56 protein-coding genes and 1 pseudogene (2 of these 57 running past the window's edge) are annotated in these 55,926 nt (G+C 66.1%); 31 read left to right on the top strand and 26 right to left on the bottom strand.

Going from position 1 to position 55,926, the window contains the following annotated elements; genetic code table 11:
- Positions 1-145 carry the 5' portion of a hypothetical protein gene (locus AUC47_RS16840; protein WP_218838205.1) on the bottom strand. Its footprint begins 59 nt before the window's first position, so 145 of the gene's 204 nt are visible here — the first part of the coding sequence; the start codon lies at positions 143-145; its stop codon lies beyond the left edge, outside the window.
- A 39-nt stretch (positions 146-184) separates the two neighbouring features.
- Between AUC47_RS16840 and AUC47_RS03780 the strand changes: the two genes are divergently transcribed.
- From AUC47_RS03780 to AUC47_RS16515, 12 genes are all read left to right on the top strand, one after another.
- Positions 185-2,113 (top strand): heavy metal translocating P-type ATPase, encoded by a 1,929-nt coding sequence (locus AUC47_RS03780; protein WP_067121013.1) that lies wholly within the window; start codon positions 185-187, stop codon positions 2,111-2,113.
- A gap of 54 nt (positions 2,114-2,167) precedes the next feature.
- Complete coding sequence (locus tag AUC47_RS03785; protein ID WP_067121011.1) at positions 2,168-2,602, top strand: DUF6153 family protein; 435 nt, start codon at positions 2,168-2,170, stop codon at positions 2,600-2,602.
- Positions 2,603-2,687: 85 nt separating this feature from the next.
- Complete coding sequence (locus tag AUC47_RS03790) at positions 2,688-3,284, top strand: DUF305 domain-containing protein (RefSeq protein WP_067120987.1); 597 nt, start codon at positions 2,688-2,690, stop codon at positions 3,282-3,284.
- A gap of 143 nt (positions 3,285-3,427) precedes the next feature.
- Positions 3,428-4,273 (top strand): F510_1955 family glycosylhydrolase, encoded by an 846-nt coding sequence (locus AUC47_RS03795; protein WP_067120985.1) that lies wholly within the window; start codon positions 3,428-3,430, stop codon positions 4,271-4,273.
- 420 nt (positions 4,274-4,693) lie between these two features.
- A complete protein-coding gene (locus AUC47_RS03800; RefSeq protein ID WP_081859903.1) occupies positions 4,694-4,948 on the top strand; it encodes a hypothetical protein in 255 nt (84 codons plus the stop codon).
- Between the two features lie 324 nt (positions 4,949-5,272).
- Positions 5,273-5,599, top strand: a complete 327-nt coding sequence (locus tag AUC47_RS16885; protein WP_256999433.1) for a hypothetical protein — start codon at positions 5,273-5,275, stop codon at positions 5,597-5,599.
- Positions 5,596-6,081, top strand: coding sequence for an RNA polymerase sigma factor (locus AUC47_RS16890; protein ID WP_256999434.1), 486 nt, complete (start codon positions 5,596-5,598; stop codon positions 6,079-6,081). Before AUC47_RS16885 ends, AUC47_RS16890 begins: the two co-directional genes overlap by 4 nt.
- A gap of 350 nt (positions 6,082-6,431) precedes the next feature.
- The gene (locus AUC47_RS03810) at positions 6,432-6,638 is read left to right on the top strand and encodes a hypothetical protein (RefSeq protein WP_017201940.1); all 207 of its coding nucleotides are present in this window, start codon (positions 6,432-6,434) and stop codon (positions 6,636-6,638) included.
- 575 nt (positions 6,639-7,213) lie between these two features.
- Entirely contained in the window at positions 7,214-8,038 is an 825-nt protein-coding gene (locus AUC47_RS03815; protein WP_061016260.1) for a TnsA-like heteromeric transposase endonuclease subunit, read from the top strand.
- On the top strand, positions 8,031-10,067 hold the full coding sequence (locus tag AUC47_RS03820; RefSeq protein WP_096713911.1) for a Mu transposase C-terminal domain-containing protein: 2,037 nt from the start codon (positions 8,031-8,033) through the stop codon (positions 10,065-10,067). The genes AUC47_RS03815 and AUC47_RS03820 overlap by 8 nt, the downstream gene beginning before the upstream one ends.
- Entirely contained in the window at positions 10,064-11,107 is a 1,044-nt protein-coding gene (locus AUC47_RS03825; protein ID WP_067121516.1) for a TniB family NTP-binding protein, read from the top strand. The genes AUC47_RS03820 and AUC47_RS03825 overlap by 4 nt, the downstream gene beginning before the upstream one ends.
- Positions 11,104-13,431 carry a zinc-ribbon domain-containing protein gene (locus AUC47_RS16515; RefSeq protein ID WP_179297502.1) on the top strand — a complete coding sequence of 776 codons (2,328 nt, stop codon included), beginning with the start codon at positions 11,104-11,106 and terminating at the stop codon, positions 13,429-13,431. The genes AUC47_RS03825 and AUC47_RS16515 overlap by 4 nt, the downstream gene beginning before the upstream one ends.
- A 192-nt stretch (positions 13,432-13,623) precedes the next feature.
- On the opposite strand, the gene AUC47_RS03850 is transcribed toward AUC47_RS16515, so the two are convergent.
- Genes AUC47_RS03850 through trxB form a run of 5 tightly spaced genes read right to left on the bottom strand, consistent with a single transcriptional unit; the run spans position 13,624 to position 17,443 of the window.
- On the bottom strand, positions 13,624-14,031 hold the full coding sequence (locus AUC47_RS03850) for an arsenate reductase ArsC (RefSeq protein ID WP_017201945.1): 408 nt from the start codon (positions 14,029-14,031) through the stop codon (positions 13,624-13,626).
- Between the two features lie 28 nt (positions 14,032-14,059).
- The gene (locus AUC47_RS03855) at positions 14,060-15,055 is read right to left on the bottom strand and encodes a metalloregulator ArsR/SmtB family transcription factor (protein ID WP_067122911.1); all 996 of its coding nucleotides are present in this window, start codon (positions 15,053-15,055) and stop codon (positions 14,060-14,062) included.
- 2 nt (positions 15,056-15,057) lie between these two features.
- The gene (arsB, locus tag AUC47_RS03860) at positions 15,058-16,149 is read right to left on the bottom strand and encodes an ACR3 family arsenite efflux transporter (protein WP_067122908.1); all 1,092 of its coding nucleotides are present in this window, start codon (positions 16,147-16,149) and stop codon (positions 15,058-15,060) included.
- Positions 16,146-16,472 carry a thioredoxin gene (trxA, locus tag AUC47_RS03865; RefSeq protein WP_067122905.1) on the bottom strand — a complete coding sequence of 109 codons (327 nt, stop codon included), beginning with the start codon at positions 16,470-16,472 and terminating at the stop codon, positions 16,146-16,148. Before trxA ends, arsB begins: the two co-directional genes overlap by 4 nt.
- The gene (gene trxB / locus AUC47_RS03870) at positions 16,469-17,443 is read right to left on the bottom strand and encodes a thioredoxin-disulfide reductase (RefSeq protein WP_067122903.1); all 975 of its coding nucleotides are present in this window, start codon (positions 17,441-17,443) and stop codon (positions 16,469-16,471) included. The genes trxA and trxB overlap by 4 nt, the downstream gene beginning before the upstream one ends.
- 95 nt (positions 17,444-17,538) lie before the next feature.
- On the opposite strand from trxB, the gene AUC47_RS03875 reads away from it, so the two are divergent.
- Complete coding sequence (locus AUC47_RS03875; RefSeq protein WP_067122899.1) at positions 17,539-17,946, top strand: arsenate-mycothiol transferase ArsC; 408 nt, start codon at positions 17,539-17,541, stop codon at positions 17,944-17,946.
- 93 nt (positions 17,947-18,039) lie between these two features.
- Here the strand turns inward: AUC47_RS03875 and AUC47_RS16635 are convergent, their stop codons facing one another.
- A complete protein-coding gene (locus AUC47_RS16635; RefSeq protein WP_179297503.1) occupies positions 18,040-18,198 on the bottom strand; it encodes a hypothetical protein in 159 nt (52 codons plus the stop codon).
- 61 nt (positions 18,199-18,259) lie between these two features.
- On the bottom strand, positions 18,260-19,558 hold the full coding sequence (locus AUC47_RS03880; RefSeq protein ID WP_096713912.1) for an FAD-dependent oxidoreductase: 1,299 nt from the start codon (positions 19,556-19,558) through the stop codon (positions 18,260-18,262).
- An 83-nt stretch (positions 19,559-19,641) separates the two neighbouring features.
- Between AUC47_RS03880 and AUC47_RS03885 the strand changes: the two genes are divergently transcribed.
- Both AUC47_RS03885 and AUC47_RS16895 read left to right on the top strand, forming a co-directional pair.
- Positions 19,642-19,986, top strand: a complete 345-nt coding sequence (locus AUC47_RS03885) for an ArsR/SmtB family transcription factor (protein WP_017201964.1) — start codon at positions 19,642-19,644, stop codon at positions 19,984-19,986.
- A pseudogene (locus AUC47_RS16895) lies at positions 19,983-20,954 on the top strand (MFS transporter); the annotation flags it as partial. The gene AUC47_RS03885 and the pseudogene AUC47_RS16895, both read left to right, overlap by 4 nt.
- A gap of 35 nt (positions 20,955-20,989) precedes the next feature.
- On the opposite strand, the gene AUC47_RS03895 reads toward AUC47_RS16895, so the two are convergent.
- Entirely contained in the window at positions 20,990-22,681 is a 1,692-nt protein-coding gene (locus tag AUC47_RS03895; RefSeq protein ID WP_441338618.1) for an FAD-dependent oxidoreductase, read from the bottom strand.
- 166 nt (positions 22,682-22,847) lie between these two features.
- On the opposite strand from AUC47_RS03895, the gene AUC47_RS03900 reads away from it, so the two are divergent.
- The 5 genes from AUC47_RS03900 (at position 22,848) to AUC47_RS03920 (ending at position 27,250) form a co-directional block, all read left to right on the top strand.
- Complete coding sequence (locus AUC47_RS03900) at positions 22,848-23,813, top strand: PstS family phosphate ABC transporter substrate-binding protein (protein ID WP_231728788.1); 966 nt, start codon at positions 22,848-22,850, stop codon at positions 23,811-23,813.
- Between the two features lie 14 nt (positions 23,814-23,827).
- Positions 23,828-24,784: a phosphate ABC transporter permease subunit PstC gene (gene pstC, locus AUC47_RS03905; protein WP_017201968.1), complete on the top strand. Its 957-nt coding sequence runs from the start codon at positions 23,828-23,830 to the stop codon at positions 24,782-24,784.
- A complete protein-coding gene (gene pstA, locus AUC47_RS03910; protein ID WP_061016800.1) occupies positions 24,784-25,698 on the top strand; it encodes a phosphate ABC transporter permease PstA in 915 nt (304 codons plus the stop codon). The genes pstC and pstA overlap by 1 nt, the downstream gene beginning before the upstream one ends.
- Before the next feature lie 92 nt (positions 25,699-25,790).
- Positions 25,791-26,564: a phosphate ABC transporter ATP-binding protein PstB gene (gene pstB / locus AUC47_RS03915; protein ID WP_082738487.1), complete on the top strand. Its 774-nt coding sequence runs from the start codon at positions 25,791-25,793 to the stop codon at positions 26,562-26,564.
- Positions 26,561-27,250: a winged helix-turn-helix domain-containing protein gene (locus AUC47_RS03920; protein WP_061016798.1), complete on the top strand. Its 690-nt coding sequence runs from the start codon at positions 26,561-26,563 to the stop codon at positions 27,248-27,250. The genes pstB and AUC47_RS03920 overlap by 4 nt, the downstream gene beginning before the upstream one ends.
- On the opposite strand, the gene AUC47_RS03925 is transcribed toward AUC47_RS03920, so the two are convergent.
- From AUC47_RS03925 to AUC47_RS03935, 3 genes are all read right to left on the bottom strand, one after another.
- Positions 27,232-28,191: an arsenate reductase/protein-tyrosine-phosphatase family protein gene (locus AUC47_RS03925; RefSeq protein ID WP_231728787.1), complete on the bottom strand. Its 960-nt coding sequence runs from the start codon at positions 28,189-28,191 to the stop codon at positions 27,232-27,234. The two genes, AUC47_RS03920 and AUC47_RS03925, sit on opposite strands and share 19 nt — an antisense overlap.
- Positions 28,188-28,505 (bottom strand): ArsR/SmtB family transcription factor, encoded by a 318-nt coding sequence (locus AUC47_RS03930; protein ID WP_061016796.1) that lies wholly within the window; start codon positions 28,503-28,505, stop codon positions 28,188-28,190. The genes AUC47_RS03925 and AUC47_RS03930 overlap by 4 nt, the downstream gene beginning before the upstream one ends.
- Before the next feature lie 76 nt (positions 28,506-28,581).
- Entirely contained in the window at positions 28,582-31,332 is a 2,751-nt protein-coding gene (locus AUC47_RS03935; protein WP_143740693.1) for an NACHT domain-containing protein, read from the bottom strand.
- Positions 31,333-31,596: 264 nt separating this feature from the next.
- Here AUC47_RS03935 and AUC47_RS03940 point away from each other — a divergent pair, with 264 nt between their 5' ends.
- The gene (locus AUC47_RS03940; protein WP_061016790.1) at positions 31,597-32,247 is read left to right on the top strand and encodes a hypothetical protein; all 651 of its coding nucleotides are present in this window, start codon (positions 31,597-31,599) and stop codon (positions 32,245-32,247) included.
- A 153-nt stretch (positions 32,248-32,400) separates the two neighbouring features.
- Here AUC47_RS03940 and AUC47_RS03945 read toward each other — a convergent pair whose 3' ends face one another.
- Positions 32,401-35,994 carry a hypothetical protein gene (locus AUC47_RS03945; RefSeq protein ID WP_096713915.1) on the bottom strand — a complete coding sequence of 1,198 codons (3,594 nt, stop codon included), beginning with the start codon at positions 35,992-35,994 and terminating at the stop codon, positions 32,401-32,403.
- Between the two features lie 312 nt (positions 35,995-36,306).
- Between AUC47_RS03945 and AUC47_RS03950 the strand changes: the two genes are divergently transcribed.
- The 3 genes from AUC47_RS03950 to AUC47_RS03960 all read left to right on the top strand — a co-directional run bounded on the left by AUC47_RS03950 (position 36,307) and on the right by AUC47_RS03960 (position 38,591).
- Positions 36,307-37,080, top strand: coding sequence for a hypothetical protein (locus AUC47_RS03950; protein ID WP_061016786.1), 774 nt, complete (start codon positions 36,307-36,309; stop codon positions 37,078-37,080).
- Positions 36,996-37,715, top strand: coding sequence for an RES domain-containing protein (locus AUC47_RS03955; RefSeq protein WP_079112065.1), 720 nt, complete (start codon positions 36,996-36,998; stop codon positions 37,713-37,715). Before AUC47_RS03950 ends, AUC47_RS03955 begins: the two co-directional genes overlap by 85 nt.
- Before the next feature lie 72 nt (positions 37,716-37,787).
- A complete protein-coding gene (locus AUC47_RS03960; RefSeq protein WP_061016784.1) occupies positions 37,788-38,591 on the top strand; it encodes a hypothetical protein in 804 nt (267 codons plus the stop codon).
- Between the two features lie 227 nt (positions 38,592-38,818).
- Here AUC47_RS03960 and AUC47_RS03965 read toward each other — a convergent pair whose 3' ends face one another.
- From AUC47_RS03965 to AUC47_RS03990, 6 genes are all read right to left on the bottom strand, one after another.
- Positions 38,819-39,670 carry an ADP-dependent NAD(P)H-hydrate dehydratase gene (locus AUC47_RS03965; RefSeq protein ID WP_096713916.1) on the bottom strand — a complete coding sequence of 284 codons (852 nt, stop codon included), beginning with the start codon at positions 39,668-39,670 and terminating at the stop codon, positions 38,819-38,821.
- Positions 39,654-40,382, bottom strand: a complete 729-nt coding sequence (locus AUC47_RS03970; RefSeq protein WP_096713917.1) for a histidine phosphatase family protein — start codon at positions 40,380-40,382, stop codon at positions 39,654-39,656. The genes AUC47_RS03965 and AUC47_RS03970 overlap by 17 nt, the downstream gene beginning before the upstream one ends.
- Before the next feature lie 238 nt (positions 40,383-40,620).
- Complete coding sequence (locus AUC47_RS03975; RefSeq protein WP_096713918.1) at positions 40,621-41,844, bottom strand: MFS transporter; 1,224 nt, start codon at positions 41,842-41,844, stop codon at positions 40,621-40,623.
- Between the two features lie 53 nt (positions 41,845-41,897).
- Positions 41,898-42,176 (bottom strand): hypothetical protein, encoded by a 279-nt coding sequence (locus AUC47_RS03980; protein WP_096713919.1) that lies wholly within the window; start codon positions 42,174-42,176, stop codon positions 41,898-41,900.
- 2 nt (positions 42,177-42,178) lie between these two features.
- Positions 42,179-42,514 carry a DUF7882 family protein gene (locus tag AUC47_RS03985; RefSeq protein WP_256999435.1) on the bottom strand — a complete coding sequence of 112 codons (336 nt, stop codon included), beginning with the start codon at positions 42,512-42,514 and terminating at the stop codon, positions 42,179-42,181.
- Positions 42,515-42,581: 67 nt separating this feature from the next.
- Positions 42,582-43,034 carry a MarR family winged helix-turn-helix transcriptional regulator gene (locus tag AUC47_RS03990; protein ID WP_096713920.1) on the bottom strand — a complete coding sequence of 151 codons (453 nt, stop codon included), beginning with the start codon at positions 43,032-43,034 and terminating at the stop codon, positions 42,582-42,584.
- A 121-nt stretch (positions 43,035-43,155) separates the two neighbouring features.
- Between AUC47_RS03990 and AUC47_RS03995 the strand changes: the two genes are divergently transcribed.
- Both AUC47_RS03995 and AUC47_RS04000 read left to right on the top strand, forming a co-directional pair.
- Complete coding sequence (locus AUC47_RS03995) at positions 43,156-43,395, top strand: hypothetical protein (protein WP_096713921.1); 240 nt, start codon at positions 43,156-43,158, stop codon at positions 43,393-43,395.
- Positions 43,395-43,955, top strand: coding sequence for a MarR family winged helix-turn-helix transcriptional regulator (locus tag AUC47_RS04000; protein ID WP_096713922.1), 561 nt, complete (start codon positions 43,395-43,397; stop codon positions 43,953-43,955). Before AUC47_RS03995 ends, AUC47_RS04000 begins: the two co-directional genes overlap by 1 nt.
- 72 nt (positions 43,956-44,027) lie before the next feature.
- Here the strand turns inward: AUC47_RS04000 and AUC47_RS04005 are convergent, their stop codons facing one another.
- Both AUC47_RS04005 and AUC47_RS04010 read right to left on the bottom strand, forming a co-directional pair.
- Entirely contained in the window at positions 44,028-44,201 is a 174-nt protein-coding gene (locus tag AUC47_RS04005; protein WP_096713923.1) for a CsbD family protein, read from the bottom strand.
- A 45-nt stretch (positions 44,202-44,246) separates the two neighbouring features.
- Positions 44,247-44,504 carry a hypothetical protein gene (locus AUC47_RS04010; protein WP_143740694.1) on the bottom strand — a complete coding sequence of 86 codons (258 nt, stop codon included), beginning with the start codon at positions 44,502-44,504 and terminating at the stop codon, positions 44,247-44,249.
- 93 nt (positions 44,505-44,597) lie between these two features.
- Between AUC47_RS04010 and AUC47_RS04015 the strand changes: the two genes are divergently transcribed.
- Positions 44,598-46,190 (top strand): SDR family oxidoreductase, encoded by a 1,593-nt coding sequence (locus AUC47_RS04015; protein ID WP_096713925.1) that lies wholly within the window; start codon positions 44,598-44,600, stop codon positions 46,188-46,190.
- Positions 46,191-46,291: 101 nt separating this feature from the next.
- Here the strand turns inward: AUC47_RS04015 and AUC47_RS04020 are convergent, their stop codons facing one another.
- The 3 genes from AUC47_RS04020 to AUC47_RS04030 all read right to left on the bottom strand — a co-directional run bounded on the left by AUC47_RS04020 (position 46,292) and on the right by AUC47_RS04030 (position 50,763).
- The gene (locus AUC47_RS04020; protein ID WP_256999436.1) at positions 46,292-48,292 is read right to left on the bottom strand and encodes a BCCT family transporter; all 2,001 of its coding nucleotides are present in this window, start codon (positions 48,290-48,292) and stop codon (positions 46,292-46,294) included.
- Between the two features lie 135 nt (positions 48,293-48,427).
- Positions 48,428-50,116 (bottom strand): ABC1 kinase family protein, encoded by a 1,689-nt coding sequence (locus AUC47_RS04025; protein WP_096713926.1) that lies wholly within the window; start codon positions 50,114-50,116, stop codon positions 48,428-48,430.
- 23 nt (positions 50,117-50,139) lie between these two features.
- Complete coding sequence (locus AUC47_RS04030) at positions 50,140-50,763, bottom strand: PadR family transcriptional regulator (protein ID WP_096714185.1); 624 nt, start codon at positions 50,761-50,763, stop codon at positions 50,140-50,142.
- 282 nt (positions 50,764-51,045) lie between these two features.
- Between AUC47_RS04030 and AUC47_RS04035 the strand changes: the two genes are divergently transcribed.
- The gene (locus tag AUC47_RS04035; RefSeq protein WP_179297504.1) at positions 51,046-52,608 is read left to right on the top strand and encodes a glycosyltransferase family 2 protein; all 1,563 of its coding nucleotides are present in this window, start codon (positions 51,046-51,048) and stop codon (positions 52,606-52,608) included.
- A 157-nt stretch (positions 52,609-52,765) separates the two neighbouring features.
- Here AUC47_RS04035 and map read toward each other — a convergent pair whose 3' ends face one another.
- A complete protein-coding gene (gene map, locus AUC47_RS04040; protein ID WP_096713928.1) occupies positions 52,766-53,536 on the bottom strand; it encodes a type I methionyl aminopeptidase in 771 nt (256 codons plus the stop codon).
- Positions 53,537-53,618: 82 nt separating this feature from the next.
- Between map and AUC47_RS04045 the strand changes: the two genes are divergently transcribed.
- Together AUC47_RS04045 and AUC47_RS04050 are read left to right on the top strand one after the other, a co-directional pair.
- Complete coding sequence (locus tag AUC47_RS04045; RefSeq protein ID WP_096714186.1) at positions 53,619-53,891, top strand: helix-turn-helix domain-containing protein; 273 nt, start codon at positions 53,619-53,621, stop codon at positions 53,889-53,891.
- A gap of 1 nt (position 53,892) precedes the next feature.
- Positions 53,893-54,651, top strand: coding sequence for an SDR family NAD(P)-dependent oxidoreductase (locus AUC47_RS04050; protein ID WP_096713929.1), 759 nt, complete (start codon positions 53,893-53,895; stop codon positions 54,649-54,651).
- Positions 54,652-54,849: 198 nt separating this feature from the next.
- On the opposite strand, the gene AUC47_RS04055 is transcribed toward AUC47_RS04050, so the two are convergent.
- Positions 54,850-55,155 (bottom strand): ArsR/SmtB family transcription factor, encoded by a 306-nt coding sequence (locus tag AUC47_RS04055; protein WP_096713930.1) that lies wholly within the window; start codon positions 55,153-55,155, stop codon positions 54,850-54,852.
- A gap of 82 nt (positions 55,156-55,237) precedes the next feature.
- On the opposite strand from AUC47_RS04055, the gene AUC47_RS04060 reads away from it, so the two are divergent.
- A protein-coding gene (locus AUC47_RS04060) for an MFS transporter (protein WP_096713931.1) crosses the window boundary here: on the top strand, positions 55,238-55,926 show its 5' portion. 538 nt of this gene lie beyond the right edge of the window; only the first 689 of its 1,227 coding nucleotides appear in the window; it begins with the start codon at positions 55,238-55,240; its stop codon lies beyond the right edge, outside the window.

Raw genomic sequence — 55,926 nt, forward strand, 5'->3', positions numbered from 1 at the left:
TCACACCGCGCACCGCAACCACACGGCGGCGGTAACGACGGAGCACGACCATGGGGCGATGAGCCACGATCACGCTGCACCGCACGAAGACACCGGGCACGGCGGCCACGAAGATCACGCCGGTCACGGCGGGCATGGCGGCCACGGGGATCATGTGGGGCAGTTCCGGCGCCTGTTCTGGATCATGCTGCTCCTCGCCGTGCCGGTGGTCGGATTCTCGACGATGTTCTCGATGATCCTGGGGTACCCGCTGCCGGACGCGGCGTGGGTCGCGTGGGTGTCACCGGCTCTCGGAACGGTGATGTACGTGTGGGGCGGTGCCCCGTTCCTGACCGGTGCGGTCGGTGAACTTCGTGCCCGCAAACCGGGGATGATGCTGCTGATCGCCCTCGCGATCACCGTGGCGTTCCTCGCCTCCTGGGGGGCGAGCATCGGGCTGCTGCACCACGAGCTGGATTTCTGGTGGGAGCTGGCGCTGCTGATCGTGATCATGCTGCTCGGCCACTGGATCGAGATGCGTTCCCTCGCCCAGACGACGTCGGCGTTGGATTCCCTCGCCGCATTGCTGCCCGACGAGGCGGAGAAGGTCGACGGAGACACCACTGTCACCGTCGCACCGGCTGATCTGCAGGTCGGAGACGTGGTGGTGGTGCGTCCGGGCGGGCGGGTCCCCGCGGATGGGCGGATCGTGCAGGGTTCGGCCAGCATGGACGAGTCGATGATCACCGGAGAGTCTCGGCCGGTGCGCCGCAGCGATGGTGACCCGGTAATCGCTGGAACCGTAGCCACCGATTCCGGGGTGCGGGTAGAGATCACCGCCATTGGTGAAGACACCGCACTCGCGGGCATCCAGAAACTGGTCACGGAGGCGCAGAGTTCATCGTCGCGGGCGCAACGACTCGCGGATAAGGCAGCGGGGTGGCTGTTCTGGTTCGCGCTCGGCGCTGCCGCGATCACCGCGATTGTGTGGACTCTCGTCGGCCAGCCCGAGGCAGCCGTGATCCGCACCATCACCGTGCTGGTCATCGCCTGCCCGCACGCGCTGGGTCTCGCGATCCCACTGGTCGTGTCGATAGCGACCGAACGCGCCGCCCGTGGAGGTGTGCTGATCAAGGATCGTCTCGCCCTGGAGAGCATGCGCACCGTCGACACGATCCTGTTCGACAAGACCGGCACGCTCACCAAGGGCACCCCCGCCGTGACCGCGATCGATCCCGTCACAGGGGCCGACGCCGATCAGCTGCTCGCGTGGGCGGCGGCCGCGGAAGCGGACTCCGAGCACCCCCTCGCCCGTGCGATCGTCAACGCAGCGAAAGAGAAGAACCTCACCGTTCCGCGATCGACCGATTTTGAATCCTCCCCCGCCGTGGGGGTGCGTGCCCGTGTCGACGGACACGTCGTGCAGGTCGGCGGCCCGTACATGCTCGAGCAAGAACACGCCGTTGAGCTGCCGGTTGCCGACGAGTGGCGCGGTGAGGGTGCGATCATCCTCCACGTGCTCGTTGACGGTCAGGTGACGGGCGCGCTGCGCCTGGCGGATGAGATCCGGTCCGAGTCGCGTCACGCGGTCGATGCGCTCCACGAACGGGGCGTGCAGGTGGTGATGATCACCGGTGACGCCGATGCGGTCGCCGCGTCCGTCGCCGGCGAGCTGGGTATCGACCGGTACTTCGCCGGGGTCCGGCCGGAGGACAAGGCCTCCAAGGTGAAAGAACTGCAACACGAAGGCCGCAAGGTCGCGATGGTCGGTGACGGCGTGAACGACGCCCCCGCCCTCGCCCAGGCGGACGTGGGGATTGCGATCGGTGCCGGAACGGACGTCGCGATTGCCTCAGCGGGTGTCATCCTCGCCAGCGACGACCCTCGATCGGTGATCTCCGTGATTGAGCTGTCGCGGGCGAGTTACCGGAAGATGAAACAGAACCTCTGGTGGGCCGCCGGGTACAACCTGCTCTCCGTCCCCCTCGCGGCCGGTGTGCTCGCCCCCGTCGGATTCGTGTTGCCGATGTCCGTCGGTGCGGTGCTGATGTCACTGTCCACGATCGTTGTCGCGCTGAATGCGCAGTTGCTGCGACGGCTGAACCTCAGCCCGGACGCCGTCGTCGACAAGTAGGCGTCAGGGGCGGCGGCGACGTACCCTGGAAGAAAGGGAGGTGGGACAGTGTTGATGACGATCGCACGGCGCGTGCAAGACCAGCGCACCCTCACCCGCACCCTCCTGACCGTCGTCGCCGTCGCCTTTTCCGTGATCTTCGGGCTTCTGGCGATGCACTCGATGAACACGCACACCATGCCCTCCGGGCACAGTGAGACCATCGCCGTCGCACCCGCGCATGCCGACGCTCACCCCGCGCACGCCTCAGGCGACGCCGCAGCGGTGGTCGAGGCGGGGTGCGCCACGTGTTCTGACGATCACGGCATGGCGTGGATGGCCTGCGTTCTCGCGCTCCTCATTGTCGTCGTGCTGCTCGCCCGGCCGTCCGCCTGGTGGCGAGCCGTCGCGCACTCCCTGGGAACGCCCGTGTCCCGCCTACACCTCCGGGATGCGCTGCATCCGCTGCGGCCTCCGTCTCTCACCGTTCTCTGCATCAGTCGCACGTGATGGCAGGCGCGCCCGCCTTCTGCGGGTAACGCCCTTGCCCAGCCTCTCTCGCTGGGCACCCTCATCGACTTTTGGAGAACCCATCATGAAGACCCGTTTTGCGGCGACCGCCGCACTCACCCTCGCCGCAGTGCTTGGACTCGCCGGCTGCGCCGGTAACACCTCGGGCGGCGGCGACATGCCCGGTATGAACCACGAAAGCAGCAGCTCCGCCCCGGCCTCCGCGGACGCCAATGACGCCGACATCATGTTCGCCAGCATGATGAAGGAGCACCACGCCCAGGCCATCGACATGTCCGACATGCTTCTCAGCAAGGAGGGCGTCGACGAACGTGTCGTCGCCCTTGCGGAAGAGATCAAGGCCGCGCAGGAGCCCGAAATCCAGAAGATGGACCAGTGGCTCGAAGAGTGGGGCGCTGACACTTCCGACATGGAGGGAATGGATCACGGCGGCGGCATGATGTCCGAAGAGGACATGCAGGCTCTCGAGGACGCCACCGGTGCGGACGCCAGCCGCCTGTTCCTCGAGCAGATGATTCAGCACCACGAGGGTGCCGTCGAGATGGCCCAAGAAGAGGTCGACAACGGCCAGAACAGCGACGCGATCGCTCTGGCCGAGACGATCATCGAGGCGCAGACCACGGAGATCGCCACGATGAAAGACCTCCTCGACACACTCTGATCTACCTTCGGGGGTGCGGCGCTCGCCCGCACCCCCGAACTGGCCTTCTCGCAGTAACCCACGCCACCGCGCTGGTGCCATGTCGCGACTCTCATTCGCGTACCGCTCGCGCACCTGCATGCATTTCTTCACGTCGGAGTCTCATGAACCGCCACTCGCCCCTACCCGCTTTCGCGATCGCTCTCGCAGCCGTCGCCCTCACCGGCTGCGCCGTGCCGCAGGCCTCCGGCACCAACGCGGTCCCCCCCGTTATCCAACACATTCACGGTGTTGCCGCTGACCCCCGCGGTGAGGACCTCTTCATAGCCACCCACGGAGGACTCTTCACCCTCACGCCCGAGGGTGCGATCACCGGCCCCATCGGAGGCCACGACTTCGACGCGATGGGCTTCACCGTCCTCGACGACGCCCTCTTCGCATCCGGTCACCCGGGCACACAGACACCCGCAGAGCTCGGCTCCCCGAACCTAGGTGTCATTCGTAGTGACGACTTCGGCGAATCGTGGTCACCGATCGCCCTCACTGGCAGTACGGACTTCCATGTCCTCACCGCCGGACCAGACGGCACTCTCTACGGGATCGCCTCCGATGGCGTCGATCTGCTCATCAGCACTGACGACGGTCTCGAATGGACCCGCGGCGCAACACTTGCCGCGGCAGACCTCGCCGCCACCGGCGACGGTCTCTACGCCGCCGCGGAAGAAGGACTGCTCCTCAGCACCGACAACGGCGCCACCTTCACCCCCGTCGCCGACGCCCCGCTGCTCTACACACTCGACGCCAAACCCAATGGCTCGCTCGCAGGAGTCGGAACCGATGGCGCCCTCTGGTCACAGAACACCGAAGGAACATGGCAACGCCTCGACGCGCTTCAAGGGGCCGCTCAGGCCTTCACCGCGATCGATGACGAACGCTTCATCGTTGTCGACGACCGCGGCATCGTCCAGATCACAGCCGACGACACAACCATCCTCGCCCCCGCCCGGTAGAGAACGCCACCACCAGAACGGCCACCCATGGTCCCCCGCCGCAATCCCTTCCGACGCATATCCGCCTTCATCGCGTGCGCCACAGTCCTCGCCCTGCTTCTCGCCCTTGCGAGCTTCTACCTCATCGGAGCCATATTCAGATGACCCGCCACCTGCACCCAGCTCGGCACCGTCCACGAGCACACGTTCCCACGCGCACCAGCCACATGTCCCCACAGCGGCGTCACGATCGCCTCGTACGTATCGGGGCCTTCCTTCTCCTGGCCGCCGTCGCACTGATCGCAACTCATCTCCTCATCGACACAACCGTTCCAGACCAACGGTCACTCTGGGCATACACGCTCGGAAGCTACGAAACAGCGTTCATCCTCGCGATCGTCGGACTGGCGCTCGTGCTGCGTGAACCCCCGGGAGGCGCGGATGAATCTCAATGACTACTGGACCAACGCCTTTTGGTCCGTCATCCCCACGATCGCCGTCGTCGCAGCATTCTGGTTCGTCCTGCGGTCCATCATCAGAGCCGACCGCAACGAACGAAAAGCACACGCCAAGATCGAGCAGCAACTCCGCGCGGAACGAAACCATCCTCGCCAACTCGCATCGGCGGACGACGAGCGAGACCCGCTACCTGAACGCCGGAAACGTCTGCCGAAAGCAGATACCGGCGAACGTTAACGGCGGGCGCACGATGACGGGCGACGCGAACTCGCCGGAAACGATCGTTTTCGGCGGGTCGTCTGCTGCACGCTCCCTCCTGCTGTGCTCACTCGCGTCTTCAGCGGGAGATTTTGGAAAGCGGAGATGGGTCCGAGGCCTCGCTTGCGGCACCACCAGTAGAACCGAATGCGAAACCACGCCGCAAACGATCGTGTACGGCGGGCGGCACCGAACCGTGAGGTTGCTCAACATTTTCTTGCGAGAGGCGAGGGGAAGTCTGCAATGTCGGACATATGAGGGATCGTGGTGACTATGAGCTGACCAGGATCGTGAGGGAACGCTATGACCGGTAACGACGAGCCCGAAGGGCATTCGTCCCCCGATCGCGTTCCTACTCTCATCGCGTGGGCAACGGATCAGGCCTGGCTGGCCGAGGCAGACCGCGATCGCGCCGAGGAACGTTTCGACCGGCTCGCTGGAGACCGCGAACTCGCGACCGCACTCCAGGCCAGCGGATACCGTGGCCGGAACTACGATCTGTTCGCGAATGAGATCGCGAAGTACGGGTGGGCTGTCATCCGCGGGTGGATCTACAAAGGGCAGATTCGTGGCGAGGTGAAGCGAAAAGGCTTCGGCGCACTGGAGCCTGAGCCCGCCCGGGCTCGATGATCGAAGAGGCCGAGAGCCTGGCGGATGAGACGATCGTGCTCGCCCTCACCGCGTTCCGAGACAAGGTGCTCGTCCCGGGCAAGTGGGACCCCGCCAAGGGAGCTTCCCTGCGCACGTTCTTCGTGGGCCAGTGCCTTCTGCAGTTCAGCAACGTCTACAAGCGTTGGCGTCGAGAAGAGCTGCGTTCATATGCGGAGCCGCAGGCTCCGCCGCCCGCAGCGGCCTGGGCCGACGACTTCGAGGAGGGTCCGTCGACGTCGGCTGCTCCCGACGCGAGCGAGGCGGCGCACATCAAGGACGAGCTGCGTCGTGCATTCGGGAGCATCAAGGACGAGCGTGTCCGCTCAGCCTTTTATCTGAACGTGACGCATGGCTTCACGCACGCGGAGATCGGCGAGAAGCTTGGCATGACCGCGAAAGCGGTGGAGTCGGCGATCGCGCGCGCACGTCAGCAAGTACGACAGAACCGGGAGTCCGCATGAGCAGTGAATTTCGAGGCAAGATCGAGCGCTCGTCCTTCGGGACCCAGAACGCGAAGGCGGCACGCCGAACCGTTTCCGCCAACAAAGCGCAGTCGCTCGTCTCGCGATCGATGACGGGCAAGACTCAATCGAAGCAGTTGAGAGGCCGCGAGGGGAAGTGACCAGCGGCGGACATATACCGAGATGTCGGGATCACAACGGAAAAGAGCCGCCCCGCGGTAACGGGACGGCTCACAAGCCCTGAGAAGGTCAGGTCTCATCCAGAGCACTGACTGTACCGGAGTTGGCAGCCGCAGACTAGCGGCGCTCCATCTCATGGCACCCCGGCACCAATCAGTGAAGGAGTTCCCATGGGAACCGTTCGTCGCTCTGCATCCACCGGTCGTTTCGTCTCCAAGGCCGCTGCGGCCCGCTGGCCCGGAAAGACCACCACCGAACGTGTCGGTTCCGGCACGAGCAACTCGACCACGGTGCACCGCTCCGCGTCGTCGGGCCGGTTCGTCACCGAATCGACCGCCAACCGCAACCCGGGCGGCACGATCAGCCAGCGCGTCTAATCGAACCTGAGGGCCTGCACGTGCACACGTGCAGGCCCTCGTTGTGTAAGTCGAGGGCCTCCAGAACCCCGTCGGTGGCGGTCAGTAGTTCACCTTGTCGATGACGAGGTTCCCGTCGAGCATCTCGTGCGGGACGGGTCCTGCACTGGGGGAGCGGGATGGTCAGTCTCACGAGGTCGGGGTCCGCAACGGTCTCCGCGGACGCCAAGGCGTGAGCGCCCGGGACGGCAACGCCGACCGGCATCTCAATGTCTGCCGCAGCGCCGGAGCCGGCAATGTTCACCGGAAGCCGGCGGCGAGTACTGTTCACCCGAAGGCTAGTGGGGGAGCTTTCCCCTCGTTCGTTCAAGTCTGGCCTTGCGTTGCCTAGACCTTGCGACGGAAGCCGGTGGAGTCCCGAGTGACATCGGGCGACCAACGATGCGGTTCTCGCTTCACGTCGGGCCACTCGAGATCAGATCGAACGATATCCGGTCCGCGCCGGTGTGTCGGAAGCCCGTCGAAGCCGACCGGGCTGATCCTGGGCGCAGGCGACGAAGATGTGCCTACCGGCAATCCGCCTCCCTCCGGGAGTGATGATGAAGCCAGCTGAGATCGCACGGATGATCGCTCGTCGACGGTTCTCGAAAGAGTCGGAGCTGCACTGGGTGCCGCGTGATCATCGTTCGGAGACTGGCTATGCGAACAACACCTCGTTCGCACCGGTCGACCGAAGTCTCGGCCGTTTGGATTGGTCTGTCATCGACCCCATGAAGGTTCGAGTATCGAAGGGCGCCAGCCACTTCTTCACAGGATCTGAGTACTTCTGGAGTCGCACCCGCAGCCACGTGTGGTGTGAGTCTCAGTTCGAGCGCGACGAGTTGATGTGGCTCGATTATGGCGGACAGGCCGAAAGGGTGTGGTCGCAGCCGTTTGGCGTGGTGTTCGGCGTCCGCTCGCCGATGGCCGGTCATTGGCATGTGCCGGATTTCCTGTTGCAGATGTCGGACGGCTCTTATGCCGTTCGGGACGTGAGGCCAGAGGAACTCATCGACGAGTATGCGCAACTGCAGTTCGATGAGACGGCGCGAGTGTCGGCAACGCTCGGCTGGCAATATCAGGTGCTTTCCGGCCACAGCCTTCATGCGACCCGCGTGGTCGAATGGTTGTCGGCGTCGCGTCATGACCGCTGCAGGCCGCCTGCTGCCGTCAAGGACCGGATCCTCGAGGCGGCAACTCTCGGCAAGACTCGCCGGGAGTTATGCGAGCTGGCATCACCAGATTGCCCACCTCTTGCTTGCGCTTGGATTGACAACCTCGCCTGGCGCAGGCTGCTCGAGCTCGATCTGTCGGCGGTCTTCAACAGCAACACGCTACTGACTACCGCCCATCGGGAGAGAACGGACGCGATCGGTGTCTGACGAGAAGAAGCTGAAGCTCGGAGACACTTTCGACATTGACGGCGAGAGCTGGGTCTGGGTCCACATCATCCCTGGCCTAGAGGTGAAGCTCCGATCTGAGAGCGCACCCGATCGACACCTGATCATGTCCGTAGACGAGTTCCTGCTCCAGGCCGGAACAGCCCAACGGGATCGCATCGTATCTCTTCGGCCGGACGGGGATGCATGGCCGACCGACGTATGCGATATGGAAGCCCATCTCCTTGAGGCGTTCACTGGCAAGCCGATGGATCCGTTGGCCTCCGCTCCTCGGGCACAATATGACCCTGCACTGACAACTCAGAACGCACGTGTTGACGCGAAGCTGCTCGAGCTAAAAGGCACTTCACTTGGGCGAGCGCGCAGCACCTTTCACCTCCTGTGGAAGACGTACCAGCAAGGCGGTGCAGCCGGACTGAATGCCCGCATGCATCGCAAGGGCGAGCAGCGACTCGCCATCAGCCGGGCAGATCCACGGCTGGTGACGATCATCGATCGATTCCTCGATCGTCAGACGGACAAGTCGACGAGCAGCAAACGCCGGTGCGCTGTCTTGGTGAGGCGAGCGCTCGAGACCACCTACCCCGGCGATCCTTTATGTGAGATCAAGGCTCGCACCCTCCAGGGCTACATCAACGAGCGGGCTGCCGGCCGTTACAGCTTCGACAAAGCGACCACCCGGCGAAACACCGACAACAGCCCCAAGCGTCAGTACTACTCCGGGGCTGCCTATCAACTTGGGGAGCGATGCGAGATCGATTCAACGAAACTCGACGTTCTCGTCTGGGATGAGAACAGCGAGTTCCGGCCGACACTCACCGTGCTTCTCGATGTCGCAAGCCGGGTACCGCTCGCTTGGGCGATTCACGCGGACAGCCCCGGCGGATTCGACCATGCGCTCCTGCTCGCCCGGGCTGTCATCGGTCGCAAAGCCGTACCTGGTTCAGGAGCAGCCACCCTCGCAGGGTCAGCCACGTTGCCGTCCGACCTGATGAAGCAGGTGAACCCCTTCCTCACCGACGATTCTCTGGCCGTCCCATGGATCTTCCCGCGATCGATCACTATCGATGGTGGAGCAGATTTTCGGTCCCGCACGTTCAGAGATGCCTGCAGTGCGTACGGAATCCACAGGGAACTTGCCCCCTCCAGAACGCCGACGGTAAAACCACACGTTGAACGCAACTTCGGCACCCTCTCGACAGACTTCGCCGCATGGCTGGCCGGTTTCGTGGGGAACTCCGTCGCCCATCGGGCCGCCAAAGACGACCCCACCCTCACCCTGGATTCGCTTCGCCTCATCCTCGACAGCTGGATAACGAACATCTACCTGAACAGGCCCCACCGTGGCTTGAAGTCGACGAGCTCCCCGGGGCGCATCTTCACCCCGAATCAGATGTACACCGAACTGTTCGCTGTAGGACCCGGCGTCCCCGTGCCCTTCGGAGTTGAGGAGTACCTCGCGCTCTTGCCCACGGAACGGCGCATGATCGGTCGCGCAGGGATCGAACTCCACAATCGCCGCTATGACTCACCCCACCTGGAAGATCTCCGCAATCGCTCCCTCACGGGCGCTGAACCGGGATCAGCGAAAGCCAGGAAATTCCCAGTGAGCTTCGACCCTTACAACGCCAATGCCGTCTGGGTGCGTCACCCAGAAACCGGTGTGTGGATCGAGTGCTGGGACATCGCTCTACGGGAGAAGACAGCACCGATGGTCGCCGAGATCGACATGAAACTCCTTGCGCGATACCCCGACGCCGCAGTCGACGATCCAGACCGCCGCCGCGAGTGGATCGACCGCGTCGAAAGTCGCGAACGAGGAGACAAACGGAAACGCACCCAGCACAAGCGAGAGCAACAGCGCCTCAAGGTCGAAGCGCAACGTGAACCAGGCCCCGCGACAACGACACCGATCCCACTACGGCAATGGGCCAAACCCATCGACATCAGCACCATCGATTGGACATCCCCCGACATACATCTCGCCCAAGCAGAGGAGCTTGATTCATGAAGATCACCCCACTCGTCCTCCACCATGACCGCAAGACCAGCCTTGCAGGGCTTCGAGAAGCATTCGACGCCGAGCCCGCATCCCCGCCGAAGATCACCTTCCGTCAGTACACAGATCTGGACAGTGAAGCACGAGAGCTATACGACCAAGCTCGCGAAGACTTTCTCCGACTGACGCTGAGGGTGAAGACACGCGAGCAAACGGTCTGCGCTCGCATTCTGGAGGACCTCATCCGGATCAACCCTCGGCTGAAGAACTCGCGGCGCGGGCTGATGATATCCGCGCCGATGTTCTCCGGCAAGACAGAGCTCGCTCTCCTGTTGGCTCGATCCGTAGAACGAAGACACGCAGCCCAACACCCCGACTACCTCAGAGACGGAGACGCACCGGTCGTCTGGGTGGAGATGACCGAACACTCGACCGGGAAAGCTCTCCTTGCCCAGATCGTGGAGTTTCTCGCCCCCACCATCGTTCTCCCCAAACAGATCGCCACCGACAGGCTGCGGAAGCTTGCCGTCGAAGCCCTCCACCGTCACGGCACGAAGCTGCTCGTGATCGACGAAGCGCACAAGCTCGGCGGGACTGAACCCTCCAGTGTCATTAAAGCCCTCCAGAACGAGTCCTGTGCGACCGTCGTCCTGGTTGGAATCAATCTCGACCAAGCATTCAAGACGGGCGACGGCCTGCAAGTCAGCGCACGCTGCGACTTCGTCACACTCGACAAGATCGACCCCGCCGTCCAAGAGGACTTCGAACAATGGATCAAATGGGTCGCCACCTTCGACAGCTTCCTACCGCTATGCGGGCACGCCCACGGCCTTCTCACCCGCAACGCCGGCACGCTAGTCCACGCCGCCGACGGGAAACTCGCCGTTCTCGCGATGATCGTGGACCGCCTCGTCGCGTCCATCTTGCGCGACGAATCGCGCACCTCGGAGACCGTAACCCGCGAGCGACTCTTCGGGGTTCTCGATACTCTCCGGCGCACCACGCTCAACACACACAACGTCACCCTGGACGACCTGGTGGACGCCGCATGATCAGCACGCAGGCGTGGGCGAAACGACCCAAGTGGCATCATCTTGAGACGCCACGCTCCTACGCGCAGCGGCAATGCCGCGCCGCAGGAGTACCGTTCGACTTCGCCGAAAGGGCACTGACCAGCCGAGCGCAACCGAACATCCACCGCGTCTGGATTGACGACGAAGCGGCCGCTCGGACGGTCGAGGCGACGGCGGGGCGCCCAGCCGGTCATTACCTCCGCATGAAAGGTCTAGCGCAACCGGACTCCACACGGGCCTACCCGCAGCGCTTCCTGTGCCGCCTATGCAGTGCCGGGGAGACGGTCGAGCAGATTCCCCACGATCGGGAGAACTTCTGTCTCCGACACCCGGGGCAGATGGTGTGGGTCGGTCCCGGAACCGAACCCGATACCCAGGTGATCGTTCCCTTCGATCCCACGCTTCGGAACGCGGAACTCTCTTTCCGTCTACTCGTCGCCACTGGTCGGGTCACCACGCAACTGCACGGTCAAGTGTGGGCCATGGTGCGCGACAACGACACGCTCTCCGCCCAGAACGCAGAGACCGGGCAGAATCCGTCCTTGATGAGCGCGGTACGCGAGATCGATCGCCGCGCACATCTGTACCGCGCGACGGTGCGCGTCCTGCAGATCCTGTCCAATCGTGCACACTCCGCACGATGGCGCACTCAGTCGGCGGCAGATCTACGACTCGACATCACCGCAACGTTGGGCCTCACCAACAGCGACATCCTCGTCGAACGCGTGATTCTCTGGCTCCGCCCCCTCCGCCGCCACACCATCCCCACGAAATTCCGCCCCCTGGAAGCCGCCCTCGACACCGTCGACGTCCCCCGCATCCTCGACACCACCGCCAACTACCCGCTGTGGATCCTCCGCCACCCGAAAGCCATCTCCGAATGGGACTGGGATCGCAACCCGCCCACCCGCGACCCCTGGTCCGGAGTCGACGTCTCCCACAAAGCCTGGTGGTTGTGCGAGGAGGGGCACTCCTGGGAAGCAAGCCCCCACGTGCGAGGCTCTGCCGAGACCAACTGCGAATATTGCATCGGCATGGACTTCTGGCCGGGACACACCGACCTCGGCACCCTGCGGCCAGACATCGCCGCGGAATGGGACACCACCCCAGGAGCCAACCGTGGGGACCCCCATCACGTGAGCGCCACCTCCGCCCGGAAAATCAACTGGAGGTGTACTGCTCACGAGCACACCTGGCCCGCCCAGGTGCGCTCCCGCACCACGCAAGAAAGCAGATGCCCCTATTGCAGCGGTAGCCGGGCGATACCGGGTGAAACAGATTTAGCCACCCTTCACCCCGGCCTCGCAGCAGAGTGGGATCACGAACTCAACGACAGCTCCATCACCCCGGAGACAGTCACCCCCGGATCCGACCGCGTCGTCTGGTGGCACGGCCCCTGCGACCACAGCTGGGACGCGGCTGTCGGCGACCGTTGCTCAGGACACGGGTGCCCGTACTGCTCCAATCAACGCACCCTCGCCGGTTTCAACGACCTCGCCACCACCCACCCTCAACTCGCCGAACAATGGGACCGCGCGAACTCCAAGACTCCGAGCGAGGTCACCGCGGGTTCGGATTACCCCGCAGTATGGCGTTGCGCGCTGAGTCACACGTGGGAGCTTCCCGTCTGGGGTCGCACGAAGGACAAGACGGGATGCCCCGTCTGCGCGAATCGCGTCGTCCTCGCGGGATTCAACGACTTAGGAACTCTCGACCCTCATCTGGCTTCGGAATGGGACCACAAAGCGGGGGCGAACGACCGAACACCCTCCGAAGTGACCGTCAGTAGCTCCTATGAAGCCCAGTGGCGCTGCGCTGAGAATCACACGTGGCCAGCGACCGTCGCCAACCGACACGCGGGCTCGGGGTGCCCCTCATGCTCCGGCCGGGTCGCTATCCCGGGAGCCACTGACCTCGCGACACTGCGGCCCGACATCGCCGCACAGTGGGATCCCAGCAACGACTGCTCCCCAAATCAGGTCACGGTCTCCTCCCACGTGAAAGTGTCGTGGATCTGCCACCGCAATCACTCGTGGCCCGCGACAGTCAAAAACCGGACGTCCGGCTGCGGCTGCCCGTACTGCGCAGGAAAGCTACCCATCCCAGGGGAGACTGACCTTGCAACCCTGCGACCCGATCTCGCAGCGCAGTGGGATGCCTCTAACGCCCTCTCACCCACCGAGGTCACTGTCGGATCGGGGAGAAAAGTCACCTGGCACTGTGCCTGCGGGTATACGTGGCCATCGAGAGTTCAGACCAGAACCCGCAGGCCTCACGCCCGCTGCCCCGACTGCCGGAAATAGCGACTCTAGGTGCCAACGCCATCGAGCTTGCGGTTGGCGACCCTGAACCCTTCGAGCACGAAGGTCAGAGGCTCACGTGTTCGCTGCTCGCCCAAACGCGAGCGAGTCGAGAAGCGATGAAGGCCTGACCAAGATCGCACTGCCGACTCGCCACTCACGTCAGCGTCGCGGATTGTCGAGCCCGTGGACTTCTCAGAGGAGCTCGCTCACCAGCTGTTCGATGCGGCCACGGATATCGTCGCGGATGGGCCGCACGGCGTCGATGCCCTGACCAGCGGGGTCGTCGAGCTTCCAGTCTTCGTAGCGCTTTCCGGGGAAGAACGGGCACGCGTCGCCACACCCCATGGTGATCACGACGTCAGAGGCCTGCACCGCCTCGGTGGTGAGGACCTTGGGCTGCTCGGCGGTGATGTCGATACCAAGTTCCTGCATCGCGTCGACGGCGGTGGGGTTGATCTGATCCGCAGGCATGGACCCGGCCGAGCGAACTTCGATACGGTCGCCAGCGATCTCGCGAAGGAACCCGGCCGCCATCTGCGACCGTCCGGCGTTGTGAACGCAGACGAAGAGGACGGAAGGCTTAACGGTGGTGTCAGTCATGTTTGCTCCTGAATGGGCGGTAGAGGGGTTAGAGGAGAAGGTCGTCCACGAGAACATGGACGCGTGCGGCGATATCGTCACGGATCGCTTCGACGCCTTCGCGAGACGCGAGAGCGGGGTCACCCACCGCCCAGTCGTCGTACCGAACGCCGGGGATGATCGGGCAGACGTCCCCGCAGCCCATCGTGACAACCACATCTGCCGCACGCACCGCGTCGTCGGTGAGCGGCTTGGGATACCGGTCAGCGGCAATGTCACCTTCGATGTCCGTGAGCAGCGATCGGACGTGGGGGTGGATGACGTCCGCGGGATTCGACCCTGCGGAACGTGCAACGACCTTACCGCCGCTGATCTGATTCACGAGTGCTGCGGCGAGCTGGGAGCGTCCGGCGTTCGCAACGCACACGAACAGCACCTGCGGGACGGAGGCGTCGCGGTCCCTGGTGAGGTCAGCGAGGCGCTGCCGGGCGAACCTCTCGGTCAAGGGGATCAATGCAGAGGTGACGCGAGCAGTGCGGGCAAGGGACGTGTACGACTCGCGGACGATGGTGAGCACCACGTCGGCGTCGATCTCCGGGATCTCGTCGGCGAGCTCGTCAGCAAGATGAGTCACGCGCGCGTCGAAGTCGGGTCGTGTGTTTGCGTCCGTGCGCTCAACGCTCCACGGCTCACTCACGGTCGCGGGCGCGAACGAGTCCAGGAGTGCGGTGACCGCGCCGCGGCGGTTCGGGTTGATGCGGTACCAGACCCAGGTGCCGCGCCGCTCGGAGACGAGGACATCCACGTCTTTGAGGACTTTCAGATGGTGCGAGACGGTGGGCTGGGAGACGTCGGCGAGTTCGGCCAGGTCGCACACACACGACTCTCCGCGGGGGTCGGAGGCGATGGCGGACAGCATGCGCAGTCTGAGCGGGTCGGACAGCGCTTTCAGCGTCGCCGCAACCGAAGTGGCGGCGTCGACGCCGATCGCGTGGGTGGCGACGGGACTGCAGGTGTCGCCGGTGGTCGTCAGCGTGACGTTCATGGCTACATCCTTTCAGCGGTGTACGGGTTGGTGTGGAACCAGCGCCGGGCCGCCCACAGGGAGACGTAGACGAGTCCGACGAGCACGGGGACCTCGATCAGTGGGCCGACGACGCCGGCGAGGGCCTGACCGGAGGCGGCCCCGAAGGTGCCGATGGCGACGGCGATGGCGAGTTCAAAGTTGTTGCCCGCGGCCGTGAACGCCAGAGTGGAGGATCGGGCGTATCCGAGCCCGAGCGCCTTCCCGGTGAACAGTCCGATGAACCACATCACGGCGAAGTACGCCAACAGCGGCAGGGCGATGCGGGCCACATCCCACGGCCGGTTGGTGACCTGCTCACCCTGCAGGGCGAACAGCAGCACGATCGTGAACAGCAGGCCGTACAGCGCCCACGGTCCGATCTTCGGAAGGAACGTGTCCTCGTACCAGTCGCGGCCCTTCGCACGCTCCCCGATCAGGCGGGACGCGAAACCGGCGATCAGGGGGATTCCGAGGAAGACGAGCACGTTGAGTGCGATCTGCCAGATCGAGATCTCCAGTCCCTGCGAGTCCAGTCCAAGCCATCCGGGGAGCACAGTGAGGTAGAACCACCCGAGGAGGGAGAAGGCGATGACCTGGAACACGGAGTTGATGGCGACGAGGACGGCGGCGGCTTCTCGGTCACCGCAGGCGAGATCGTTCCAGATGACGACCATCGCGATGCACCGGGCCAGGCCCACGATGATGAGGCCGGTGCGGTACTCGGGGAGATCGGGAAGGAACGCCCAGGCGAGGGCGAACATCAGTGCCGGTCCGACGACCCAGTTCAGTGCGAGCGAGGAGATGAGGAGCTTCTTGTCGCCGGTGACGGCGGCGACTTTGTCGTAGCGGACCTTCGCGAGGACGGGGTACATCATCACCAGCAGGCCGAGCGCGATCGGCACGGAGATGCCGCCGACTTCGATGTGGGCGAGGAGCTCGGAGACGCCAGGGATGAAGCGGCCGACGAGGATTCCGGCGACCATGGCCAGTCCGATCCACAGCGGCAACCAGCGGTCGAGGGTCGACAGGCGGCGGGTGGTCGTTGTGGGGGTGGGTGCGGTTGCGGAGCTCATGCGAGGAGCGCCTCCATCTTCTCTGCGATTGCGGGCTTGGCGTGGGCGCCGATGAGCATGTCAACGCGCGCACCCTGGTTGTAGAAGACCAGCGTGGGGATCGAGGTGACGCCGATGGCGGTCACCGTGGCCGGGTTCTGGTCGGCGTCGAGCTTGACGATCTTGACCCGGCCGTCGTACTCGACGGCGAGCTGGTCCAGAAGTGGGGCGATCTGCTTGCACGGACCGCACCAGGTGGCCCAGATGTCCACCACGACGGGGATCTCGGAGTCGGTGACGTCGTTCTGGAATGTGGCGTCGGTGACCACGATCGGGACACTCATGCGAGGACCTCCTGGGCGTCGAATGCGGGCGCGGTGTCCGTGAGGGCCGCGAGGTAGTGCTGGGCGTCCTGGGCGGCCGCGCAACCCGTGCCGGCTGCGGTGATGGCCTGCCGGTAGGTGTGGTCGACCAGGTCGCCGGCGGCGAAGACGCCGTCGAGGGTGGTGCGGGTGGACGGGTGGGCGACCCGCACATACCCGTCAGCGTCCGTGTCGACGGAGCCTGCGACGAGCTCGGAGCGCGGGTCGTGCCCGATGGCGACGAAGACCCCTGTCACGGAGAGTTCGCGTTCCACTCCGGAGACCGTGTCGCGCAGCGTGACCGCCTCGACCTTGTCCGTCCCGAGGATGCCGGCTACTTCGCTGTTCCAGGCGACGTCGATCTTCGGGTGCTCGAGCACCCGCTGCGCCATGATCTGTGAGGCGCGGAACGTGTCGCGACGGTGCACCACGGTGACCTTCGACGCGAACCGGGTGAGGAACAGCGCTTCCTCCATCGCCGAATCGCCACCGCCGACCACGACGATCTCCTGGTCGCGGAAGAAGAAGCCGTCGCAGGTCGCACACCAGGAGACCCCGTGACCGGTGAGACGCTCTTCATCGGCCAGTCCGATCTTGCGGTAGGCCGACCCCATGGTGAGGATCACCGCACGCGCCAGGTAGGTGTCGCCCGATCCGGTGCGCACCGTCTTCACCGGCCCTGCCAGGTCGACCGAGACAGCGTCGTCGAGAAGGATGCGGGCGCCGAAGCGCTCGGCCTGCGCGCGCATCGACTCCATCAACTCCGGACCCTGGACACCATCGACGAAACCGGGGAAGTTCTCCACCTCGGTGGTCGTCATGAGCGCACCGCCCGCGGTGACGGAACCGGCCAGCACGACCGGGGCAAGGCCCGCCCGCGCCGCATACACCGCAGCCGTATAGCCGGCGGGCCCGGATCCAATGATGATCAGCTCAACCTCTTGAATCGACATGTGTCTATATTGACACTTATCGATACAACGTGCAAGCCTGGTGTCACGCCAACGGTCCGGCGGGCGAGCGGCCCGCCGGAGGAGAGAAGGATGACGTGACAGACCCTCAGACCGTGCTGTTCATCTGCACACACAACGCCGGACGCTCACAGCTGGGCGCGCACCTGCTGGCCCGGCATGCTGGCGATCGACTGATCGCAGACAGCGCCGGCGTTCACCCCGCTGCCGCGATCAACCCCGCGGTCGCCGCGTCTCTCGACGAGCTCGGCATCGACACCTCAGCGGCAGTGCCGCGCGCCGTCACCCCGGACGACCTCGCGAGCGCCGATGTGGTGGTACTGATGAAGCCGGGCTTGGAACTACCCGGGCCAGTCTCCGGTGAGGTCGTGCAGTGGGAGTTCCCTGATCCTGCGGACTGGTCCGTGGACAGCGACGCCGTGCGAGAACTCCGTGACGCTGTCGACCAGAACGTGCACGCCTTGGCAGCCCGACTGCTGGAATGACCGCCGGCGGGGTCAGCACCCCGTCTTGTAACGAGTATGCACGTAGGGAGCCCGTCCATCACGGACGGGCTCCCTCTTCCGGTGTTGGGTCGACTACTTGGAGCCGTATCCGACCGGGTTGCCCAGCGACGGCGTGCGGGCTGCGCAGGCGCAGTCGGACAGGTCGAGCTCGAGTTGGATGGTGACGGCGAGCGGGGTGCCGTCGCGGGGGTCTTCGATCGTGACGTTCTTCTCGATCAGCTGGTTGGCCATGTGAGTACTCCTTGGGTTGATTGCGCCCCGCGGGGCGCTGGGTGGTGGCTCGAGCTGCCGGTCAGCCGACGGCGACGCGGGTGGGCTCGAGCTGGATGACCGGCGCCGCGCAGCAACTGCTTCCGGCCCCGTCGAAGTCTCCGGATCCGCCGCAGACGCCGGTGTCGGGAAGGATGAGCTCGTTGCGCTCGGCTCCTGCATGATCGCCCGCGAGGTGCGCGGCGACGCTGCGGACTTGCTCGAACCCGGTGAGAGCGAGGAAGGTAGGGGCGCGGCCGTAGCTTTTTGCGCCGACGATGAAGAAGTCTGGCTCCGGCTGGGTGAGGTCGCGGGCCCCGGTGGCGCCGATCGATCCGCAGGAGTGGACGTTCGGGTTGATCTCCTCCGCGATCCCGGCGACCGCCTCCAGCGACGCATCCAGATCGATGCGCATCTCCGACAGGATGCTCACATCGGGACGGAACCCGGTCAGCGCGAACACCCGGGACACCCCGTCGACCTCCTTGCCGTTCTCCGCGACGATGCGCAGCCCCGCCGCCTCGTCGTGGAACTCGGCGACGCGGAAGCCCGTCACCACGTCGACAACACCGGCTTCGATCACCTTGCGCGCTCGAGTGCCCAGAGCTGCACGCTCGGGCAATTCATCGCCCGCTCCACCACCGAAGACGTTGCCCGTCGTGCCGCGACGCAGCAGCCACGTCACCCGGGTGCCTGGGGTCGTGCGCGCCAACTCGCTCAGCCGGAGGACGGCATGCACCGCGGAGTGCCCGGCACCGATCACGACCAGGTGCTGCCCCGCACACGCGGAGACATCCTCCGGGATGCGGTATGAGATCCGTGCGGCCGCGGCCCGCTCGCCGAGCGCGGGCAGCCCGTCCGCCCCGGCAGGGTTCGGGAGCGCCCATGTGCCGCTGGCGTCGATGACGGCGCGCGCGGAGATCCGACCTTCTGCCCCCTGCGTGTCCCGGGTGTGCACGATGAACGGCTGCCCCTTGCGGCCGCTGTCGACCATCAGGTCCCGGCCTTTGCGGGCGACACCGGTGACGGTGGTCGAGTAGATGACGCGGTCACCGAGGACGCGGGCGAGCGGGTCCAGGTAGCCGGCGACCCATTCGGCTCCCGTGGGGTAACCCGAGTGCGGTGCGGTCCACCCGGTCGGCTCCAGCAGACGCCGCGCGGCCGTGTCGGTGAGTTCCGGCCAGCTGGAGAACAGGCGCACATGTCCCCACTCGGACACCGCAGCAGCTGGTCCATCGCCTCGCTCAACGACCGTCACGGCGATGCCTCGCTCCGTCAGGTGGGCGGCCGCAGCAAGCCCTTGGGGGCCGGCGCCGATGACTACGACGGGAAGCTCGTTCATCACATCTCCTCAAATCGAAAAACTTCAATATGAATAGCCTGCTCCTCCTATCGAAGTTTGTCAATGCGTGCGATACTGGTGTCATGAGTCTTCCTGCCACCCTCGACACCTCGACGTCCTGCTGCGCCCCTCGGGTGACAGCAGCGATCACGGTCGAGGACGCGGAGCGCGTCGCACGGGTCTTCAAAGCGCTCGGGGATCCGACACGGGTGCGCCTGTTGTCGCTGATTGCCGCCGGTGACGGTGGGGAGGCGTGCATCTGCGACCTCACCGCTCCGGTCGGACTGTCGCAGGGCACGGTGTCGCACCACATGAAGCTGCTCGCCGACGCGGGGCTCGTCACCCGCGAGCAGCGAGGGAAGTGGGCGTACTTCGCGATCACCGACGGGGCGCTGGACGCCGCCGCGGACACTCTTCGTTCGGTGTGACCGCTCGGGCCGCGGGCTCCCGGTTCGGGGGTCGGCTTGTCGCGCTGTCGCTGGGTCAGGTCATCAGCTGGGGCATTTTGTTCTACGCGTTGATCGTCGCCTCGCCCGCGATCGCGGACGAGACAGGGTGGCCCGTGGTGCTGGTCACATTGTCGTTCTCGGGTGGACTCGTTGCTTCGGCGATCGCGGGCGTCGTTGTCGGGCGCTGGCTCGACGAGCGTGGGCCTCGGATGATCATGACCGTGGGAAGCATCGTCGGTGCGGGTGGGCTGGTCATCGTGGCGGCCGCGCCGGATCTTGTCGTGTTCACGGCGGGGTGGATCGTGGCGGGGACCGCGCAGGCCGCGGTGTTGTACCAGGCCGCGTTCACGGTGATTGCTCGCCGGTACGGAGACCGCCGCCGGGGTGCAATGACGATCCTCACCCTCGCGGGAGGATTGGCGTCGACCGTCTTTGCTCCCCTCGTCGCCATGTTGCTGTCGATGATGGATTGGCGGTCGGTGTTTCTTGTCCTCGCCGTCGTCCTCGTGGTGACGACCACACCGTTGCATTGGTTCTTCCTCGAGTCGTCCTGGCCACCCGTCATTCATGGTGCATCGGCCGATCACCACACGGTGGCGAGCGTGGTGCGCACGCGACGCTTCTGGATGCTCGAGGCGTCGATGCTCACCCTGGCGGCGGCGCTGTTCAGCGTCACACTCGCAATCATTCCGCTGTTCACTGAGAAGGGGATGACGTACGAGCTCGCCGCATGGGCGCTGGGGCTGCTCGGCGCCGGCCAGGTGATCGGCCGACTGCTGTATGTCGCCGTCCCACACACCGCCGCACCCTGGGTGGCGTTGGCGGCGACGGCAGGGCTGAGCGCCATCGGGCTTGCTCTGATCGCGATCGTGCCCGGCCCGCCGTGGCTGCTCATCAGTATCGGCGTGGGGGTCGGAGCCGTGCGCGGTGCAGAGACGCTTGTGCAGGGCTCTGCCGTCGCTGACCGGTGGGGCACCCGGAACTACGGCTCGATCAATGGTGTCTTCGCCGCACCGATCACGGCGATCGGTGCGGTCGGTCCCGCGCTCGGCCCACTCATCGCGGTGGCGACGGGGTCGTACTCCGCCATGGCGTGGGTTGCTGTGGGGTTCGCCGGGCTGTCACTCACCTTCGCCCGCTTCACCTGATCTCTCCGCCCGTCGATGCCGTCCGCCTCCAAACTGCGCGACGTATCGGCGTGGGCGGGGATCGTCGATCCCGCTGCGCGGGTTGACGTGCTCCACGCTTGGGTAGCGATCTGCACCGCATCCCAGGGGGAGCCGAGCGGCGGGGTATAAGACAGGTCGAGGTCGCTGATCGCATCTACGGACATGCTGTGGTGCAGTGCGGTCGCGAATGTATCGACGCGCTTGGAGATCTCGGCGCTGCGCGATCCGACCAGTTGCGCGCCGAGGAGACGCCCCGATTCAAGGTCTCCGGTCACACGGATATGGATCGGGGTGGCGCCTGGGTAGTAGCGCTTGTGGTCGTCGGCAGAGACGGTGTGGCTGTGCGGCCGATGCCCCGCGGTCTCGGCTTCGTGATCGCGAAGGCCCGTGCGTGCAGCTACCAGGTCGAACACCTTCACGACCTGGGTTCCCAGGCTGCCGTGGAATCGCGCATCGGCGCCGACCGCGTTCGCGCCCGCGACGCGCCCTTGTTTGTGCGCGGTCGTGCCGAGCGGAAGATACGTGTCGCCGAGAAGGCGATGACGGGTGATCACACCGTCCCCGCCCGCCCAGATCTGCGGAATCCCTGTCTGCATCCGTTCGTCCACGATGACGGCGCCGCCGGCTCCGGTTCGTGCCCCGATTCCGGTGAGGAGCTCCACATTGGGGCGCACACCCACCACGACGAGGACCAGCTCGGCGCGACGCACGAACGGGGCACCGTCGCGGGTGCCCTGGACCGCAAGGAGCCCACTGTCGCGACCGATATCGTGCACCTGCATGCCCGTTTCCACCGTGACGCCATTGCGGTGGAGCTCGTCGCGCACGAGCGCTCCGAGCTCCGTGTCGAGGGTGGAGAGCACCTGGGGTCCGCGTTGCAGCTGCGTGACCTGGAGTCCGCGGATGGTGAGCGCTTCGGCCATCTCGAGGCCGACGTACCCCGCGCCGATGATGATCGCCGTCGACGGTTGATGCTCATCGATGTAGCTCTCAAGAGCGAAGGTGTCACCCATCGTGTGGAGCGTATGCACACCGTCCGCAGGCCCGAGCCGGTCGGTCCCGTGGATACCCGCCGTCGACGCGGATGCACCCGTCCCGACGACGAGCGCATCGTAAGGAATGGCGGACCCCGCTCCATCGCTGGTCCGCACCGCGAGGGTGCGGGCGTCGACGCTGATGCCTGTCGCGAGCGTGTTGGTGCGCACCTGGAGGCCGGCCGCTTCCAGATCGGCGAGCGTGCGATGTGCGAGGGACTGCCACGGTTGCACCTCCCGCGAGAAGTAATAAGGGATGCCGCAGATGGAGAAGTTCGGGTACGCATCGGCAACGACGACCGTCACATCAGCGGATTCGTCCACCTCTCGGGCACGGAGCGCCGCGGAGATTCCCGCGTCGCTTCCTCCGATCACGACCAGGTGCATGTGAGTCCTTTCTGTCGAGATCTCGCCGCCCGCGAAGCCTTGACGACGCGCGACATCCGCGCACCTGATCATCGCGTCGATCACGGCACGATCCGACACCCGGGCGGGAAGATCAACGAACCCTTTCGTCGCCGTTCACCTCACGTTCATATAGATAGCCTTCTATAACTACGTCGGATAGACAAGCATCTATGTGAAGCGGCGACTCGGCTGCTTCATCCCTCGAATACCTGAGATGAAGGAAGCACACGTGCGAAAGTCCACAGCAAAGATCTTCGCGTCCACCGCATTGGTCCTGGTCGGGGCACTAGCCCTGAGCGGGTGCGGCGGGCAGCCCTCCGGTGGTGACACCTCTGGATCCGGCGCGAGCGGGGGCGGACTGACCGGTTCGGTGAACACCGACGGTTCGTCGACCGTCGCCCCGCTGACTGAGGCCGCCGCTGACCTGTTCCGCGATGAGGAGAGCGGCGTGAACGTCTCGGTCGCGACGTCGGGTACCGGTGGTGGCTTCAAGACGTTCTGCGCCGGCGAGACGGATGTGTCCAACGCGTCGCGTCCGATCAAGGACGAGGAAGCTGCGGACTGCGAGGCCGCCGGCATCAAGTACACCGAGATCGTCGCCGCCAACGACGGCCTGTCAGTCATCGTGAACCCGGAGAATGACTGGGCGGAGGACTTGACCGTTGAGCAGCTCAACCTGATCTGGGGGCCGGAGGCGGAGGGCAAGATCACGAACTGGAACCAGGTCGATCCCAGCTTCCCCGACCAGGCCATCACGCTCTTCGGCGCCGGCACCGACTCGGGCACGTTCGACTACTTCACCGAGGAGATCAACGGCGAAGACGGTGCGATCCGCACCGACTACAGCCCCTCCGAAGATGACAACATCACCATCCAGGGCGTTGCGGGAGACGTCGGCGCGATCGGGTTCCTCGGCCTCAGCTACGTCGAAGAGAACGAAGGTGTCGTGAAGGCAGTCGCCGTCGACGGCGTGATGCCGAGCACCGAGACCGTGCAGGACGGCACCTACACCCCGCTGGGTCGCCCCCTGTTCATCTACGTGAACAACGCCTCGTACGTCGACAAGGAGCAGGTGAAGTCGTTCATCGACTTCTACGTCGCCAACTCCGCGGAGATCGCTGAGCGTGCACTGTTCGTGCCGTTGACCGAGGACCAGGTCACCACCGCCACCGACGAGCTCGCCTCGCTCGGCTGAGCACCGCACGCTCCATGACCGCCATCATTGAACGGCGTGGGGGTCCGGCTTCTGGCCGGGCCCCTGCCCCCGCCAGCAGTTTCGCCGGCCGCCGCCGCCCCGGCGAGTTCCTCATCAAGCTCGCCCTGCGCCTGGCTGCAGCCGTCACCGTCGTGACGACGGTGGGGATCCTCATCGCGCTGCTTATCCCGTCGCTGAGCTTCTTCGCCGAGGTCCCGGTCCTGGAGTTCCTGTTCGGCACCCGGTGGGCGCCACGCTTCGCGGACGCGTCGTTCGGCGTGCTGCCTCTGGTCACCGCGACCTTGTGGACCACGCTCATCGCGCTGCTCGTGGCGGTGCCGTTCGGGCTCGGGGCTGCAACGCTGCTCGCCGAGTACGCCCGCCCCCGCGTCCGCAAGGTTCTCAAACCGTTGCTCGAGATCCTCGCGGGCATCCCCACGGTCGTGTATGGGTTCTTCGCCCTGCAGTTCGTGCAAGGCACCGTCCTGCGGGACTGGCTTCACCTTCCAACCGGGGCGTTCAGTGTTCTCGCGGCGGGCCTCGTCATGGGTGTGATGATCATCCCGACGATCGCGTCGATCGCAGAAGACGCCATGTCCGCTGTCCCGCAGGCGCTCCGCCAGGGCAGCGCCGCGCTCGGGGCGAACCGGATGCAGACCACCCTCCGCGTCGTGTTCCCCGCCGCCCTGTCCGGGATCGTCGCGGCCGTCGTACTGGGCATCTCCCGAGCGGTCGGCGAAACCATGATCGTCGCCATCGCCGCCGGCAACCAAGCGCAACTCGTCACCAACCCGCTCGATCAGGGGCAGACGATGACGGGATTCATCGCCAACGCCGCGCTCGGCGACTCCCGGGTCGGGAGCCTCGAATACAACACCCTGTTCGCGGTCGGGCTGCTGCTGTTCCTCATCACCTTGCTGATCAACTTCATCAGCATCCGTTTCGTCCGCCGCTTCCGGGAGGCCTACTGATGTCCCCCACCTCGACGACCGCGACGCAGCCGTTGCGCGCTTCGGCCCCCATCGCGACCGGCCGCAACGGTGAGATGCGCCCGAGCGCACTGGCGTTCCTGCTGCTGTTGTGGCTCTCCCTGTTCGTCGCGTTCGCGGTGCTCATCACCCTTCTGATCACGATCTTCCTCACCGGGCAGAACAAGCTCTCCACGGCGCTGCTGTTCAACTTCCCCTCCGCCGACCCCGACGAGGCCGGAGCCCGGCCCGCCATCCTCGGATCCGTGTGGGCGATCGGTGCGACCGCCGTGATGACACTCCCGCTCGGGATCGCCGCCGCCGTGCACCTGGAAGAGTTCGCCGACCGGAAGCGGTGGTTCAACCGGTTCATCGAACTCAACGTGCAGAACCTCGCCGCAGTGCCCTCGATCGTGTACGGGCTCCTCGCGCTCGCGTTCCTCTCGATGCTCGGCGTCACCAACAAGAACATCGTCATCGGCGGGGCGTTCGCCCTGACACTGCTCATCCTGCCGGTGATCATCATCGCGACCAGAGAAGCACTGCGCGCGGTCCCGCGAGAGATTCGCGACGGATCTCTCGCACTCGGCGCCACACAATGGCAGACCACGTGGAGACAAGTGCTCCCCGCATCCGTTCCCGGGATCGCAACCGGCTCCATCCTCGCGCTCTCCCGCGCACTCGGGGAGGCCGCCCCGCTGCTCGTGCTCGGCGCGCTGGTGTACATCACCTTCGACCCGAACGGGCTCCTCAGCGGCTACACCACGCTGCCGATCCAGATCTTCAACTGGACCGGCCGCCCGCAAGAAGGCTTCCACGAACTCGCCGGCGCCACCAGCATCCTGCTGCTCGCCGTCCTCATCCTGATGAACGCGCTCGCGATCTTCATCCGCAACAAGTTCCAGAAACGGTGGTAACCATGAGCACTCCCACAGGCAGCGCCGCGACAGCGACGCACACGAACTTCCATGCCGCCGAAACACGACGGCTCGCCGCCACCCCCAGTGGCCTGATCCGCTGCGAAGACGTCAACGTGTACTACGGCGAGTTCCGGGCCGTGACCGGCGTCAACCTCGAGTTCGGGCGTAACGAGATCACCGCGCTCATCGGCCCCTCCGGATGCGGAAAATCAACGCTGCTGCGCTCCCTGAACCGCATGAACGACCTCGTCGACGGTGCCCGCGTGGAAGGCACCGTCCTCTTCCAAGACGAGGACATCTACGCCAAAGCCGTGGATCCGATCGAGGTCCGTCGGCGGATCGGCATGGTGTTCCAAAAGCCCAACCCGTTCCCGAAATCGATCTACGACAACATCGCCTACGGCCCTAGGGTCACCGGGATGAAAGTCGACAACATGGACGACCTCGTCGAAGAGGCACTGACCCGCTCCGCCCTCTGGGGCGAAGTGAAGGACAAGCTCAAGCAATCCGCGTTCGGCCTCTCCGGCGGTCAACAGCAGCGCCTGTGCATCGCGCGGACGATCGCTGTACAACCCGACGTGATCCTGATGGACGAGCCCTGCTCCGCCCTTGACCCGATCGCCACGTCTCGGATCGAAGACCTCATGCACGAGCTTCGCAAGGACTACACGATCATCATCGTCACCCACAACATGCAGCAGGCAGCGCGCGTGGCCGATCGCACCGCATTCTTCACCGCCCTCGCCGACGAGAGCACCGGTGACCGCACCGGCGTGCTCGTCGAATACGACCTCACCCGCAACATCTTCGAACAGCCACAAGACCAGCGGACCGAGGACTACATCAGCGGACGATTCGGATGACCGACACCGGCAGGGATGGGAACCCGCGGTTCGTGCTCCACGGACGCGGACCCGACGTACTGCGCGGGAGCTTTGCCGAGTTCCGCCATGCGGGAGTCCCCGTTACCGTCCACGCAGAAGTCGTCGAAGCGCTCGCTGACCTCGCGCACGACCATCACGCATCCCTCGTCCTCGGCAGCGGAGAACCATTCGAGAAGCTCGCCGCGATCATCCAGATCGCGGGTCCCGTGTGCGACGGTGCCCTATTCCTGGGTATCTCCGATGCGACGGAAACCGCGACAATCGCAGCGGCGATGAGTGCCGGAGTGCGCGGTACCGTCCGACTCCCCGTCACCCCGGACCGACTGCGCGAAGTGTCACGGCTGCATCCACGATCCGCCCCTCCAGATCGCACACTGCGTATCGGGGAATTGACGCTCGACGTCTCGCACAGAAGCCTGCGCTGGCAAGATCACGCGCTGCTGCTACCCGCACGAGAATTCGAGCTGCTGCATCAGATCATCCGCGCCTACCCAGACAGTGTGAGCATCGACGCTCTAGCACTTTCCTTCGGATCCGACCTCGAAGATCCCCACGCCTCAGTGCGGGTAGCAATGACAAAACTCCGCTCGCGACTGGCCGCCTTCGCACCAGCACAGGCGCTGATCGAAACTGTCCGCGTCGCCGGCTACCGGCTCGCCTCCTGAGCCTCGATGCCCAGTTCCTGAAGAAGGTCAAGAACCCGTGAGCGGACCTCATCACGCACGGCGCGAAGACCGACATCATCGAGCTCGAGCGGATCGGCGAGATCCCATTCCATGTAGCGTCGCCCGGGGAAAATCGGGCACGAGTCGCCGCACCCCATCGTGATGACGTAGTCCGCCGCACGCACGACTTCATCCGTGAGCGGTTTGGGGAACTCGCCCCACAGCTCAACCCCGACTTCGCTCAGCGCCGCAGCCACGCGAGGATGCGCTGTGTCCGATGGAGCAGACCCGGCGGTGCGCACGTGAACACGTCCGCCCGCGAAATGCCGCAAGAACGCCCCCGCCATCTGCGACCTCCCAGCGTTCTGCACGCAGACGAATAGCACCTCCGGGGTGTCCCGTAGTACCAGGCCTTGGGCCGTGGCGAGAGCGTCTAGGCGGTCCGCGGCGTACCGCGCCGTCATCGTCAACAGGTGCTCACGGACCCGCGTCCGTTGGCTCAGCAGCCGATAGCTTTGAGCGACGTATCCTGCGACCGTTTCTCGACTGAACGTAGAACTGAAGCGATACGCGAGGTCTTCAACCACGGTGCCAACCGCACGAGGAAGCGCCATCACGGGATTCTCTGGGGATCCCGCTGTCAGAGAATCGCTGCTGAGCAGACGTCCGAAACGCACCCACGCGTCGATCGTTGGCATCCATGCATCGCTCTTCTCGCGCCGGATGAGACCGGCCATCTGCAATGACCTGAGCGCTTGATCGACACCGGTGGAATCGATACCGAGTTCGCCGGCAAGGTCAGATTCGTGCATACCGGATGCCAAGGCGCTCAGGGTGCGCAGGGTCTCGGGGTTACCGAGTACTGCGACCTGCACCGCGCGATCCCGAGCCGCCTGCTCGTCGAGTGGTCGCCCGACACGGTGCGTGTGCTTCTCGCTCATCGGAGAAAATCTTCGACCGCGGCACGACGCTCGGGATGGACGGAGATCCATCCGAGCTTGCCATCCTGCACCCTCGTGACGAACCCGTCATCAAGGAGTATCCGGACGTGGTGCGTCACCGTTGGTTGCCGCAAACCGAGCATGTCCGCCAGCTGCCCGACAGTCGCACGTTCGTCCGCGGATCCCAGAATGATGCTCAAGATCTGCAGGCGAGTCGGGTCGGCGACAGCTCGCAGCGTGCGGGCAAGTTCCTCGGCCGCACCGCGCTCGAGCGCACCTCCGAGCCGAGGCTTCGGTGCAGGCTGAGCGGTCACGGCATGATTCTAGTTGCCGAACGTTGCGTGCTTCTCAGCTGTGCTTGTGCTTGAGTCGTGCGCGACGGCGGTGTGACTACTTTGCGAACGTGTCGCCTCGAAGCTTCGACGCGGCGTGCAACCGGAGGAGCTCGATACTGAGGGCGGCGCTTGCCGGGCTGCTCTGAGACAAGCTCTTCGCGGCAGCTGCAAGGGCGGGGCGAGCGGCGTCTCTCTCAAGGGCAATCAGCATGTCGACCGAGACTCCGAGCGAACGTCCCCGCCAGACAGCACCAGGCGTCTGCAGTTGCTCGACAAGGAGTAGGACCTCCGCGCCTGGGTTGGATGCCCGGGCGAGAGCACGTGCGAGGATCGCCGCATCAGCGTGGATCGGTCCGGGTTCGGGTCTAATGTACTTCCGACCCTCGGTCAACGTCGTTCGTGCCTGCTTGGCGAGATCTGACATACCGGTGCGATTGTCGCTCAATGCGCGGGTGGCAAGGTTGGACGGGTTCTCGCGGCTGAGCTCGTGCAGGGCATCAAGCACGATGGCGTGCTCTCGCTCGCTTTGTTCCAACGCAGTCGCCAGAAGGTTCGCAACGCCGGCCGGCATGCCATCAGCGAGATCTGCGAACTGGTTCACAGCGGCGCTGAGGAGTTTGCGTCGTGTCGCCGGGAACTCGATCCCGAAGTTGTCTAGGTAGAGGTCGCCAGCGAGGCTCGCGCCGAGGGCTGTGATCGGCGACTCGGCAGATTGAATGTCGTATCGAACGACGATGTCGATGACGTCATCGATGAGGTGCTCTCGACGCTTCAGCAGGCGTCCCGCCGCGAGCAGCCACGTGTTGCGCCAGTGACTCGATGGAACGAGTTCGCGCAGGTTCTGCAAGACGACCTGTTCGTCACCATCGGTGATCGCGCGAGCCGCCATATATTCCTGCAACGATCGCACTTCGAACTCGTACTTCGATGTCTTCGGAGAGACGAGCATGACCAGTCGTTCCGTCGAAAGTTTGAGGAGGGTCGTCGCGATCGACTCCGATTCACTCTCTTCGAATCCGGCCGAGCTGAGCCGGTGGCGAAGAATACGCGAGATCTCGGATTTCGTGAGGACAGCGTCCGAGTTCCCTGGTCGCTCAGTTCGTGCCTGCAACTTGAGCCCGGCCTGCTCGTGAAGATGGTCGATGTGGGGGCGCAGCGACTTCAGTTCCGTGAAGGCTTCGCTTTTCGCCAGTTCACGGTCGTAGACGACGCGATAGTACCGGTCGAACAGCTCGAATCGATCCGTCGGAAGGTCGACTGCCTCTTCAGCGAGAGCCGTCATGATCGTCACCTGCAACGGTGTGGTCATCAGTCGTTGCGTGACTCGTTCGTGGACCGCCGTGATGAGCCTTTGTGCAACCTGCTCAGCGAGGTCTGGATCATTGGCTGCCCGCAACGCGGTGAGAGCTTCCGAGTAGCTGATCGCTTCCGTCTCGGTGAGTTCAGACAGGGTGATCTGCGTGCAGGGAAACGCGTCGTCGAACTCCCGTCGATACCCCTGTGGGCGTGTTGTGGCGACGAAGAGCACGTCCGCCTTCTCCGAGCTCAGCTCGCGCACCAGCGCTGTGACCGCCTCGATGAGCCGGCTGCGGATCTTCGCGTCAGGCACCTCATCAAGGCCGTCGAGCACGAGGCATGACGGCCAGGTGCGCAACCAGTCCAGCAACGCACTCGGGTCCGACTTCTTCCCCCGAATCAGTATGGAATCGGCGATGTAGGTGAGCAACGAAAACGTCGACGGGGAGGATGCGATCACGGCCCCCGCCTTCGCCAGTTCGATCACGAACGGCCATCGACGTTTCTGCGGGTTCGGGATACCCGCCTTCCTGAGCCGTGTGTCGAGGCCATCGAAGGCGCGCTTAGCCCTCTCGCCGTACTCCTCGACGTTCGTGTCAGCGAGGAAGGCGACACGATACGTGTGGGCGATCACTTGGGCGATCGTGCTCTTGCCCTGACCCGGGCCTCCGACGATGACCACCCCATGGGGCCCACGGCCGGCGGTGGTTGACAGGTGGAGGTCGCCGATGCGCACCGTCTCGGCGGCGGTCATCCTCCGCGACTGGCCTTCCGCGTCCGCGGTCACGCCCGCCGTGAAGGGCAGATCGATTGCAATGTCCGCGAGTGTCACTTTCGACGCATCGTTGTACCCCGCATCGCCCGTTCGAACCCATTGCCGGTTGATCAGCTCGGCGACGGCGTGCCCAGCGAGCCGATCCGCCTCGAGAGCCGTCTTCTCGGGGAGCAATTCGGCGACTTGCGCAAGAAAGTCGCCGGTGACGATCTGCTCTAGGTATCGCTGTCGAATAGACGTGTGGGTGTCGAGCATGACGCGAATCTCGTCGTAGTCCCACACGTACCATCCACGCAGCCCCAAGTCTTCTGCGTTGGCGGCAAGAAGCTGGTCGAACTGGTCACGACCGCCAGTGTCTTTCGTCCCGGTCAGCACGACGTTGGTGGAGAAAAGCAGGTACTCCGGCGTCTTCTCGCCGACCCTCTTCTTTACGAGCCAGCCACGCAGCTCGGAGCGGACCTCGTCAAGGAACCACCGCCAGTCAGCCGTCGTTGAGACCGGTTTCTCGTTGTACTTCATTTGAATGACGCCGTAGCCATCCCATTTCGCGCCCGCCCCGACCGGGAAGTCGACGCGGCCGTCGAACGTAGCGTCGCGCTGCGCGTCCCTACCTGAACCAAACGGCCTGACACCATTGCCCAACTCAGCCTTCGCGAGCGCCTGGAGCATGTGCTCGAATTGCTGCCAGCCCATTCGGTTGAGGTTGTAGTGGCCCACGAAGTTCTTCCGGGTCAACGTCGACGCCGAACAGGCGCTCCAGTGACATTCTGCACCAGTGCTGTTCTCCCATCCGGTTGAACCAAGCAAGCAGAGGCGTTCGATAGCGTCGGGGTTCTCTTGGGTAGCGAGCGAACGCGCCCCAACCAGACCCGCAGGCGCGCCCGGGCCTAGCAGACGACGTCTGCGATCTCGCCGACTGTCATCGGCTCTATGGGATGCGCGCCGTCGATTCCCCGGGAGACCTCCCCTTCCAGCGGAGGCTCATCTACGCTGTCGCACATGGATGAAACCAAAGGCCAGCCACGAACCCGCCCTTGGCAGGCACAGCCATCCACCGATGCGATCGCGGCGTTCGTCGACGCCGTCGGCCGGTTGAACGCGGACGGGGACTTCATCGTTCGAGCGCTGACTGACCAGCTCCGCGCAGAGCGACCGATCGCGGATCAGGAAGAGCTGACTCCGCAGGAGGTCAGCTATCTCATCCAGTCCAAGGCGTTCACGCCAGAGTCGCTCGAGGCGACATCGATCGAAGTTGCTCGCGGGGGTCTTCTCGCGAGTGTAGCGAGCACTCTTCTGACGAGCGTGCTCCAGACCGTATCTGCTTCCGCAGCCGCTGGCTTCTTGCATATGGACGAAGAGTCGCTCTTTGCTGCCGCCGACCGCGGCGAGTTGTACATGGTCGATGTTGCACAGTCCCGGCGTTTTCCGTCGTGGCAGTTCAGCCTCTCCTCGCCGGGGAAACTCCTACCGCACCTAACCGAGATCATCGACATCGTAAAAGACAAGGGATGGATGTCGGTATCTGCTCTGATGGCGACGCCGCAGTCGACCATGGTCACCGACGGTCAGCACAGCCCTGTGGAATGGTTCAGGCGTGGCGGCGACGTAGCAGCTCTGGCCCGGATTATCGAAGGTCAGAAGTGGCGATAGAGCTCGTGGCAACGCAACGGCGTAGCGCGCACCGCTCACACGTCGTCTAATGTGTGTGGCCTCGAGCTGCGAGAAACTCCGTCGCCGTCTCAACCTGAAACTGCTCGTCGACGTAGCTTGCCGGAGTGAGGTTTCGGGTTACGAAGAGGGTGCTTAGGTGAAACTCCTCGCCGTCAGGGGGTCGCCGATCCCGAGACGCGTCGCAATGCTCGCGACGTGGGGCGCTAGTTCGCTCTCCTTGCGGGCGAGCTGAGTTGTGTAGCTGGGCTTGGTCCCGCGGTCTCCTACCTGGTCGCGGAAGAAGGTGCGCAGTTGTCGCGCCGTCTCAGCGAATCCATGCACCGACGCAGGGTCCTTCGCCTCGATCAACCAGATGGTGCTATCGCCAGGGCGTCCGCACACGAGGTCGACCTCGGTGGTGAGAGTCGGCACGCCGAGCCGCGCGTGGTCGTTGGGTTTCACGCGGGCGACCGTGGTGTAGCCGAGTTCCTCTAGCCGGTTCTGAAGGAATCTCTCGAACCGAATATTGCGGCGCGCACGGCGGTCCGCAAGCGCGTTGCTGACAGGCTGAGGAACGTCTCCCGCCCAGGGAAGAACCCCTTGGAGGAGGTGGCGGTAGTAGACCTGAAAGGAGGTCAGCAGGTACTGGGGGCTGACAATGAGTCGTCCATCCGAATCTTGCACCAGCGGTTGCACGAGGAGCCGATGGCGCCGAGTGCGCGTTTGCCAGGGCTTCCGCTCCACGGCTTGCATCTGGACGGCCGTGCTCGTGAGCATCTCGATGGCAGCTTCGACACGCGATCTTTGCGACTCATCCGCGCCCGAGCCCAGCGCATCACAGACCCACACTGTGGCCTCGGCCACGGTGACGTGGGCAGTCGTCCTGCCTGGCTCAAACGTCTCCCACTTTGCGAGCGCGGCGAGGGTGGAGAACATGTCCTGCGACGTCGCTCCCCATGCCTGCTGGAACGCATCTTCGACGTGGTCTTCTTCGTTCGCCTGTTGCAGCGAGTCGTCGTCTTGCGTGCCGTGCAGCCGAATGCCCGCAGCTGCACGGGTCAGTTCGTCGTTTCGTAGGCCCCACGCCGATGCGTCGGGATGCGGATCGTCGTCCACGGTCAGCTCGTACATCGGGCTGAGGGTGATGACTGCGGGCGCGACTTGGTGATACATCCGCTCGCTCAATGTGGTCGCGGTGAGGTACGCATCTGCGGCGGCAAGGAGACCGCTCCATGCCTGAGGAGTGATCGGCTTCGTCGCCGCCGGCTTGTCCAGGATGCGCAGGGCGGCTTCCACCACGATCTCGTTACATTGACGAAGCTGAAGTGTCTCCGCCGAGAGTTCGGCCGTGCGGGTGAGCGGATCCCATTCGGTCGAGAGATTCGCTGCGACTCGGGATAGATCGTCTTGCTGATGAATGGCGCTGTCCATCACCCTCGCCAGTTGCTCCATACCCGTCAGCACCACCTCGCTCCCATCGTGGCTCTTGATTCCTTCAGTCAGGGTTTCGAGAGCAAGGGGCGCAAGATGTTCGCGGATAAGTCGATTCGCATCATCCGCTCGGTACTCGCCAGGTTGAACGCCGGCATCGTGGAGTCGTCGCCCCAACGCCGCAACCATACGGCTTTCGTCAGAGGGTCGTAGACGCCACGGATCAGGCAGGTGATTGAGAGTGGTCCGTGCCTGCTTCATCTCCAAGATGAGAAAGGGTTTCGCTGTGCGCCACTGGTCGCGGAGCGCCGCTGCGGTGTCGACATCCATGCCTCCCGCGCGGAGCAGATCGAACACTGCGTCCGCTGTTAGGAGATTCGCCGCCTGCGGATCTCCATTCGCTGAGTCGGCGAAGCCCTCGACATCGATGCGCCACAAAACGTTGACCGGTTCGTCGATGGCACGCACATGCGGGTCGAGATACGGCGTGACCACGCCGGACGATTCACCCGGGACTGCTTCCGATACGTGGAGGTAGAGGACGTATCCGGGCACATCGATCGCCTGGTGCGCGGAACGCCATCGATCACCAAGCGCAGCGAAGCCGTAGATTAGCCCGCCGCATAAGTCGAAGACGAACCGTCGGTGGTCGGTAGATGCTGCCTCTAGAACCCCCCGTGCCACGGCAACGGGGGGTTCGGTGAGAGCGAGCGACCACCCGTCAACACTCGGCGCGGTGTTGACACCGCGGGTGGCGTCATACGTGGGGTCGCCTGCGATTATCGCGACGTTTGCGACGGGCCCCGGGGCGACTTCTGCCGCTCGGAGGTCTCGAATCGGTGGAAGCCCAACCCCGATGAGCGCCACTTCGAGATCCGATAGCTCTACCGCTCGATCCCACTCGGCCTCGCCCGCGTGCGCTTCAAAGTAGACGGCATTGGGTACCACACCACCCTTGAAAAAAGACTTGCCATTAGCTTTCCACGGCTCCCAGTAGTTGATCGCCTCCCACCCGAAGCTCTCAGGGAAATCGGGAGCGCTCAGATCCCGCGCGAATGCGTAAAGATCATCGTCGGACGTGGCAGTTTCCGCAATCCATGTCAGGTCTTCAAGCGCGAGTTTTGCCTCGCCGACCGCCTGCGGCACAGCGATGTGACCGGGCGCCGCGAACACCGTCAACGGGATGACCTCCGCGCCCGACTTGATGGTTCCGCGTCGCCCGCCCGCCATCCGCACCGGCACAGGGCCGGATTGCGCCCTCACCTGTTTCGCCAGCTCCACTGAGCCGATGTATGGCGGCGGCGAGGCCCCCAGGTCGGGGACGTAGATGACCGAGACGGCGATGAAAGTGGACGGATTCACTGGTACCAACCACTGAACGTCAATCCCTCGAAGCGGGATGGCGGCGCCTTCGCTGGAGGGCGGGGGTTCGATCAACTGGTGGGAGAAACGCCACAGGGCTTGACGGATCTGGTTCAGGCAAGAGCTCCGGAGGGCCTTTCGTGCTTGGCTGTCTCGGTCGAGCGCAGACACCAGCTCTCGGGCGGCATGAGCCATGATCTCCGGGATGAAGAGTGGCGGCACCCATCGGTGTCCACCCGCCGTGTCAGCAAAGCGAAGGAACCTTTCGAACGGACTGGAGAGACTCTCCACGTCGAACGCGGCCCTACTTGCGGAGTTCGTCATCCATTCCAACGCCCTTTTGTCAGCCTCACCGAGTTCGATGTGGTCGAGGGGATCCAGGTTGAGGAAGGCCCGCGTCGCTTCATACTCAACGTCCGGCAATGAGACCTCATCGTTGAGCTCCAGGTCCGGGGCTGGTACCCATGCGTCCGCAAGGTGGCGCACGCAGAAATCGCCGTACCTCATCGCCACGTTCACCACGTTCGCGATACCGAATCGAAATCGCCGGTGGAGGCGACCGTCTACCGCTTCCGCCATTCTGAGCGCACGCGTGAGGTCGGCGACCGGCCGTTCGGTGAGGCCAGGCACCGCGCGCAGCGGCTCAGCGCCGACGGCGAGGAAGACAGTTCGGGTGGGGTCGGTGGCGATAAAATCTTCACGCTCCAGTCCGATCCCATAGGTGGTAGCCGCTAGATCGGACAGTGCTTGGATCGACGGCAGCGGTTGGTACTCGTCCGGCGCCGGAGCGGCGGAGGCTCGTAGCGCAGCCGCGAAGCTGCTTCCCAATGTCACCGACCGATGCCTGTTGCCCGGGGACGTGGCGGCGGCGAAAATCAACGTCCAGAGCTCGTCCGGATCGTACGCTGACAAGGCCAGTTCGAGTGCGTCTGGCTCCCGTTGCACGGTGCTCACCGCCGACCGTTGAGATCGAGGCCGCTTGTTTCTACGAGTGTTTTTGCTCTTCCCCACGCAAGCATTCAAGCGTAGGCCAACGACATCCTCGTTGATTGCTACGCGTTGAAAGCGTTGCGCCGGGCAGGAAGGTGGCAAGAGTTGGGGAGCCGCCTTGAAGGCGCACGACATGCCCCCTACAACGCCGCTGCTCCCGGTCCAGGAGCGCTTGACCGCTCTCACCTTCGGCACCACACGGGGATGCATACACGCAAAAGCGCGCGTAAGATAATGCGTGTACGCACTAACTAGATGCCGCCACGAGGAGGCAAGATGGCTGTGAAGAAGAGTCGCACCCGTGCCTCCTCAGCTCGCGTCGCCGCCCGCGAGACGACTGTGAACCGCGGCACCGCGACAGGTCGATTCCTCGACGGGAAACCGAAGCTCGTCGTGGCGACCAAGGCCCCAGAAAAGACCGACGTACAAGCCGGTGTTGAGCGCCTTGCACAGGTGGCGAAGACGTCAAACGTCGACGTATCCGTGTTCAACGCACTCATCGACGAGCTCGCCGATGCCATGACCGACCGTCAATCGACCGAGCTGGGCCTCACAGAGCAGCAAGCCGACTTCCTGATCGAGTCCGGCGATTTCACTCCGGAGGAGTTCGCCGAGGCAGCCGCATTCGTCACCAGCGGTGGGCTCGCCAAACTCGAACGCGAGACTCACGTGCGCGCCCTAACCAACACCTACACCGCATCCGAAGTCGCAGCGCTCCTCGGCATCGATGCCTCCAGTGTGCGTCACCGCCAGAGCAAGAACACCCTGTACGGCTTCCGGGCGGGAAGGATCCGCCTCTACCCTCGATGGCAGTTCATTCCCGGCGAAAAGGTCTCGACGATCCCCCACCTTCCCCTGCTCGTCCGAGCGATCCCGTCCGACTGGGATCCGGCCGACGTCGAAGGCTTCATGACTACACCTCAAGACGACTTGCGGTCGAGCGATGAGTCTGTCGACCCCCAGGAATGGATGACGCCGATCGAGTGGCTGGCTGCCGCGAAGGATCCTGCACCCGTAGTGGACATCCTCGAAGACGCCGACATCACGTGAGCCCGTCGAACGCGAAAGTCCCCGCAACACCCCCGGCGCCGCTCACACTCGACGCTCGTGAGCACCTGAGATCATTCGATGGGATCCTCTGGCGGGTCTTCGCTACAAGAGGTCCTCACCCGCAGGCGTGGGATGAGCTGCGGCACTTCGGGCCGATCAGAACCATGCGCTTTGACCCGCATCCCGAGCCACAGCAGCATCATGCTGATTATGGCGTGATGTACGCAGCTGCTGGATCTACGACAGCTCTCGGCGAGGTTTTTCAGAAGGGCCGACTAATCAATCGGCGCGTTCGTGGAAACACCCTCGCGGCTTGGCGTCCGACGCGTGAGCTTCGGTTACTGGATCTCACCAGCAACTGGCCTGTAATCAACGGGACGACCTCTTCGATCCAGATGGGGCCTAAGCGATACACACGGAACTGGGCGAATGCGATCCATGACCAACTTGGGTCGAGCATCGACGGGCTCTACCACGTGTCATCGATCGACTTCGGCCCGATGGTGACGCTGTTCTCGCCTGCCGAGGACTCGTTCCCGCAGTTGCCGTTGGTGCACACCCGACTGGACTCCTCCAGTGCGAACGTGTACCTCGCGAAAGCCGTGAAGAGACTCGGCTACCGCGTCAAGAAGTAGAACCACCCCAGGACGGCAATCTGCGATCTCGGATTATCAGATGACGCTCGATCCCCCCGTACGCTCAGTGCTATGACACAGCGTTCCACCTTGCAGACTCTCAGCGGTGCTGTCGAAGGATTCCGGGACTTCGCGGCGGCGATCAAGAGTGGAGTGCCCACGGTTCGAAAGGGGTCGATGGCGGAGGAAGATCAAGCCCTCGCAGGAAACATCGTCATCCCTCATGCCATAGTCTCCGGGCTCGTCCTCACCGTTGCAGACCACGTATCCGCCTGGGCGGAGCTTGCCGCCAGCCCCGAAGAGGACGTGTTGCTCCTTCATATGCAGGCTGACTACACCTTGTTCCGTCCTGTGTTGGAGGGGCTCGTGGAGGTGATCTGGATTCTGGATGGTACCGATTCCCCTTCTAGAGTCCGCAGGGCACTTGAGATTGCTCGTATCGAGCACAGGCACGGGCTGAAGCTGACCAACGCTCTGCGCAAAGCGCGAACGCCGGATGACAAGACCGAACAGGGAATAGCAGCACTCGGACGTTTTCTCAGGACCACGGCGAGCAACCTCGGATCCGATCCGGAAGACGTTCTCAGCGCACCATTGATCGATCCCTCCTCGATCACAAGGAAGATAGCGAGTCGCGTTCCGGGCCCCACATTGCAGACCTTCAACTATTGGGCGATAACCTCGGCCCACGCGCACGGGCAGTTCATCACCACTCTGCGCCACGCGATCGAGACGCCCCCATCTACGCCTCAGATGGGCGGGGCTCTGTACGAACCAGACGAGGAGCTGATTGCAGACCTCATCGAGTTCATTGGGACGCTGCTCGAGATCGCAATCAACCTACTAAACGAACAGGGTTACGAGCTTCGACGCTAGAGCTGTCCTGCTTGGCCGACGGGGAACGCTGGGTCGCCGAGATGCGCGCCATGGGGATTCAGAACTCCGTGAGGCGAGATGTCCGACCCGATCCGTATGATCGGATCAGCCCCTTCGTGAGGCAGTGAACTTAGCGCTTTACATCGGACTTAGTCCGATTTCATCGCGATTCTGACACGGTCTGGCCCGTGACGGAGACGAAACGAACGCCCACCTGCGGCTCGTCGCTAGCCGGGGCTCACGCCGACCTCGCGCATCGCGGCCGGCAGCTCGCGGGCCAGTTCGCGAGCGAGGAACCCGAGCCCCATCCGCTCTGCGAGGCGGTCCCCCGCGCGACCGTGAGTCCACGCGCCCCACGCGACGGCGCGCTCCGGGCGCATCCCTCGCGCAGCGAATCCGGTGATCGCACCAGCCAGGACATCGCCCGAGCCGGCCGTTCCGAGGCCCGGCCCGCCGGCATGCAGCTCCCACACTCGGCCCGACGGAGCGGCGAGGGCGGAGTAGCAGTGGATCACCGCGTCGAGGTCACGGGCGAGCCCGGGCAGGTCGGTGACGAGGTCGTCGACAGGTCTGCCGAGCAGGATCTCCGCCTCATCGAGGTTGGCGTTGACGATCAACGAGCGGGGGAGTTCGTCACGGTCGACGTCGCGCAGGATGCCGACGGCGAAGGCGTCCACGACGAGGCAATCCACGTCCTGGTCCGCCAGACGGACGAGCCACTCGCGCGCGACCTCGGCGTCGGCGAGCCCGGGGCCGACGAGGACGGCGTCGGACGCGTCGCATGCCGCCGCCCATGCGGCATCCGCCGACTCGCCCGTGCGGGGCGACGTGTGCACGCCGGCTTCGGGGAACGCGCCGCGGACGATGTCGGCGAGCGCAGCCTCGGTCGTGACGCCGACCTTTCCGGCCCCGACGCGTAGCGCGGCCTCGCCGGCGAGGGTCACGGCCCCCGTCGACAGGGGCGAACCGCCGATGACCATCGCCGTGCCGCGCGAGTACTTCGACTCGCCCGGATCGGGCAGGCCCCACCCCTGCAACAGCTCGGGGCTGACGATGACCGGTTCAGCGCGGCTGGACATCGGGGCTCCCCGGGTGCGCGGTGACCTCGGCACCGAGCTGCTCGAGATGACGGACGTCCGAGAAGTCGACGAGCTCCCATCGGCGGCCATCGGACCGCAGGCGGGTGACGGATGCGTTCAGCACCGTGTGGTCGGCGGCGAATCGCAGGAGGCTCGTCTCATCGAGTCCGGTGAGCAGAGCGACGAGAAGCATCACGACGGCGTCGTGCGCCACGACCAATCCGATGCGGGCGTCCACCTCGGCGGCGTCCCGCAGGAACGACCGGAGCCGGAGCGAGACGTCGGCCCACGACTCGCCGCCGGGCGGGCGGTGGTAGTACTTGCCGAGCTTCGCGCGGCGTGCCGCCTCTTCGGGGTGACGAGCGGCGACCCCGCGTCGGGTGAGCAGATCGAGGATGCCGAGCTCCCGGTCGCGCAGTCTCTCGTCGGTGAGCACCCGCGCTATGGGCGGCCCGTTCTCCACACTCAGCGCGAAGGTCTGCTGCGCCCTGGCGTACGGCGACAGCCATGCGACCGCCGGCACTTCGTCGGCTCCGTAGAGCGGCGCGGCGAGAGCTCTCGCCTGCTGCGCCCCGGTCGCGGACAACGGCACGTCCGCGTCGCGCGTGTCGAGAGCGATCACCTCATCGCCGGCCACCTCCGCAGCCGTGGCCGCGATGTTTCCGATGCTCTCTCCGTGACGCACCAGCCACAGTTCCTGCAACGTCGCCATACACGACCTCTCCTCCACGGGACTCCGAGGCTTCCACAGTCGCCCCGAGCGCGGCGCGGGGTTGACCGTGAGCCCGGAGCGGAGTAACGCTGTGGGCGGCGCTGCGGCGACGCCCCTTCTGATCGCCGACGCCCCCGCTGAGCGACGCCATTCAGCAGGGGCGTGGGCGCTCAGCAGGGGCGTCGGCGCGCGGCACGGCCGGACGCACAGACGGACGAGGATGCCGCGGGCAGCGCAGTCAGGCGCGAGGCCTCCGCCCCTCGAGCACCCCGGCGAGCAACACCGCGACGAGCGCGGCGGCGGGAGCGACGATGAGCCCCACTCGCAGGCTCTCGGTCTGGGCGAGGAAGCCGACGAACGGCGGCGAGAGCAGGAATCCGAGTCGCAGCAGCCACGAGACGATCGTGAGTCCGGCGCCCGCGCGGAGCCCCGGGAGCTCGTCGGCGGCGTGCATGGCCGCGGGGATGAGCGTGGCGATGCCGAACCCGACGGCTGCGAATCCGGCGATCGTGCCCGGAACGCTCGGGAACAGCAGCGCGAGCGTCATGCCCACAGCGGCGATGAGTCCGCCGACGCGGGCGACCGCGCGCTGGCCGAACCGGTCGGTCATGCCGTCGCCCAGCATCCGTCCGATGAACTGCGCCCCGACGAGGGCGATGAAGCCGAGCGGAGCGACCGCCGCTGCCGCACCGAGCGATTCCGACAGGTACAGGGTCGCCCACGAGTTGCCCGCGTCCTCGGCGATCGCGCCGGCCATGGCGATGAGCGTGAGAGCGATGAGGATCATCACGAGGCGCGGAGTCACGCGTCGACGCACGGCCGTGGCAACCTCCGCCGGGTCGGCTGTCGCCTCGGCATCCGCTTCTTCGTCGCGACCGGGCAGGCAGAACACCAGGGCCACGAGTGCGACGATCACGAAGACGGTGGTGGAGATGCCCAGGTGCACGCCGAGTGGCAGCTGCAGCGCGATGGCCGCCGCAGCCATGCCGCCGCCGAGGACCGCACCGATCGACCAGATCGCGTGGAAGGAGTTGATGATCGACCGCCCGTAGCGCCGCTGCACTCGCAGCCCGTGGGCGTTCTGCGCGACATCGGTGATCGCGTCGGATGCGCCGCCGACCAGCAGCGCGACGGCGAAGAGGATGCCGGAGGGCGCCAGCGCCGCGGCGAGCAGTCCGAGGCCCGTCGCAATGGTTCCGAACACCGCCATGCGGGCCGAGCCGAAGCGGCGGATGAGTACCGCGGCGAGGAGGCCGGCGGCGATGGCTCCGGCCGGGAAGGCGGCGATGGCGAGGCCGTAGCCGACGTTGTCGAGACCGAGGCTCGCCTTGATCTCAGGGTAACGGGGCAGGATGTTCGCGAACAGCGCCCCGTTCGTGAGGAACAGCGCCGAGACGGCGATGCGCGCACGACGGACGGCGCGGTCGGGCGCGGTGCGTCGAATCGTTTCGGCGGAGGTCATGCGTACGATCGTACACGCCACGAGAGCAACGCCCGATATACGCGGCGGCAGCGTCAGCTCAGGAGAGAGTCAGCGTGCGAGAAGACGGATGCCGACGCCACGGCGGCCTTCGCATCGTCGAGGTCGGAGAAGATCCCGATCACGTCCGACCGGGGTCCGGAGGCTTCGAAGCCCCGACCGGGGACGACGGTGATCGACCCCAGGTACTGCAGCCCGTCATTGCCGACGTGGAAGCCGGGCTCGACCTCCACCCACAGCCCGCGGGGCGTGGCGACCGCACGAGTACGTGCTCCTGCCGCGGCGCGTGCCGCGGCTCCGATGCGCTTCGACATGGTCAGGCGCTCATGGCGTGGAGCTGCGGTGCAGCCGCCACCTCCGCGAACTCAGCGCGGGTGAGGTCGAGACCACCCGAGGAGTTCGCGGCGTTCATCATCTTGACGAGCAGCGCCCGATCGATGGGCGACTCCTCCTCCATCACGAAGCGCAACGGGATCGCCGCCTGCACCCACAGCGTCTCGACGCCACTCGGCGTGTGGAGCGTGAGTGCGAACGATTCGTTCCGCCGAAGCTTCGTGAGCGTGACCGCTCGGACGTGCGTCAGAGTCTCGTCCTCGACGTCGATCGGCAGTGTCGAGTTCCCGTAGGTCAGGTGTCCCATCGTGTCTCCCATCCCGTGCTTCCTTCGACATTTAGATTACTAGGTTACCTAGCTAAATGCCAGCCGAGGGAAAAACAGATCAAGACAGGTCGCTGATCTCCTCCGTGAGCCGACGCAGGAAGCGAGCCACGATATCGCTCTGTTCAGGCGTGAACTCGCTCGCGATGTCTTCGATGCGCTGTGTGAGATCGTCGACCGGGGCGTTCGCGTCGCGCAGCGAGGGACGAAGCACCTTCGACCTGGCATCCACCGGGTGCGGGGCGACGATGATCTGCCCCCGCTCCTGCAGGCGGCGGAGCACACTGGTCACTGCCGCGGTGCTGATGTTGAGATGAACGGCGAGATCGCCGGGCGTCGCGGGGGACTCGGCCGGGGCGTCGGAGATGAAGCGCATGGCCTCACGGTCGGTGTCGTTGGGCGCTCGGCGCAGGGAGAGCCGTCGGGCGAGCTGCGACTCGGCGCGGCGGAGATCGTCGACACGCTCAACGAGATCACGCGTCGTCACCTGCGTCGCGTCCTTGATATCGGTCATTCCGTCACCCCCTGACGCGACCATTCTACAAGAGAACCACGTAAGCAGGCAGACTAGTGATATGCAGTGCATGGCACCACGCGAACGGGTGAGAGGATGGAGTCCTGTCGGAAAGGACTCCATGGGAGAGCGATTCACGCCCGAAGACGCCGGGTACATCCTGTACTCCGAGGTCATAGAGCGCCTGGGAGAGCAGTTTCCGACGGTTCCCGGCTGGCGCCTCGAGCAGATCGTGACAGCCGAGAACGAGGCGATCACCGGAGGGATGCTGAGCATCGTCCCCGCGGAGGTCGAAACCGGCGCTGTCGAGATGCTCACACGCGAAGAGCATCGCATGAGCGACGATGACGAGGTGGCCTGATGTCTCAGTCTCCCGAGGAGTTCACCCGGTCGGGCTACTGGTACCCCGACGCGGAGTCCGCGAGCACGGTCGACGTGCTCAATCTGCTGCGCCGCTATCGAGCGGCCGAGACCGCGATGCGCGCGCGCACCCGCGCCTCGATGAAGATGAACGAGACCGACCTCGTCGCCCTGCGGTTCCTGCTGCGCGAGCAGCGCGCCGGTCGCATCGTGCGCCCCATCGACATCGCCCGCATGCTCGACATCTCCACGGCATCCACCACCACCCTCATCGACCGCCTCGAGAAGGGCGGACACGTGCGTCGTGAAGCGCACCCGACCGACCGCCGCGCCGGTGTCGTGGTGCCGACCGTGAGCAGCGACGACGAGGTGCGCGAGACCCTCGGCGCCATGCATCGCCGCATGCTCGCCCTCGTCGACGAGATGAGCGACAAGGAGCGCGCCGTCGTGACGCGGTTCCTCGCCGGCATGACGTCGGCGATCGAGGAGGCCTCCGACCTCGATCAGGAGCTGCGCGATGTCATCCGCTCCCACGAGGAGTCCGAGTCGTCGGGCGAGTAGCGCCGCGACGAGGCCGCACACACAGGCGGCGGGGAGGCGGCCGATGCCACCTCCCCGCCGTGCGTGAACGCGTCAGTTCTTGAAGGCGTCCTTGACGTTCTCGCCGGCCTTCTTGGCGTCGGCCTTGACCTGGTCGGCCTTGCCCTCCGCCTCGAGCCGCTCGTTGTCGGTGGCCTTGCCGACCGCCTCCTTCGCCTTGCCGGCGATGTCCTGGGCGGCGTTCTTGATCTTGTCGTCGAGTCCCATGAGGGCTTCCCTTCTCTCTTCCAACGGTGGCCTGCGGCCTGCAGCTCACTGCTGCAGAAGCTGTGTGACGATGACGGTCATGAGCGGCACGGATGCTGCGGCGACGAGCACCATCAGTCCTGCCGCGCCGAGGATCTCGCGATTCGGGCGAGCGGAGACGAGGGACGCGCGATCGATTCCGATCGCGCGTCCCACGGCCTCGCTGGCGGGGAGCGGCGCGAGGCTGGCCGCATCCGTGAGCATCGACGTCGCGTCATGTGGGGCCTGATCGACGCGGACGGGGGAATTCGCTGCTCCGGACATATCCATCACCTACCTTCGATGGCAGGTTACTAGATGAACTAGTGATTCGGAAGCCTAGTGAAATTTTGAGCTCGTCGACATACCCTCGGGAGCATGACGGAGCTCACCCAGCCCACCGGCCATGAGGACGCGCTGCGCGCCGTCCCCCGCGAAGACGGATCGATGCCCCGAGCGCTGGTCCTCGGCGCCACCGGATACATCGGCGGGCGCCTCACCCCGCGACTTCTGAACGCCGGCTACCGCGTGCGAGTCCTGGCGCGCGACGCGGCGCGCGCGGCATCCTTCCCCTGGGGATCCGACTCCGAGATCGTCGAAGGATCCGCGGACGATGAGGATGCCGTGCGCGAGGCCATGCGCGACGTCGACGTCGTGTACTACCTGATCCACTCGATGTCGGCGGGCAAGGGGTTCGAGGAGAGCGACGAGCGCGCAGCTCAGACGGTGGCGGATGCCGCGGCGGCCGCCGGCGCGCGTCGCATCGTCTACCTCGGCGGACTGCATCCCGACGACGTGAAGCTCTCGGCGCATCTGCGATCGCGCGTGCACGTGGGCGAGATCTTCCTGCGGTCGGGCGTCCCGACGCTGGTGCTGCAGGCCGGGGTGGTGATCGGCTCGGGATCGGCCTCGTTCGAGATGATCCGCCACCTGACCGAGGTGCTGCCGTACATGCCCGCGCCGAAGTGGGTGCGCAACCGCATCCAGCCGATCGCGGTGCGCGACGTGCTGCACTACCTGCTCGGCGCCGCGCGCGTCGACGACGACGTGAACCGCGCCGTCGACATCGGCGGACCCGACGTGCTGCGCTACGGCCAGATGATGAACGGCTACGCGGTCGAGGCGGGTCTCCCCCAGCGCGCGATCGCCGCGCTGCCGGTGCTGACTCCCGGCCTGGCCTCGCACTGGGTGAACCTCGTCACGCCCGTGCCGCGCTCGATCGCTCGCCCGCTCGTGGCGTCGCTGCAGAACGAGTGCATCGTCAAGGACCGCGCCGTCGACGACCTCATCCCCCGCCCCGAGGGTGAACTCACGCCGTACCGTCAGGCGGTGCGGGCGGCTCTCGGACGCGTGAACGCGGATGCGATCGAGACGAGCTGGCAGGACTCCGAGGTGTCCGGCGCGCCGAGCGACCCCTTGCCGAGCGATCCCGACTGGGCGGGGCGCACGGTCTTCACGGATGCGCGATCGCTGAAGACGAGCGCCCCCGTCGACGGCCTCTGGCGCGTGATCATCGGCATCGGCGGAGAGAACGGCTGGTACTCCTCGCCGTTCCTGTGGGCCGTGCGCGGCTGGATGGACCGTCTCGTCGGCGGGGTCGGCCTGCGCCGAGGACGCCGCAACAAGGCCGCGGCGCGGGTCGGCGACGCGATCGACTTCTGGCGCGTCGAGGCCGTCGAGGAGCCGGGCCGCGACACCGAGGCGTCGGACGCGAGCGGCGGGCTGCTGCGGTTGCGCGCCGAGATGAAGGTGCCGGGCGAGGCGTGGCTCGAACTGCGCGCACTGCCCGACGGCACGGGTGCCCGCTACGAGCAGCGGGCCGTGTTCTTCCCGCGTGGACTCGCCGGGCGCCTGTACTGGTTCGCCGTGCTGCCGTTCCACGGGTTCATCTTCGCCGGCATGGCGGCGCGCATCACGGCTGCCGCGGAGAAGCCGGTCGAGACGGTCGCGACCGTCGCGGCCACCGGCTGACGCGGGCGGGCGCGGCGCCGGGGGCTGGCGAGAGATCAGAAACGCCGCTGAGCGGCATCCCTCCGCGGCATTTCTGATCTCTCGTCCGGCGACCGGCGCGGCTAGCGCTCGGTCGGTGCGATGCCGCCCGCCTCGTCGACGGACTCGGCCGTGTCCTCGGCGAGCGCCGCGGGGGGATCGGCCGGCGCGGGGGATGCCGCGGCCTCCGCATCGGCATCCGTGCCCGCCTGCGGGATGACGTCGATCGCCTCGGTGGCCGTCGCGTAGACCTCGGCGAGGCTGTCGTCGACCTCGGCCTCGTCGATCCAGGCGAGATCGTCCTCCGAGTGGTCGTACTCCACGGGCATGAGCGCGAAGTCGTCGCCGTACTCTTCGAGCCCCGCCATGACGCTGTGTCGCACGGCCATCCGCGCATAGCGCTCGCGCAGGATCATGGGGTCCCGGCGCAGGTCCTTCATGAACGCGACCATCATGAACGCCATGATCACCGCGAACGGCAGCGCCGCGATGATCGTCACGTTCTGCAGCGAGCGCAGACCACTCCCCTCCTCGCCCGTCACGAGGAGCACCGCGGCGATGACTCCGACCAGCACACCCCAGACGACCGCGACCCAGCGCGAGGGGTCGGGCCGACCCTGCTGCGACAGCGTGCCCATCACGAGGGATGCCGAGTCCGCACCCGTGATGAAGAAGATCGAGATCAGCAGAATGAGCAGGATGCTGGTGACGAGCGGGAACGGGAGGTTCTCGAGCACGCCGAACAGCACCTCCTCCGGCGGGTCGACCGTGAGGCCGGCGCCGTTCATCTGCTGCTGGATCGCCGTCGTCCCGAAGATCGCGAACCAGATGAGCGAGATCGCGGCCGGCACGACGATGACGACCGAGACGAACTGGCGCAGGGTGCGTCCGCGCGAGATCTTCGCGATGAACATGCCGACGAAGGGGGACCACGAGATCCACCACGCCCAGTAGAAGATCGTCCAGCTGGAGAGGAACATCTGCGCCTCGTCGCCCTGCGAGGCGGACCGGCCGATCATCTGCGGCAGGTCGCCGAGGAACTGCACGGCCACCGACGGGATGACGTTGAGGATCAGCAGCGTCGGCCCGACGAAGAAGACGAAGAACGCCAGCACGAGGGCTGCGACCGCGTTGATGTTCGACAGCGCCTGGATGCCCTTGCTCACGCCAGAGACGGCGGAGGCGATGAAGCACGCGGTGAGCACGGCGATGACCGCGATGAGGATGCCGTTGCCCAGCGGGCCGGCTCCCGTGACGATCTCGACGCCGTGGCCGATCTGCAGGGCGCCGAGGCCGAGCGACGCGGCGGTGCCGAAGAGCGTGACGATGATCGAGAAGACGTCGATCGTGCGACCGAGAGGTCCGGTGGTGCGGCCCTCTCCGAGCAGCGGCGCGAAGATCGACGAGATCAGCGGGGTGCGTCCTCGGCGGAACGCGCCGTATGCGATCGCGCCGCCGACGAGGGCGTAGAACGCCCAGGCCTGCGGACCCCAGTGGTACAGCACCTGCGCCTGCGCGGTGTGCATGGCCTCGAGCGTGTTCGCCTCGACCGTGCCCGGCGGCGGGTTCTCGAAGAAGGTCAGCGGTTCGGCGGCGCCCCAGAACACGAGCCCGATGCCCATGCCGGCGGCGAACAGCATCGAGATCCACGAGAACATCGAGAACTCGGGCTCTTCGTCGTCGCGACCGAGAGGGATGCGCCCGTAGCGGCTGAAGCCGATGAACAGCATGAACACGAGGATGACGGTGGCGATCGTCGTGAAGAAGAAACCGAAGTACTCGACCACCCACGCGAGCACAGCCGACGTCGTGCCCGCCAGGTTGTCGCCGGCGAACACGCCCCACGCGATGAACGCGATGGTGAGGGATGCCGCGACGCCGAAGACCAGTGGATCGGTGCGATACGTGCGGCCGGTCTCCTCGACCGAGACGCCGGGGACCAGAGCCGGGTGCACGCTGCGCGGCGGGACGGCGGCGATGTCGCGGACGATCTTGCCCGCCTGCATCCCGGCCTGCCGCAGGGCTCCGGTGTGGGTCTTCTGAACGTCGGTCCGCGAGCGGGGTTTCTCGTCAGGAGTGTCCATGACTACCGATTCTCCCATGCCGGAATACTGCGGCCGGGTCCGGAAAACCCAGACCACGTGTGCGATCTGCGGCGTGTCATGGTCCGACACGCCGAACGGAAGCCGTCGGCTCTCCGTTCTCCGGGAGTGTCCGAGTCAGCGGGAGCGGCGACCGACTCCCGCGAAGACGGCGTGCAGCAGTGGGAGCCCCGAGACGCAGATCAGCGTGATGCCGAGCGGCTCGAGCGACGGTACGAGCAGCGCCCCGCCGACGAGCATCGCCGCGAACAGCACGCCCGATCCGATGCGCCGTGCGATGCCCTCGAGCCGGTCGAGGCGGCGTTCCAGGCGCGACGTGTCGAACGTGACCGTCCCCGCGTCGACGCGGGAGATGATCGCGTCGATCCGCTTCGGCAGGCGATAGGTGATCGCGGCGGTCTCCATCGCCTGGTCCGCCATGTCACGCATGAGGCCGCTGCTCTCCTCGCGCAGCAGTCGCCCGGCGTACGGCTCCGCGGCATCCCACACGTTGAAGTCGGGGTCGAGGCTCGAGCACATGCCTGAGGTCAGCGACACCGCCCGGATGAGCAGCAGCATGTTCTCGGGCAGCTGCAGCGGGAGCGAGCGCACCATGTCGCCGAATTCGTTCGCGAAGTCGGCGAACTCGCGCGGGTCGACCTTCGCGAGCTCGGCGAATCCCATGCCGCCGAAGCGGGCGAACAGGGCGGTGAGCGCTCGTTCGAGCTCGCCCGTGTCGGCCGACGGCAGCAGCACGCCGATCTCCTGCGCGGCGGCGACGAGCCCGTGACTGTCGCGCGCGGTCACGGCGATGAGCAGCGTGCGCAGACCGGCGCGGAGGTTGGCGGGCACCTCGGCCATCATCCCGAAGTCGATGAACGTGAGTCGGAAGCCGGCCGGCAACGACGCGTCCGGGGTGACGAAGATGTTGCCGGGGTGCGGGTCGGCATGCACGAAGCTGTGCGTGAACACCTGGTCGAACATGACCTCGGCGAACGCGTCCGCCACGGCGGAGGGGTCGATGCCGGCCGCGCGCAGAGCATCCGTGTCGTTGATCTTGATGGCGGTCACGTCGGAGAGGGTAAGCACCCGCCGGGTCGACCTCTCCCAGACGATCTCTGGGGCGTCGATGCGCGGATCGTCGGCGAAGTTCTCCCGGAAGCGCTCGGCACTCCCCGCCTCGTGCAGGTAGTCGATCTCCTCGAAGCTCGTCGCGGCGAACTCCTCGACGAGGGCTGGCGCGTCGACCCGGTCCGACACGAAGCGCACCCGCATCGCCCACCGCGAGACTCGGCGCAGGGCGGCGAGGTCGACCGCGACGATCTCGTCGATGCCCGGCCGCTGCACCTTCACGACGACGTCGCGGAGGCCGGTGTCTGCGGCATCCTGATCCGACAGCCGGGCGCGATGCGCCTGGCCGAGGGATGCCGCGGCGACGGGCGTCTCGTCGAACGAGGCGAAAACGCTGGCCAGCGGGGCTCCGAGCTCGCTCTCGGCCACGCGTCGGATGTCGGGGAAGGGGACGGGCGGAACTTCATCCTGAAGTCCTTCGAGTTCCTTCGTGATCTCAGGGGGCAGCACGTCGAGGCGAGACGACATGAACTGCCCGACCTTGATCATCAGGCCGCCGAGGTCGACGGCGAGGGTGTGGAACCGTCGTGCGAAGCGCTGCATGCGCGGCCCGCGGGTCCGCTCGGCGATGCGGGTGAGTCCGAACCGTGGGAGCACGAGTTCGAACCACCAGATCGCGATGAACTCGCGGGCCGCGAACGACACGATGCGGCGGTAGCGGGCGCGGTGGGCGCCCTGCGCCGCGGCATCCGTCATCGATGGTTCCCGTTCGTTCGCGTTCAGTCCTGAGCGAGGATCGTGTACAGCCTACGGCGGGCCTCGTCGAGCACGTCGATGGCCTGCTGCACCTGCTCGGGGCTGCCGCTGCGGCCGACCTGGGCGGCGGCGGCCGCGAGGTCGACACCGGCCTTCGGCAGCGCGGAGAACCGCGGGTCGTTGCGGTGGCCGTCCTTGGTGGAGCTGGACTCCCACGGCGCGCGGGTCTCGGTCGACTCCGAGGCGACGGCGCGACCGGCCTCGGTGAGCGAGTAGGTCTTGCGACCGTTCTGCTCCTCGGCCTCGATCAGACCCTCGTCGGCGAGCAGCTGCAGCGTCGGGTAGACCGAACCCGCGCTGGGCTTCCACGATCCGTTGCTGCGCTCGGCGATCTCGCTGATGATCTGGTAGCCGTGCATGGGGCGCTCCGCGAGGAGCGAGAGCACGGCGGTGCGGACGTCGCCGCGCGCCATGCGCGTCCCACCGCTGGGGCGCTGCTGGTCGAACGACTTGCGGAGCTGGTCGAGCGCGTCGAAGATCGCGCCGGCCGGGCCGTTGGGGCCGCCGAGTCCGCCGGACCCGAAGATGCCGCCGAGCGGGTTCTCGCCGCCGTTCGAGCCGGAACCGAAGGGGAATGCGTTGTTCATGATGACCTCCCAGTGCTGATGGTGGAGCTGGTGAGCGATAGTCAACGATATATCGTTAAGCCTGGATGCGGGGTGGGAGTTCCGGTGTTCGCGAAGGGGCGCCTGTGTGCAGCGCTCGCCGCCCTGCATGCCCGAAACACGGATGCAGGTCCGACGGGCCCAGAACGACCTGCATCCGTTCTTCCGACCTGCAGGTGGGTCGTGACTGCACGTCGGGTGACCCATGGCAACCCCCGTGCGCATCCATAGCCGACACTGATTGACTGCTGCCCGATGTCGACAGTGTCCGAAGATCCCCAGTCCCCTCCCGCCGAGTCGGTGCGCGTGAGCGTGGTCGTGCCCGTGTTCAACCCGAACGAGGCGTTCGACGAGCTCATCGCCTCGCTCGACCGGCAGACCCTCGACCGCTCGCAGTTCGAGGTGCTGCTGTGCGACGACGGGTCCGACGAGCAGACCAGGGAGCGACTGGCCAAGGTCGAGAGCACCCGGCCGTACGTGCGGGTGCTGTACCTGCCGCATTCCGGATGGCCGGGCACTCCGCGCAACGAGGGCGTCGCCGCGGCGCGCGGCCGCTACGTGCAGTTCGTCGATCAAGACGACTGGCTGTTCGAGTCGGCGCTCGAGGCCCTGTGCGACTACGCCGACGAGCACGGCTCCGACGTCGTCGTGGGCAAGGAGGTCGGGATCGGCCGCCCGCTGCCGCGCCGCATCTATCGCCGGGACGTGCCAGACGCGAAGCTCGGCGAGGACCCGCTTCTCGAGATGCTCACGCCGCACAAGATGTTCCGCACGGCGTTCCTGCGCGAGAAGCAGGTGCGCTTCCCCGACGGCAAGGTGCGCCTCGAGGACCATCTCTTCGTGATGCGCGCGTACTTCGAGGCGAGCACGATCTCGATCCTCGGGAGCGTCCCCTGCTACGCGTGGGTGAAGCGCTCCGGCAGTGCGAGCTCGTCGCGGATCGACCCGGACTCGTACTTCCCGCACCTCGAGGCCGTGCTCGATCTGGTCGAGCGGTACACGGAGCCTGGGCGCCTGCGCGACCGCCTGCTGCGGCACTGGTTCCGCGGCAAGATCCTCAAGCGCGTGTCGGGCAAGCGGATGGTCGGATACCCCGCCGAGTACCGCACCCGGCTGCTCGACGCCGTGATCCCGATCGTGCAGCGCCGGTTCGGACCGGGCGTCGACGCGGGACTCGCCTTCCCGCAGCGCATCCGGGCCGCGCTGCTGCGCGCCGACCGACGCGGCGACCTGGTGGCGTTCGCCCGGTTCGAGAAGGAGATGAAGTGCCGGGTCGCGGTGACCTCGGCATCCTGGTCGCGCGGTGGCGGTCTGAGCCTCGGCCTGCGAGTGGAGATCACGCGCGACGGACAGGATGCGCTCGTGTTCGACGACGGCACGTTGACGTCGCTTCCCGTGCCGATGGACGGGCTGCCGACGGGACTTCTCGAAGCAGGACGCGAGCTGCGCAACGACCGGATCGAGCTCGTGCTGGCGCCGGCGGACGGCGAGGTGCGCCACCTGGCGACGGCATCGCTGCGCGGGCGCTCGACGGCCACCCTGGCGGTCGACCCCCTGCGAGTGTTCGGCCCGGACGACGAGGCGCGCGAGGCGCGGATCGTCGCCAAGGTGCGGCGCGCGGGATGGACCTTCGAGGTGCCGCTGACATCGGATGCGGCGACGCTGGCCGGAGCGGGGCGCTCGCCGCTGCTCGCCGGGCGCACCTGCACTCCGGTCGCGGCCCGCGGCGGCGCGGTCGAGCTTCGTCGGGTCTGGCCCGGGGGTCGCTTCAAGGACCTGGCGGGTCGGGCGGTGCGTCGGATGCGCAGTCGCGCGCGGGGGCGCTGAGGCGCGTCATCCGCCCGAGCCTGCATGCCGGCTCGCTGCGTGTCGTCTCGGTCGACTTCGTCGTCCTCGCGCAACGACCGGATGCCGCGTGGCGCCGCCTCGCGAGTCGTCGTTGAGCGAGCGAAGCGAGACGAAAAGCGGCCGGACCGACGTGGGCTCACCGCGGCAGGGTGAGCACCTCGGCACCGGTGTCGGTGATGGCGATGGTGTGCTCGGTGTGGGCCGTGCGGCATCCGGTGGCGCTGCGCAGGGTCCAGCCGTCGGCGTCGATGACGAGTTCGTCGGTGTCGGCCATGACCCACGGCTCGAGAGCGAGCAGCAGGCCGGGGCGCAGGCGGTAGCCGCGACCGGGGCGTCCGTCGTTCGCGACATGCGGATCCTGGTGCATCGTCGATCCGATGCCGTGGCCGCCGAACTCGAGGTTGACCGCGTACCCCGCATCGGTCAGCACCGAGCCGATCGCGTGCGACAGATCCCCGATCCGCGCGTCAGGCCCGGCCGCGGCGATCCCGGCGGCGAGCGCTCGCTCGGTCGCATCGATGAGAGCGAGATCCTCGGATGCCGCGGGCTCGCCGACCATGAAGCTGATCGCCGCGTCGGCCGCGATGCCGCGGAGCTTCACGGCGAGGTCGAGCGTCAGGAGGTCGCCGTCGGCGAGGGCGCGGTCATGCGGCATCCCGTGCAGGACCGCGTCGTTCACGGCGGTGCAGACGTAGTGGCCGAAGGGTCCGCGGCCGAAGGACGGGGCGTAGTCGACGTAGCAGGACTCGGCTCCGGCATCCTCGATCAGCTCCTTGGTCCAGCGATCGAGGTCGAGCAGGTTCACGCCGACCGTGGCGCGGTGCTTGAGGGTCTGCAGGATGCCGCCGACGAGCGCGCCGGTGTCGCGCGCCCGCTCGAGCTGGTCATGGTTGAGGATCTCGATCATGTGCCGCGCCGTCCGTCGTTACGATAACTATCCCGGTAATACTATCCCGGTAATACTATCCCGGTATTACTATGGGTGCATGATGGTCCGCCTTCCCTTGAGCCCTGCCGAGGTCGAGCGCGGCGAGCGCCTCGGCGCCCTGCTGCGTCGCGCGCGGGGCGAGCGATCGATGCTGAGCGTCGCCCTCGACGCCGGCGTCTCGCCCGAGACGCTGCGCAAGATCGAGTCGGGCCGCGTGGCCACGCCGGCGTTCTCGACGATCGCCGCCATCGCCGGGGTGCTGCACCTGTCGCTCGATGCGGTGTGGGCCGAGATCGAGCCGCCGCGGGGCGTACGCGGCCGGGTCGCCTCCTGACATGGCGAACGCTCTCGTCACGGGCGCGTCGCGCGGCATCGGTCGCGCCGTGGCGCAGGCCTTCGCGCGCCGCGGCGATCGCGTGGTCGTGCACTACGGCACGGATCGCGCCGCCGCCGAGCAGACCCTCGCGTCGCTCGACGGCTCGGGCCACGCGATCGTCGGCGGAGACCTCGGCGACCCCGCGGGTGCGCAGAACGTGGTGGATGCCGCGGTCGCGGCGCTCGGCTCGCTCAACATCCTGGTGAACAATGCCGCCGTGGCACCGAGCGCGGCGAACGAGCACAGGGTCGACTCCGCGTCATTCGAGGACTGGCAGCAGGCATGGTCGTCGATGGTCGCCGTGAACCTCGTCGGCGCCTCGAACGTGACGACGCTCGTCGCGCAGCACATGATCGCGCAGGGCGGCGGCGGCGCGATCGTGAACATCGGGTCGCGCGGGGCATTCCGGGGCGAGCCGGACCACCCCGCCTACGCGGCGACGAAGGCGGGCCTGCAGGCGCTCGGGCAGTCGCTCGCCCTCGTGCTCGCGCCGCACGGCATCTCGGTGACCTCGGTCGCTCCGGGCATGATCGCCACCGAGCGGCAGGCGCCGAAACTCGAGGGGGCCGGTGGCGACGGCATCCGCGGGCAGAGCCCGTTCGATCGGGTGGGCACCCCGGAAGAGGTGGCCGCGGCCGTGGCGTACCTCACCTCGCCGGAAGCCGTGTGGGCATCCGGCACGGTGCTCGACCTGAACGGGGCGTCGTACTTCCGCTGAGGCCAGTTGGTTGCCTGCGCTTGCCTCGGCCTTATGCGCTTCCCTCGGATGTATTGCCTGGATGCGGCCGCGGGAAGCGCATCTCTCCGAGGGAAGCGCACGCACACGGGTCGCAGGTGTGCGTCCGCGTCGCATATCCGCGGCTGATTCCTGCGACGCGAGCGCGATTCTGCGACGGCAGGGCGAGCGGATGCCGCGTCAGCCGCGCAGCACGGAGTCGAGCAGCCCCGGGAAGAGGGCGTCGAGGTCATCGCGGCGCAGTGTCAGCATCCGTCGCCGCCCGTTCGGTTCGTTGCGGATGACCCCGGCCTCACGTAGCACCTTCATGAAGTGCGACTTGGTCGACTTCGGCAGGTTGGGATCGGCGGCGTGGCAGGCGGCCATGTCGAGCGGGCCGTCGGCGAGCTGCCGCGCGATGGCGAGGCGCTCGGGGTCGCTGAGGGCGAAGAGCACGTCCGTGAGCTGGATGTCGGAGCGCTCGGGATGCGGCAGATCACCAGGCATGGTTCGAGAATAGTTGAACAATCGCGCGATGGCGAGTACGCTCGCCAAGGTTCGATGATTCTCGAACCGAACAGGAGTCCCCATGACCACCGCGCCGGTCGCCACGTCCACCACGACGGATGCCGATGCCGCACCGCGCATCCGCCGACACCGTTTCGGTTTCGCCCTCGCGATCGTCGCGCAGATCGCGATGATGACCGGCGCGAGCGCGCCGTCGCCGTTCTATCCGGTGCTCGCGGCCGAGATCGGGTTCGATGCGATCGTCATCAGCGCCGTCTTCGCGGTGTACGCGATCGCGCTGCTGCTCGCGCTGCTCGCCGCCGGGTCGCTGTCCGACCACGTCGGTCGGCGCCCGGTGGCGATCGGCGGATTCCTGCTGCTCGCCGCGAGCATGCTGCTGTTCTGGCATGCGGATACGGTCGCGACGCTCATGCTCGCCCGCATCCTGCAGGGCGCCGCGAGCGGGGTGCTCATCTCGACGCTCTCCGCTGCCGCCCTCGACCTCGCGCCGCACGGACGCGCCAGGACCGCCGCCCTCTGGAACGCCCTCAGTCCTGGCATCGGCCTCGCGCTCGGCGCCCTGCTCGCCGGCATCGCGCTCGATCTCACGCCCGCCGCGCTGCTCGACGTGTTCGCTCCCCTCACGGTGATCTACGTCATCCTCGCCGCACTGTTCTTCGTGGCGCCGGAGACCGCGCCGCTGCGGGCGGGAGCCTGGGCCTCGCTGCGATTCCGGCTGTCGGTGCCGTCGGCCGTGCGCGGCGACTTCTG

Origin of the sequence: Microbacterium sp. SZ1, from assembly GCF_002362255.1 — a bacterium.
In the GTDB taxonomy this organism is placed as follows: Bacteria; Actinomycetota; Actinomycetes; order Actinomycetales; family Microbacteriaceae; genus Microbacterium.

Bases quoted from the DNA above. Each gene is read 5' to 3' on its own strand.
- AUC47_RS03950 (WP_061016786.1), top strand. From the start codon at position 36,307: ATGGCTGTGAAGAAGAGTCGCACCCGTGCCTCCTCAGCTCGCGTCGCC.
- AUC47_RS04020 (WP_256999436.1), bottom strand. From the start codon at position 48,292: ATGGACACTCCTGACGAGAAACCCCGCTCGCGGACCGACGTTCAGAAG.
- pstC (WP_017201968.1), top strand. From the start codon at position 23,828: ATGACCGCCATCATTGAACGGCGTGGGGGTCCGGCTTCTGGCCGGGCC.
- AUC47_RS03955 (WP_079112065.1), top strand. From the start codon at position 36,996: ATGGATGACGCCGATCGAGTGGCTGGCTGCCGCGAAGGATCCTGCACC.
- AUC47_RS03855 (WP_067122911.1), bottom strand. From the start codon at position 15,055: ATGAACGTCACGCTGACGACCACCGGCGACACCTGCAGTCCCGTCGCC.
- AUC47_RS03980 (WP_096713919.1), bottom strand. From the start codon at position 42,176: ATGTCGAAGCGCATCGGAGCCGCGGCACGCGCCGCGGCAGGAGCACGT.
- AUC47_RS04050 (WP_096713929.1), top strand. From the start codon at position 53,893: ATGGCGAACGCTCTCGTCACGGGCGCGTCGCGCGGCATCGGTCGCGCC.
- AUC47_RS04000 (WP_096713922.1), top strand. From the start codon at position 43,395: ATGTCTCAGTCTCCCGAGGAGTTCACCCGGTCGGGCTACTGGTACCCC.
- AUC47_RS16885 (WP_256999433.1), top strand. From the start codon at position 5,273: ATGACCGGTAACGACGAGCCCGAAGGGCATTCGTCCCCCGATCGCGTT.
- trxB (WP_067122903.1), bottom strand. From the start codon at position 17,443: ATGTCGATTCAAGAGGTTGAGCTGATCATCATTGGATCCGGGCCCGCC.
- AUC47_RS04005 (WP_096713923.1), bottom strand. From the start codon at position 44,201: ATGGGACTCGACGACAAGATCAAGAACGCCGCCCAGGACATCGCCGGC.
- AUC47_RS03790 (WP_067120987.1), top strand. From the start codon at position 2,688: ATGAAGACCCGTTTTGCGGCGACCGCCGCACTCACCCTCGCCGCAGTG.
- pstA (WP_061016800.1), top strand. From the start codon at position 24,784: ATGTCCCCCACCTCGACGACCGCGACGCAGCCGTTGCGCGCTTCGGCC.
- AUC47_RS03880 (WP_096713912.1), bottom strand. From the start codon at position 19,558: ATGAACGAGCTTCCCGTCGTAGTCATCGGCGCCGGCCCCCAAGGGCTT.
- AUC47_RS03960 (WP_061016784.1), top strand. From the start codon at position 37,788: ATGACACAGCGTTCCACCTTGCAGACTCTCAGCGGTGCTGTCGAAGGA.
- arsB (WP_067122908.1), bottom strand. From the start codon at position 16,149: ATGAGCTCCGCAACCGCACCCACCCCCACAACGACCACCCGCCGCCTG.
- AUC47_RS03970 (WP_096713917.1), bottom strand. From the start codon at position 40,382: ATGGCGACGTTGCAGGAACTGTGGCTGGTGCGTCACGGAGAGAGCATC.
- AUC47_RS03800 (WP_081859903.1), top strand. From the start codon at position 4,694: ATGAATCTCAATGACTACTGGACCAACGCCTTTTGGTCCGTCATCCCC.
- map (WP_096713928.1), bottom strand. From the start codon at position 53,536: ATGATCGAGATCCTCAACCATGACCAGCTCGAGCGGGCGCGCGACACC.
- AUC47_RS03925 (WP_231728787.1), bottom strand. From the start codon at position 28,191: ATGAGCGAGAAGCACACGCACCGTGTCGGGCGACCACTCGACGAGCAG.
- AUC47_RS03780 (WP_067121013.1), top strand. From the start codon at position 185: ATGCTGCTCCTCGCCGTGCCGGTGGTCGGATTCTCGACGATGTTCTCG.
- AUC47_RS04010 (WP_143740694.1), bottom strand. From the start codon at position 44,504: ATGTCCGGAGCAGCGAATTCCCCCGTCCGCGTCGATCAGGCCCCACAT.
- AUC47_RS03825 (WP_067121516.1), top strand. From the start codon at position 10,064: ATGAAGATCACCCCACTCGTCCTCCACCATGACCGCAAGACCAGCCTT.
- AUC47_RS03975 (WP_096713918.1), bottom strand. From the start codon at position 41,844: ATGACCTCCGCCGAAACGATTCGACGCACCGCGCCCGACCGCGCCGTC.
- AUC47_RS03785 (WP_067121011.1), top strand. From the start codon at position 2,168: ATGACGATCGCACGGCGCGTGCAAGACCAGCGCACCCTCACCCGCACC.
- AUC47_RS16890 (WP_256999434.1), top strand. From the start codon at position 5,596: ATGATCGAAGAGGCCGAGAGCCTGGCGGATGAGACGATCGTGCTCGCC.
- AUC47_RS03990 (WP_096713920.1), bottom strand. From the start codon at position 43,034: ATGACCGATATCAAGGACGCGACGCAGGTGACGACGCGTGATCTCGTT.
- AUC47_RS03850 (WP_017201945.1), bottom strand. From the start codon at position 14,031: ATGACTGACACCACCGTTAAGCCTTCCGTCCTCTTCGTCTGCGTTCAC.
- AUC47_RS03965 (WP_096713916.1), bottom strand. From the start codon at position 39,670: ATGTCCAGCCGCGCTGAACCGGTCATCGTCAGCCCCGAGCTGTTGCAG.
- AUC47_RS03810 (WP_017201940.1), top strand. From the start codon at position 6,432: ATGGGAACCGTTCGTCGCTCTGCATCCACCGGTCGTTTCGTCTCCAAG.
- AUC47_RS03885 (WP_017201964.1), top strand. From the start codon at position 19,642: ATGAGTCTTCCTGCCACCCTCGACACCTCGACGTCCTGCTGCGCCCCT.
- AUC47_RS03795 (WP_067120985.1), top strand. From the start codon at position 3,428: ATGAACCGCCACTCGCCCCTACCCGCTTTCGCGATCGCTCTCGCAGCC.
- AUC47_RS03940 (WP_061016790.1), top strand. From the start codon at position 31,597: ATGGATGAAACCAAAGGCCAGCCACGAACCCGCCCTTGGCAGGCACAG.
- AUC47_RS03995 (WP_096713921.1), top strand. From the start codon at position 43,156: ATGGGAGAGCGATTCACGCCCGAAGACGCCGGGTACATCCTGTACTCC.
- AUC47_RS04055 (WP_096713930.1), bottom strand. From the start codon at position 55,155: ATGCCTGGTGATCTGCCGCATCCCGAGCGCTCCGACATCCAGCTCACG.
- trxA (WP_067122905.1), bottom strand. From the start codon at position 16,472: ATGAGTGTCCCGATCGTGGTCACCGACGCCACATTCCAGAACGACGTC.
- AUC47_RS04045 (WP_096714186.1), top strand. From the start codon at position 53,619: ATGGTCCGCCTTCCCTTGAGCCCTGCCGAGGTCGAGCGCGGCGAGCGC.
- AUC47_RS04025 (WP_096713926.1), bottom strand. From the start codon at position 50,116: ATGACGGATGCCGCGGCGCAGGGCGCCCACCGCGCCCGCTACCGCCGC.
- AUC47_RS03920 (WP_061016798.1), top strand. From the start codon at position 26,561: ATGACCGACACCGGCAGGGATGGGAACCCGCGGTTCGTGCTCCACGGA.
- AUC47_RS16635 (WP_179297503.1), bottom strand. From the start codon at position 18,198: ATGGCCAACCAGCTGATCGAGAAGAACGTCACGATCGAAGACCCCCGC.
- AUC47_RS04015 (WP_096713925.1), top strand. From the start codon at position 44,598: ATGACGGAGCTCACCCAGCCCACCGGCCATGAGGACGCGCTGCGCGCC.
- AUC47_RS04030 (WP_096714185.1), bottom strand. From the start codon at position 50,763: ATGAACAACGCATTCCCCTTCGGTTCCGGCTCGAACGGCGGCGAGAAC.
- AUC47_RS03815 (WP_061016260.1), top strand. From the start codon at position 7,214: ATGATGAAGCCAGCTGAGATCGCACGGATGATCGCTCGTCGACGGTTC.
- AUC47_RS16515 (WP_179297502.1), top strand. From the start codon at position 11,104: ATGATCAGCACGCAGGCGTGGGCGAAACGACCCAAGTGGCATCATCTT.
- AUC47_RS03985 (WP_256999435.1), bottom strand. From the start codon at position 42,514: ATGGGAGACACGATGGGACACCTGACCTACGGGAACTCGACACTGCCG.